The 54890-nt window shown below is 70.9% G+C and carries 51 protein-coding genes and 1 pseudogene (2 of these 52 running past the window's edge); 18 read left to right on the plus strand and 34 right to left on the minus strand.

Features of this window, described 5'->3' with window-relative positions:
* The 4 genes from L0984_RS22440 to L0984_RS22455 form a co-directional block, all read left to right on the plus strand.
* Window positions 1-1000, plus strand: partial view of an efflux RND transporter permease subunit gene (locus L0984_RS22440; RefSeq protein ID WP_234196558.1) — the end only. 2171 nt of this gene lie to the left of the window's left edge; only the last 1000 of its 3171 coding nucleotides appear in the window; its start codon lies beyond the left edge, outside the window; its stop codon occupies window positions 998-1000.
* Entirely contained in the window at window positions 997-4281 is a 3285-nt protein-coding gene (locus tag L0984_RS22445) for an efflux RND transporter permease subunit (protein WP_234196559.1), read from the plus strand. The genes L0984_RS22440 and L0984_RS22445 overlap by 4 nt, the downstream gene beginning before the upstream one ends.
* Window positions 4278-5750: an efflux transporter outer membrane subunit gene (locus L0984_RS22450; RefSeq protein ID WP_234196560.1), complete on the plus strand. Its 1473-nt coding sequence runs from the start codon at window positions 4278-4280 to the stop codon at window positions 5748-5750. The genes L0984_RS22445 and L0984_RS22450 overlap by 4 nt, the downstream gene beginning before the upstream one ends.
* A gap of 161 nt (window positions 5751-5911) precedes the next feature.
* Window positions 5912-6616 carry an SGNH/GDSL hydrolase family protein gene (locus L0984_RS22455; RefSeq protein WP_234196561.1) on the plus strand — a complete coding sequence of 235 codons (705 nt, stop codon included), beginning with the start codon at window positions 5912-5914 and terminating at the stop codon, window positions 6614-6616.
* Between the two features lie 32 nt (window positions 6617-6648).
* Here the strand turns inward: L0984_RS22455 and L0984_RS22460 are convergent, their stop codons facing one another.
* The 6 genes from L0984_RS22460 to L0984_RS22485 all read right to left on the minus strand — a co-directional run bounded on the left by L0984_RS22460 (window position 6649) and on the right by L0984_RS22485 (window position 14232).
* Entirely contained in the window at window positions 6649-9810 is a 3162-nt protein-coding gene (locus tag L0984_RS22460) for an EAL domain-containing protein (RefSeq protein WP_234196562.1), read from the minus strand.
* A gap of 106 nt (window positions 9811-9916) precedes the next feature.
* Complete coding sequence (locus L0984_RS22465) at window positions 9917-10636, minus strand: murein hydrolase activator EnvC family protein (protein ID WP_234196563.1); 720 nt, start codon at window positions 10634-10636, stop codon at window positions 9917-9919.
* A gap of 80 nt (window positions 10637-10716) precedes the next feature.
* Window positions 10717-12465 (minus strand): ATP-binding cassette domain-containing protein, encoded by a 1749-nt coding sequence (locus L0984_RS22470; RefSeq protein ID WP_234196564.1) that lies wholly within the window; start codon window positions 12463-12465, stop codon window positions 10717-10719.
* Window positions 12466-12477: 12 nt separating this feature from the next.
* On the minus strand, window positions 12478-12954 hold the full coding sequence (locus L0984_RS22475) for a CreA family protein (protein WP_234196565.1): 477 nt from the start codon (window positions 12952-12954) through the stop codon (window positions 12478-12480).
* Window positions 12954-13502, minus strand: coding sequence for an NUDIX hydrolase (locus L0984_RS22480; RefSeq protein WP_234196566.1), 549 nt, complete (start codon window positions 13500-13502; stop codon window positions 12954-12956). The genes L0984_RS22475 and L0984_RS22480 overlap by 1 nt, the downstream gene beginning before the upstream one ends.
* A gap of 25 nt (window positions 13503-13527) precedes the next feature.
* The gene (locus tag L0984_RS22485; protein WP_076510541.1) at window positions 13528-14232 is read right to left on the minus strand and encodes a fumarylacetoacetate hydrolase family protein; all 705 of its coding nucleotides are present in this window, start codon (window positions 14230-14232) and stop codon (window positions 13528-13530) included.
* Between the two features lie 79 nt (window positions 14233-14311).
* On the opposite strand from L0984_RS22485, the gene maiA reads away from it, so the two are divergent.
* Both maiA and pgeF read left to right on the plus strand, forming a co-directional pair.
* On the plus strand, window positions 14312-14950 hold the full coding sequence (gene maiA, locus L0984_RS22490; protein ID WP_234196657.1) for a maleylacetoacetate isomerase: 639 nt from the start codon (window positions 14312-14314) through the stop codon (window positions 14948-14950).
* A gap of 28 nt (window positions 14951-14978) precedes the next feature.
* Window positions 14979-15731: a peptidoglycan editing factor PgeF gene (pgeF, locus tag L0984_RS22495; RefSeq protein ID WP_234196567.1), complete on the plus strand. Its 753-nt coding sequence runs from the start codon at window positions 14979-14981 to the stop codon at window positions 15729-15731.
* On the opposite strand, the gene L0984_RS22500 is transcribed toward pgeF, so the two are convergent.
* Window positions 15660-15968, minus strand: coding sequence for a hypothetical protein (locus L0984_RS22500; RefSeq protein ID WP_234196568.1), 309 nt, complete (start codon window positions 15966-15968; stop codon window positions 15660-15662). The genes pgeF and L0984_RS22500 overlap by 72 nt on opposite strands.
* Window positions 15969-16064: 96 nt before the next feature.
* Here L0984_RS22500 and phaC point away from each other — a divergent pair, with 96 nt between their 5' ends.
* Window positions 16065-17798 (plus strand): class I poly(R)-hydroxyalkanoic acid synthase, encoded by a 1734-nt coding sequence (phaC, locus tag L0984_RS22505; protein ID WP_234196569.1) that lies wholly within the window; start codon window positions 16065-16067, stop codon window positions 17796-17798.
* A 44-nt stretch (window positions 17799-17842) separates the two neighbouring features.
* Window positions 17843-19021: an acetyl-CoA C-acetyltransferase gene (locus tag L0984_RS22510; RefSeq protein ID WP_234196570.1), complete on the plus strand. Its 1179-nt coding sequence runs from the start codon at window positions 17843-17845 to the stop codon at window positions 19019-19021.
* Between the two features lie 82 nt (window positions 19022-19103).
* On the opposite strand, the gene L0984_RS22515 is transcribed toward L0984_RS22510, so the two are convergent.
* Both L0984_RS22515 and L0984_RS22520 read right to left on the minus strand, forming a co-directional pair.
* Window positions 19104-20903 carry a sensor domain-containing diguanylate cyclase gene (locus tag L0984_RS22515; protein ID WP_234196571.1) on the minus strand — a complete coding sequence of 600 codons (1800 nt, stop codon included), beginning with the start codon at window positions 20901-20903 and terminating at the stop codon, window positions 19104-19106.
* Complete coding sequence (locus L0984_RS22520; protein WP_234196572.1) at window positions 20900-21445, minus strand: nucleoside 2-deoxyribosyltransferase; 546 nt, start codon at window positions 21443-21445, stop codon at window positions 20900-20902. The genes L0984_RS22515 and L0984_RS22520 overlap by 4 nt, the downstream gene beginning before the upstream one ends.
* Before the next feature lie 118 nt (window positions 21446-21563).
* Here L0984_RS22520 and L0984_RS22525 point away from each other — a divergent pair, with 118 nt between their 5' ends.
* Window positions 21564-22352 (plus strand): aspartate/glutamate racemase family protein, encoded by a 789-nt coding sequence (locus tag L0984_RS22525; protein WP_234196573.1) that lies wholly within the window; start codon window positions 21564-21566, stop codon window positions 22350-22352.
* Window positions 22353-22428: 76 nt separating this feature from the next.
* Here the strand turns inward: L0984_RS22525 and L0984_RS22530 are convergent, their stop codons facing one another.
* The 6 genes from L0984_RS22530 to L0984_RS22555 are packed head-to-tail and all read right to left on the minus strand — an operon-like array spanning window position 22429 to window position 27374.
* Window positions 22429-23319: a LysR family transcriptional regulator gene (locus L0984_RS22530; RefSeq protein ID WP_234196574.1), complete on the minus strand. Its 891-nt coding sequence runs from the start codon at window positions 23317-23319 to the stop codon at window positions 22429-22431.
* Window positions 23320-23348: 29 nt separating this feature from the next.
* Window positions 23349-23849, minus strand: coding sequence for a dihydrofolate reductase (locus L0984_RS22535; protein WP_234196575.1), 501 nt, complete (start codon window positions 23847-23849; stop codon window positions 23349-23351).
* Window positions 23850-23862: 13 nt separating this feature from the next.
* Complete coding sequence (locus tag L0984_RS22540; protein WP_234196576.1) at window positions 23863-24684, minus strand: thymidylate synthase; 822 nt, start codon at window positions 24682-24684, stop codon at window positions 23863-23865.
* A gap of 26 nt (window positions 24685-24710) precedes the next feature.
* Window positions 24711-25496 carry a tRNA-uridine aminocarboxypropyltransferase gene (locus L0984_RS22545; RefSeq protein ID WP_234196577.1) on the minus strand — a complete coding sequence of 262 codons (786 nt, stop codon included), beginning with the start codon at window positions 25494-25496 and terminating at the stop codon, window positions 24711-24713.
* A 35-nt stretch (window positions 25497-25531) separates the two neighbouring features.
* The gene (locus L0984_RS22550) at window positions 25532-26962 is read right to left on the minus strand and encodes an FAD-binding oxidoreductase (RefSeq protein WP_234196578.1); all 1431 of its coding nucleotides are present in this window, start codon (window positions 26960-26962) and stop codon (window positions 25532-25534) included.
* A 4-nt stretch (window positions 26963-26966) separates the two neighbouring features.
* Window positions 26967-27374 carry a DUF2069 domain-containing protein gene (locus L0984_RS22555; protein ID WP_234196579.1) on the minus strand — a complete coding sequence of 136 codons (408 nt, stop codon included), beginning with the start codon at window positions 27372-27374 and terminating at the stop codon, window positions 26967-26969.
* Between the two features lie 63 nt (window positions 27375-27437).
* Between L0984_RS22555 and L0984_RS22560 the strand changes: the two genes are divergently transcribed.
* On the plus strand, window positions 27438-28712 hold the full coding sequence (locus L0984_RS22560; protein WP_234196580.1) for a YihY family inner membrane protein: 1275 nt from the start codon (window positions 27438-27440) through the stop codon (window positions 28710-28712).
* A 31-nt stretch (window positions 28713-28743) separates the two neighbouring features.
* On the opposite strand, the gene L0984_RS22565 is transcribed toward L0984_RS22560, so the two are convergent.
* Window positions 28744-29097, minus strand: coding sequence for a DUF962 domain-containing protein (locus L0984_RS22565; protein WP_234196581.1), 354 nt, complete (start codon window positions 29095-29097; stop codon window positions 28744-28746).
* A 93-nt stretch (window positions 29098-29190) separates the two neighbouring features.
* On the opposite strand from L0984_RS22565, the gene L0984_RS22570 reads away from it, so the two are divergent.
* The 4 genes from L0984_RS22570 to L0984_RS22585 all read left to right on the plus strand — a co-directional run bounded on the left by L0984_RS22570 (window position 29191) and on the right by L0984_RS22585 (window position 32178).
* Window positions 29191-29562, plus strand: a complete 372-nt coding sequence (locus L0984_RS22570) for a thioredoxin family protein (protein ID WP_234196582.1) — start codon at window positions 29191-29193, stop codon at window positions 29560-29562.
* A gap of 43 nt (window positions 29563-29605) precedes the next feature.
* A complete protein-coding gene (locus L0984_RS22575; protein ID WP_234196583.1) occupies window positions 29606-30265 on the plus strand; it encodes a response regulator transcription factor in 660 nt (219 codons plus the stop codon).
* Window positions 30262-31620: an ATP-binding protein gene (locus tag L0984_RS22580; RefSeq protein WP_234196584.1), complete on the plus strand. Its 1359-nt coding sequence runs from the start codon at window positions 30262-30264 to the stop codon at window positions 31618-31620. Before L0984_RS22575 ends, L0984_RS22580 begins: the two co-directional genes overlap by 4 nt.
* A 144-nt stretch (window positions 31621-31764) precedes the next feature.
* Complete coding sequence (locus L0984_RS22585) at window positions 31765-32178, plus strand: YgiW/YdeI family stress tolerance OB fold protein (protein ID WP_234196585.1); 414 nt, start codon at window positions 31765-31767, stop codon at window positions 32176-32178.
* A gap of 5 nt (window positions 32179-32183) precedes the next feature.
* Here the strand turns inward: L0984_RS22585 and L0984_RS22590 are convergent, their stop codons facing one another.
* Together L0984_RS22590 and L0984_RS22595 are read right to left on the minus strand one after the other, a co-directional pair.
* Complete coding sequence (locus tag L0984_RS22590) at window positions 32184-32987, minus strand: alpha/beta fold hydrolase (RefSeq protein WP_234196586.1); 804 nt, start codon at window positions 32985-32987, stop codon at window positions 32184-32186.
* A 1-nt stretch (window position 32988) separates the two neighbouring features.
* Window positions 32989-34299, minus strand: a complete 1311-nt coding sequence (locus tag L0984_RS22595) for an O-acetylhomoserine aminocarboxypropyltransferase (protein WP_234196587.1) — start codon at window positions 34297-34299, stop codon at window positions 32989-32991.
* A gap of 159 nt (window positions 34300-34458) precedes the next feature.
* Between L0984_RS22595 and L0984_RS22600 the strand changes: the two genes are divergently transcribed.
* Window positions 34459-34926, plus strand: a complete 468-nt coding sequence (locus L0984_RS22600; RefSeq protein ID WP_234196588.1) for a CBS domain-containing protein — start codon at window positions 34459-34461, stop codon at window positions 34924-34926.
* An 82-nt stretch (window positions 34927-35008) separates the two neighbouring features.
* Here the strand turns inward: L0984_RS22600 and L0984_RS22605 are convergent, their stop codons facing one another.
* Window positions 35009-36235: a polyhydroxyalkanoate depolymerase gene (locus L0984_RS22605; protein WP_234196589.1), complete on the minus strand. Its 1227-nt coding sequence runs from the start codon at window positions 36233-36235 to the stop codon at window positions 35009-35011.
* A 118-nt stretch (window positions 36236-36353) separates the two neighbouring features.
* On the opposite strand from L0984_RS22605, the gene L0984_RS22610 reads away from it, so the two are divergent.
* On the plus strand, window positions 36354-37010 hold the full coding sequence (locus tag L0984_RS22610; RefSeq protein ID WP_234196590.1) for a glutathione S-transferase: 657 nt from the start codon (window positions 36354-36356) through the stop codon (window positions 37008-37010).
* Window positions 37011-37058: 48 nt separating this feature from the next.
* Here the strand turns inward: L0984_RS22610 and mog are convergent, their stop codons facing one another.
* Together mog and yjgA are read right to left on the minus strand one after the other, a co-directional pair.
* Window positions 37059-37658, minus strand: a complete 600-nt coding sequence (mog, locus tag L0984_RS22615) for a molybdopterin adenylyltransferase (RefSeq protein WP_234196591.1) — start codon at window positions 37656-37658, stop codon at window positions 37059-37061.
* Window positions 37658-38314, minus strand: coding sequence for a ribosome biogenesis factor YjgA (yjgA, locus tag L0984_RS22620; RefSeq protein ID WP_234196592.1), 657 nt, complete (start codon window positions 38312-38314; stop codon window positions 37658-37660). The genes mog and yjgA overlap by 1 nt, the downstream gene beginning before the upstream one ends.
* Before the next feature lie 61 nt (window positions 38315-38375).
* Between yjgA and pmbA the strand changes: the two genes are divergently transcribed.
* Window positions 38376-39746: a metalloprotease PmbA gene (gene pmbA, locus L0984_RS22625; RefSeq protein ID WP_234196593.1), complete on the plus strand. Its 1371-nt coding sequence runs from the start codon at window positions 38376-38378 to the stop codon at window positions 39744-39746.
* Between the two features lie 6 nt (window positions 39747-39752).
* Here pmbA and L0984_RS22630 read toward each other — a convergent pair whose 3' ends face one another.
* Window positions 39753-40652, minus strand: coding sequence for a LysR family transcriptional regulator (locus L0984_RS22630; protein ID WP_234196594.1), 900 nt, complete (start codon window positions 40650-40652; stop codon window positions 39753-39755).
* Window positions 40653-40863: 211 nt separating this feature from the next.
* Between L0984_RS22630 and L0984_RS22635 the strand changes: the two genes are divergently transcribed.
* Window positions 40864-41622, plus strand: a complete 759-nt coding sequence (locus L0984_RS22635; RefSeq protein ID WP_234196595.1) for a sulfite exporter TauE/SafE family protein — start codon at window positions 40864-40866, stop codon at window positions 41620-41622.
* A 41-nt stretch (window positions 41623-41663) separates the two neighbouring features.
* On the opposite strand, the gene L0984_RS22640 is transcribed toward L0984_RS22635, so the two are convergent.
* The 12 genes and pseudogenes from L0984_RS22640 to L0984_RS22695 form a co-directional block, all read right to left on the minus strand.
* Window positions 41664-42125: an NUDIX domain-containing protein gene (locus L0984_RS22640; RefSeq protein ID WP_234196596.1), complete on the minus strand. Its 462-nt coding sequence runs from the start codon at window positions 42123-42125 to the stop codon at window positions 41664-41666.
* Window positions 42126-42129: 4 nt separating this feature from the next.
* Window positions 42130-42576 carry a GatB/YqeY domain-containing protein gene (locus tag L0984_RS22645; RefSeq protein WP_234196597.1) on the minus strand — a complete coding sequence of 149 codons (447 nt, stop codon included), beginning with the start codon at window positions 42574-42576 and terminating at the stop codon, window positions 42130-42132.
* Window positions 42577-42705: 129 nt separating this feature from the next.
* Window positions 42706-42918: a 30S ribosomal protein S21 gene (gene rpsU / locus L0984_RS22650; protein ID WP_017760239.1), complete on the minus strand. Its 213-nt coding sequence runs from the start codon at window positions 42916-42918 to the stop codon at window positions 42706-42708.
* A 255-nt stretch (window positions 42919-43173) separates the two neighbouring features.
* On the minus strand, window positions 43174-44394 hold the full coding sequence (locus L0984_RS22655; protein WP_234196598.1) for an NAD(P)/FAD-dependent oxidoreductase: 1221 nt from the start codon (window positions 44392-44394) through the stop codon (window positions 43174-43176).
* A gap of 43 nt (window positions 44395-44437) precedes the next feature.
* A complete protein-coding gene (gene cobA / locus L0984_RS22660) occupies window positions 44438-45250 on the minus strand; it encodes a uroporphyrinogen-III C-methyltransferase (RefSeq protein WP_234196599.1) in 813 nt (270 codons plus the stop codon).
* On the minus strand, window positions 45247-46155 hold the full coding sequence (ybiB, locus tag L0984_RS22665; protein ID WP_234196600.1) for a DNA-binding protein YbiB: 909 nt from the start codon (window positions 46153-46155) through the stop codon (window positions 45247-45249). The genes cobA and ybiB overlap by 4 nt, the downstream gene beginning before the upstream one ends.
* A gap of 47 nt (window positions 46156-46202) precedes the next feature.
* The gene (locus tag L0984_RS22670; RefSeq protein WP_234196601.1) at window positions 46203-49037 is read right to left on the minus strand and encodes a nitrate reductase; all 2835 of its coding nucleotides are present in this window, start codon (window positions 49035-49037) and stop codon (window positions 46203-46205) included.
* 116 nt (window positions 49038-49153) lie between these two features.
* A pseudogene (locus L0984_RS22675) lies at window positions 49154-50356 on the minus strand (NAD(P)/FAD-dependent oxidoreductase); the annotation flags it as partial.
* A 38-nt stretch (window positions 50357-50394) separates the two neighbouring features.
* Entirely contained in the window at window positions 50395-51231 is an 837-nt protein-coding gene (locus L0984_RS22680; protein WP_234196602.1) for an ABC transporter ATP-binding protein, read from the minus strand.
* A complete protein-coding gene (gene ntrB, locus L0984_RS22685) occupies window positions 51228-52172 on the minus strand; it encodes a nitrate ABC transporter permease (protein WP_234196603.1) in 945 nt (314 codons plus the stop codon). The genes L0984_RS22680 and ntrB overlap by 4 nt, the downstream gene beginning before the upstream one ends.
* A 34-nt stretch (window positions 52173-52206) precedes the next feature.
* A complete protein-coding gene (locus tag L0984_RS22690; protein WP_234196604.1) occupies window positions 52207-53454 on the minus strand; it encodes a CmpA/NrtA family ABC transporter substrate-binding protein in 1248 nt (415 codons plus the stop codon).
* 420 nt (window positions 53455-53874) lie between these two features.
* Window positions 53875-54890 carry the 3' portion of a nitrate regulatory protein gene (locus L0984_RS22695; protein ID WP_234196605.1) on the minus strand. Its footprint extends 244 nt past the window's final position, so only the last 1016 of its 1260 coding nucleotides appear in the window; the start codon falls outside the window, past its right edge; it ends in the stop codon at window positions 53875-53877.

A 54890-nucleotide genomic window follows, 5' to 3' on the forward strand; every position in this document is an offset into this window, starting at 1 on the left:
GGACATCGACCGCAACACGGCCTCGCGCCTGTCGGTCACGGCCAGCTCGGTGGACGATGCGCTCTACAGCGCCTTCGGCCAGCGCATCGTCTCCACCATCTTCACCGAGACCAACCAGTACCGCGTGATCCTGGAGGCGCAGCGCGAGGGGCTCGATTCGCCCCAGGGCCTGGGCAGCCTGCAGCTGCGCACCGGCGGCGGCACGGCCACGCCGCTGTCGGCCTTCGCCACCGTGCGCGAGCAGCCTGCGCCGCTGCAGATCACGCGGGTGGCGCAGTACCCCGCGGCCACCGTCGGCTTCGACACCGCGCCGGGCGTGGCGCTGGGCAAGTCGGTGTCGGCCATCCGCGCGGCGGCGAAGGAGATCGGCGTGCCCGCCAGCATCAACCTGCGCTTCCTGGGGGCGGCCGGGGCCTACGAGAACTCGCTCACCAGCCAGCTGTGGCTGATCCTGGCGGCGGTGGTGTGCGTGTACATCGTGCTCGGCGTGCTGTACGAGAGCTATGTGCACCCGATGACCATCCTGTCGACGCTGCCCTCGGCGGGCGTGGGCGCGCTGCTGGCGTTGATGCTCACCGGCAACGACCTGGGCGTGATCGGCATCATCGGCATCATCCTGCTCATCGGCATCGTCAAGAAGAACGCGATCATGATGATCGACTTCGCCATCGACGCCGAACGCAACGAGGGCAAGCCGCCGGAAGAAGCCATCCGCCAGGCCGCGCTGCTGCGCTTCCGGCCCATCCTGATGACGACGCTGGCGGCGCTGTTCGCGGCGGTGCCGCTGATGCTGGGACTAGGCGAGGGCGCCGAGCTGCGCCGGCCACTGGGCCTGTCGATCTTCGGCGGGCTGGTGCTGTCGCAGCTGCTCACGCTCTTCACGACGCCGGTGATCTACCTGGCCTTCGATCGCCTCGGCCGGCGCTTCTCGCGCCGACGCCGTGGCGAGGATGACGGCGACGGTGGCACCACGGCCCCCGCACCGGAGGCCCGCGCGTGAACCTGTCGCGCCCCTTCGTGCTGCGGCCGGTGGCCACGGTGCTGCTGACCCTGGGCATTGCGCTGGCGGGCATCCTGGCCTTCTTCAAGCTGCCGGTGTCGCCACTGCCCAAGGTGGATTTCCCGGTCATCAGCGTCAGCGCCAGCATTGCCGGCGCCAGCCCCGACACCATGGCCAGCAGCGTGGCCACGCCGCTGGAGCGGCGGCTGGGCGTGATCCCGGGCGTGAACGAGCTGACCTCGACCAGCTCGGTGGGCTCCACGCGCATCACGCTGCAGTTCGACCTGGACCGTGACATCGATTCGGCCGCGCGCGAGGTGCAGGCCGCCATCAACGCGGCCCGTGTCGACCTGCCGGCCACCCTGCGCAGCAATCCGACCTACCGCAAGGCCAACCCGGCCGCGGCGCCGGTCATGATCATCGCGCTCACCTCCAAGACGCGCACGCCCGGGCAGATCTACGACACCGTCTCCAACATCGTGAGCCAGCGCCTTTCGCAGGTCGAAGGCGTGGGCGACGTGGAGATCGGCGGCGGCTCGCTGCCGGCCGTGCGCGTGGAGCTGGAGCCCTTCAGCCTCAACCGCCTGGGCATCAGCACCGAGGACGTGCGCGCGGCCATCCAGGCCAACAACGCCAACCGGCCCAAGGGGGTGATCGAGAGCGAGGACCGGCGGCTGCAGATCTACACGCCGTCCCCGGGCCTGCGCGCGGCCGACTACCGCGACCTGGTGATCGCCTGGCGCAACAACGCGGCCGTGCGCCTGAAGGACGTGGCCGAGGTCATCGACAGCGTCGAGAACACGCGCACCCTGGGCCTGTTCAACGGCCAGCCGGCCATCGTGGTGCTGCTGCGCGCCCAGGCCGACGCCAACGTGATCGAGACGGTGGACGCGGTGCGCGCGCTCATCCCCTCGCTCAAGGCCCAGCTGCCGCAGGACATCGAGGTGCAGGTGGCCTCGGACCGCACCGCCTCCATCCGCGCGGCGCTGCACGAGGTCGAGTTCACGCTGATGATCTCGGTCGCGCTGGTGGTGCTGGTGGTGGGCCTCTTCCTGCGCCGGGCGCGGGCCACCATCATCCCGACGGTGGCCACGGTGGTGTCGCTGCTGGGCACCTTCGGCGTGATGTACCTGCTGGGCTTCTCGCTCAACAACCTGAGCCTGATGGCGCTTACGGTGGCCACCGGCTTCGTGGTGGACGACGCCATCGTGGTGCTGGAGAACACGCAGCGCCACATCGAGAACGGCATGGGCCGATTGCAGGCGGCGCTGCAGGGCGCGCGCGAGGTGGGCTTCACCGTGCTGTCCATCAGCCTGTCGCTGGTGGCGGTGTTCATCCCGCTGCTGTTCATGGGCGGGCAGGTCGGTCGGCTGTTCCACGAGTTCGCGGTGACGCTGTCGGTGGCGGTGCTGATCTCGCTGGTGATCTCGCTCACCACCACGCCCATGATGTGCGCGGCCCTGCTGCGGGCGGAGGGCTGGTACCAGCGCCGCCCGCCCGGGCCGCTGGGCCGCCGCTGGGCGCCGGTGAGCGCTTGGCTGGGCCGCCAGGGCGACCGTCTGTGGGGCGGCATCCTGCGTGGCTACGCCCGCAGCCTGGACTGGGCGCTGGCCAGCAAGACCATCGTGGTGATCTCGCTGCTGGCGGTGATCGGACTGAACGTCTACCTGTTCGTCCATGTGCCCAAGGGCTACTTCCCGCAGCAGGACAACGGGCAGATCAACGCCGGCCTGCGGGCCGACCAGAGCATCTCGTCCGTCGCGCTGTCGGCCAAGCTCAAGCAGGCGGTGGACATCATCAAGGCCGACCCCGCGGTGGACACGGTGGTGGGCTTCACCGGCGGCACGCGCGCGGGCGGCGGCTTCATGTTCGTCAACCTGAAGCCGCTGGCCGAACGGGGCGTCAAGACTCAGGTGGTGATCGACCGGCTGCGGCCGCAGCTCAACCAGCTCACGGGCCTGCGGGTGTTCCTGGGGCCGGTGCAGGAGCTGCGCATGGGCGGGCGCTCCAGCAACTCCACCTACCAGTACACGCTGCGCGCCGACAACATCACCGACCTGCGGGCCGCCTCGGCCAAGCTGGCCGCGCGCATGGCCGAGCTGCCGCAACTGGCCGACGTCGACGGCGAGAGCTCCAACGACAACGGTGTCGAGACCTTCCTGTCGGTGGACCGCGACGCGGCCGCCCGGCTGGGCGTCGATACCACGGCGATCAACAGCGCGCTCTACGACGCCTACGGCCAGCGCTCGGTGGCCACCATCTACAACGACCTGAACCAGTACTCGGTCATCATGGAATGGGCGCCGCGCTTCCAGACCTCGCCGCTGGCGCTGAAGGACCTGTACGTGCCTTCCACGCTCAGCAGCGTGACCAATGCCGACGGCAGCACGGGCAGCACCTCGCTGCAGGCCAACACCGACAGCAGCACCGGCACCTCGACCACCACTTCGGCCAACCCGGGCCAGCGCGGTGCCTCCACCGGGCAGGCGCTGGCCACCAGCACCACGACGCTGGTGCCGCTGTCGGCCTTCGCCACGCTCAAGGAGCGGGCGGTGCCCAGTTCCATCAGCCACGAGGACACTGAGCTGTCGAGCACCATCTCCTTCAACCTGCCCGACGGCGTGACGCTGCAGGAGGCGCAGGCCGCGATCAAGCAGGCCGAGAACGACGTGGCCCTGCCCATCAACGTGCGCGGCAGCTTCGGCGGCACGGCGCGTGCGGCGCAGCAGAGCGGCAACCAGCAGGCGCTGCTGATCGTGGCCGCCATCGTGGTGATCTACATCGTGCTGGGCATCCTGTACGAGAGCCTGATCCATCCGGTGACGGTGCTCACCACGCTGCCTTCGGCCGGCGTGGGCGCGGTGCTGGCGCTGCTGATGCTGCGCATGGACCTGTCGATCATGGCGCTGATCGGGCTCTTCCTGCTGATCGGCATCGTCAAGAAGAACGCCATCATGATCATCGACTTCGCGCTGGAGGCGCAGCGCCAGCGCGGCCTCACGGCCACCGAGGCGGTGCGCGAGGCCAGCCTGCTGCGGCTGCGGCCCATCCTCATGACCACGCTGGCCGCCATGCTGGGCGCGCTGCCGCTGGCCATCGGCTTCGGCGTGGGCTCGGAACTGCGCCAGCCCCTGGGCGTGACCATCATCGGCGGCCTCGTGGCGAGCCAGTTGCTCACGCTGCTCACCGTGCCCGTCATCTATGTGCTGATGGACCGCCTGCGTCCCGGCGGCGGGCGCGTGCCGCCCATCGGCATCCACGAACACGCTTCCATCCGATGAAGACCCGCCTCGCTCCTTCCGCCTTCCTCGCGCGCCGGCAGCTGCTGCTGTCGGCGCCGGCAGCCGTCCTGCTGGCCGGCTGCGCCGTGGGACCGCGCTATGCGCCGCCGGCCGATGTCGCCCCCACGGCCTTCAAGGAGGCGCCGGCCGTGGCCGGCTGGTTGCCCGCCGCGCCGGGCGACACGCTGGACAAGGGACCATGGTGGAAGCGCTTCGACGACCCCCAGCTCGATGCGCTGGCCGAGCGCGTGCAGGTGAACAACCAGAACATCGCCGTGGCCGTGGCCGCCTACAGCCAGGCCCAGGCGCTGGTGCGTGAGCAGCGCGCTTCGCTGCTGCCGTCGCTCACGGCCAGCGGCAGCGGCCGCCGCAGCGGGCCCGTCCGGAGCAACAGCGGCACGTCGCCGTCCAACAGCTTCTCGGCCGGGCTGACGGCGAGCTGGGACGCCGACCTCTGGGGCCGCCTGCGCCTGTCGGTGGAAAGCGCCAGTGCCAGCGCGCAGGCCAGCCAGGCCGACCTGGCGGCGGCCCGGCTGTCGGCCCTGGGCGCGCTGGCCACCAACTACCTGCAGCTGCGCGCGACGGATGCCGAGATCGCGCTGCTGGACCGCACGCTCGAAGGCTACGAGCGCTCGCTGACCATCACACGCAACCGCTACCAGGCAGGCATCGCGGCGCAGACCGATGTGCTGCAGGCACAGACCCAGCTGGTCAGCGCGCGTTCGGACCGGGCAGGCCTGGTGCGCGACCGGGCCGTGCTGGAGCATGCGATCGCCGTGCTGGTGGGCGTGGCGCCCGCCGACTTCCGCATCGCGCCGCAGGCCGACTGGCTGCCGGTGGTGCCCGCGGTGCCGCTGAGCCTGCCGGCCGAACTGCTGCAGCGCCGGCCCGACATCGCGGCGGCCGAACGCGCGATGGCGCGGGCCAATGCGCAGATCGGCATCGCGCGCAGCGCCTACTTTCCCAGCCTCAATCTCACGGCCTCGGTCACGGGCAGTGCGAGTCGGGTGGGCGACCTGTTCAATGCCTCGAACCTGCTGTGGGCGCTGGGCCTCTCGGCCGCGCAGACGGTGTTCGATGGCGGCGCCATCGCGGCCCAGGTGGATGCGGCCGGTGCCACCTACCAGGGCGCGGTGGCCAGCTACCGGCAGACGGTGCTCACCGCCTTCCAGGCCGTGGAGGACCAGCTGAGCAATGCTGCCGCGCAGGCCGAGCAGGCCGTGCTGCTGCGCCAGGCCTCGGAAGCCGCGGACCTGACGGAGCAGCAGATCCTCAACCGCTACCGCGCCGGCCAGGTGAACTACACCGACGTGGTCACGGCCCAGGCCTCGGCCCTGAGTGCCCGGCGCAGCCTGCTCAATGCGCAGCTGTCGCGTCAGGCCTCGGCCGTGGCGCTGATCCAGGCGCTGGGTGGGGGCTGGGAGGCCGACTGGCTGCGGCCACCGGCCGCTGTGTCCGCGCCCCGCTGACGGTCCGCCCTCGCACGCTCCGCCGTGCGGCCCGGTGCGTGGCGACCTCCCAGATCGCTCCGCATTCGCTTTCCAGAATCGCCCTCCGCATCCCTCGGTCGGCCGGGCGCGGGCATGCGGGCGCCGGCGTGGGGCCGTGCGATTCATCCGGGAACAGGGCAATGAACGATTCGACCGCCAGCCGGCTGCGGCCGGCGCGCAGGCTGCCGTGGCTGATGCTGGCGCTCACCCTTGCAGGCTGCGCGCCCAGCCGCGTCGCGTGGCGCAATGCATCGCCGCAGGACGAGGAGCAATGGCGCCGCCAGCAGAAGCTGCAGCAGCAGCCCGACTGCAGCGTCGCGCTGTGGGGCGATTCGATCCTGCACGGGGCGCACAACGGCGCCCATCGCCTGGCCGAGCCGCCGGCCGCCATCCTCCAGCGGCTGCGGCCGCTCTATGTCGTGGAGGACAACTCGGTGCCGGGCGACAGCGCCTATGCGCGCCAGCCCCAGTTCGCCCGGCTCACGCTGAGGGCCCGCATCGTGGTTCTGCAGTACGGCATCAACGACGCCGGCCACCGCTATCCCTATGAGCCGTCCTTCCGGGCGATGGTGGCGCATGTGAAGGCCGAGGGGCGCACGCCGCTCATCACCGGCCTGTCGCGGGTGATCGGGGGCATGGCCGGCCGCGACGAGAACGATGCCATCGCCCGCCGCATCGCCGCCGACACCGGCAGCGTGTTCGCCGATTGGGGCGAGGTGCGCTTCGATCCGGCCGACATGGCCGACGGCGTGCACCCGGGGCCGCGCTATGCCGAGCGGCTGACGGCGCAGCTGGCGAAGGCGCTGGACCGCGTGGCGCCCGAGTGCGCCGCGTCCGGGGCCTGAGCGCGCCGCTCACCCCGCGGCGTGCCAGGCGCTCAGGCTGCCGCCAGCTCCACCGGCCGCTGGCTGCGCAGCCAGCGCTCCAGTTCGGCCGGTGGCATCGGCCGGCCGAAGTGGAAGCCCTGCAGCTCGTCGCAGCGCGCGGCATGCAGCATCTGCGCATGCTCGGGCCGCTCCACGCCTTCGGCCACCACCCGCAGGCCCAGCGTGTGGCCCAGGCCGATGATGGCCCGCGCAATGGCCAGTTGTGCCGGGTCCTCCAGCATCTGCTGCACGAAGGAGCGGTCGATCTTGAGCTTGTCGATGGGGAAGCGGTTGAGGTAGTTGAGGTTCGAGTAGCCCGTGCCGAAGTCGTCGATGGACAGCGTCAGCCCCAGCGCCTTGAGGGCATGCAGCTGGGCCATGGTCTCCTCAGCCGTCTCCATCAGCGTGGACTCGGTCAGCTCCACCTCCAGGTGGGCGGGGTTGACCTGGTGGCGGGCCAGTGCCGTGCGCAGCACCTCGGGCACGCCGCTGGTGCGCAGTTGCACCGCCGACATGTTGAGCGAGACGGTCAGCTCGCCCAGCCCCGAGCGGCGCCAGGCATCGTGCTGGGCGCAGGCCTGCTGGATCACCCAGTCGCCCAGCGCCACGATCTGGCCGCTTTCCTCGGCGATGGGGATGAACTCGGCCGGCGGCACGGCGCCCAGCTCGGGACTGTGCCAGCGCAGCAGCGCCTCCACGCCGATGGTGCGGCCGGTGTCCGCCTCGATGCGCGGCTGGTAGGCCAGCCACAGCTCGCCGCGTTCGATGGCGTGGCGCAGGCAGGACTCCACCTGCTGGCGCTGCTGGGCCCGGGCATTCATGGCCGGCGTGAAGAAGCGAGCGGTGTCGCGGCCACTGGACTTGCTGTCGTACATCGCCATGTCGGCATGCCGCATCAGCGTGTCGATGTCGGCCCCGTCCTCCGGGTACATCGCCATGCCCACGCTGCACGACACGTACAGGCGCGAGCCGTGCACCTCGTGCGGCTCGCGCACGGCGGGCAGGATGCGCTGCTCCACCACCGCAGCCAGATCGTCGCTGCCGCGCACGCCGTCGAGGATGACCATGAACTCGTCGCCGCCCAGGCGGCTGACGGTGTCCACGGGCCGCACCGAGTCGGCGAAGCGCTGCGCCACCGAGCGCAACAGTGCATCGCCCACATGGTGGCCCAGCGAATCGTTGATGTTCTTGAAGCGGTCCAGGTCGATGAAGAGCACGCCCACGCCGCGGCCGGCGGACTGCGCCCGGTCGATGGCCTCGCGCAGCCGCTCGGCACACAGGGAGCGGTTGGGCAGGCCGGTGAGCACGTCGTGCAGCGCCAGGTAGCGGATGCGCTCCTCGCTGCGCTTGCGGTCGCTGATGTCGATGGAGGTGAAGATGTAGTGCGAGATGCGGTCCGGCCCGTCGCGCACCACGCTGGCCACGATCCAGGCCGGGTAGGCATGGCCGTCGCGGCGGCGCATCAGCACCTCGCCCTGCCAGGCGCCGCGCTTGTCCAGCGCCGGCCACAGCGTGCGCAGGTGGGCGCCGTCGTCGGCCAGCAGCAGGGCCGGGCTCTGGCCGACCAGGTCGGCCAGGTCGTGCCCGGTGCCGCGGCACAGCGCGTTGTTCACGGTGATGATGTCGTGCTCGGCATTGATGATCAGGATGCCTTCGGACGAGGCCTCGAACACCTTGGCCCACAGCTTGAGCCGCTGCTCCATGTGCTTGAGCTGGTTGATCGGCGTGAAGGCGGTGAGCATCGCCTCCTGGCCCTGGTAGTGGATCAGCCGGGCCGACAGCACCGCCCAGCCGGGCGCGCCGCCGCCCTGCCAGCGCACCTCGAATTCGTCCACGGCGCGGCGGTCGGCCAGCTGCTGGAAGAAGCGGGCGCGCACGCCGGGCTCCAGCCCCTGGGCCCACGGATCCTGCGAGCGGCCGCCCAGCCAGGCCTGCGCCGGCGCATTGGCGTTGAGCACCTCGTGGCCCGGAATGGCCGTGACCATCAGCGGGATCGGGATCGATTCGACCAGCTCGCGCTGGGCATCCGCCGCCCGTGCCGAGGCCGCTAGCTCCTGCTGGATGCGGCGCTCGCGGTCGAGCTGGGCCAGCATGTCGTTGAAGCCCACCACCAGGCGGCCGATCTCGTCGTTGCTGTGCCAGCTGGCGCGCAGCGTGTGGTCGCCGGTGCGGCGCACCGTGTCCACCACGTCCGACAGGCGGCGCAGCGGCTTGGAGATCTGCCGCGCCACATAGAACACCGCGCTCAGGATCAAGAGCAGCAGGAACAGCGCCGTGCCCAGGTGCAGCCACATGCGGGTGAAGAAGCCGTGTTCGCGCACGGCGAGCAGCGTGCTCATCTCGCGGCTGGTGGCGCTCCAGGCCTCGTCCAGCCGGGCGAACAGCGCCTGCTGGGCGGGGTCGAAGGCGGCCAGCGGTGCGCTGTCCTGCTCCTGGGCCGCGCGGGCAGCGCGGCGGAAGTCCTCGATGGCGGCCAGCAGCCGGCCGCGGGAAGCATCCAGCGCGCCGGCCAGCGGACCCCGCGCGGCGGCGAAGGCCTCGCCGTAGTCGCTGCGGATGGCGGCGGCCACGGTGTCGAGCCGGCCCTCCAGGATGAAGAAGCGCGTGTTCGATTCCGTCCGCTCCAGGGGCGTGCGGGTCTGGCGGTGGGCGACGAGCTGGCTGCGCATGGCCGCGCCCAGCTCCATCAGCTCCGGAAAGCGCAGGAGCAGCAGCGACATGGTGTAGTAGCTGTCCAGGTCCGGATCGAGGATCAGGTTGGACTGGTTGCCCACGCGCGTGACCAGCGCCCGGCCGCTCTCCAGCGCCTCCCGGGCCGCCGCGTCGCGCTCGGGCTGCGGCGCCCGCCTCCAGGCCTGCGCATCCTGGCGGAAGTGGCGGCTGGCCTCGGCGCTTTGCATGCCTTCGCCCCAGTGCCGCTCGACGCGCGCCAGCGTGGCGTCGTCGGCCGCCCGCGCGCCCTGCCAGCCGGCCAGCGCCATGAGGGTGGGTCGCACGCCGTCGATGTAGGCCGTGCCCGCGGCTTCCTTGCGGCCGAAATCGATGGCGATGAACTTCTCGTTGATCAGGATGCCGCTGATGAAGATCACCGCCGTGAGGTCCAGCAGGTAGATCACCAGGAGCTTGCGGCCGACGCTGAGCCGTCCGAGGCGGCGCGAAAGAAAGTTCAACATGAGGGATGCTTTGGACACAATTTCTTGCAAATTGCGTGCCGCGGCCTTGCCCCATGCTGGTGCATCGCCGACGCCCGGTTGCACCACCGGGCACCCGAGGGAGGTGTCAGCGCGACATGTACAGCTGCGGATCGACCGCCACACCCTGGCGTCGGATCTCGAAGTGCAGGCGGCTTTCTTCGCCCGCATCGCCGTCGTCGATCTCGGCGATCACCTCGCCCTGGCGGACCATCTGCTGCTCGCGCACGCGGATGTTGCGCACATGGGCATAGGCGCTGATCACCTGGCCGCCGTGTTCCACGATCACCGTGCGGCCGTAACCTGCCAGCTCGGTGCCGACGAAGGCCACCTTGCCGTCGGCGGCCACGGCCACCGGATCGCCGGCATGGCCGGCGATGTCGACGCCCTTGTTCTGTTCGCCATCGAAGGCCTGGAGCACGGCGCCGGGTGCTGGCGCGGCAAAGCGCGGCATCTCGCCGGGCGTGGCGCTCAGGGCGGCAGCGCCGGCCGCGGCCGGGGCGGCGCGGCGGGCGACCGAACGGCCCTTCTTGCCGGGGGCTGGTCGGCCCCGCGCGCTCGTCCCGCGGGTGGCCTGCGCGGGTTTGGCCCGCCCGGCGCTGCGTGCCGGCGCGGCCTGTCTGGACTTGGAGGCGGCCGGCTTGGAAGCGGCGGGTTTCGAGGATTTGGCCGGCGTGTGGCTGGCCGGGGCGGCCATGGCAAGGCTGGCCGCGAGCATCAGGCTGCCGCCCAGCAGGGCGGCCCAGCCCGCCGACAGCGGGCGCGGCGGCCGCGGGCGGCGGCGCAGCAATGAAATGGGATTGAACATGGGGCGCTTGGAGCGATTGGCGGGCCGAGGGTTCAGCGTCGCGCGGTTCGGGAGCGTGCGGAACGCATGCCGGGATGTTCTCAGGCCGAGGCGCCGGCGACCTGCGCCGCGAGCGTCGGGTGGCGGGCCAGCACGGCCTCGCGCGGGCCGGCGTCCGCCACCCGCCCGGCCTCCATCAGCACGACGGTGTCGAAGCGGCCGAGCAGGGCGAGCCGGTGGATGGAGGCGACCACGCAGGCCTGCGGAAAGGCGGCGGAGAGGCGGTCGAGCACCTGGGCCTCGGTGGCGGCGTCGAGGGCGCTGGTGGGCTCGTCCAGCAGCAGCAGGGAGCTGCCGGCCGCGGCCAGCGCGCCGCGCGCCAGGGCCAGGCGCTGCCGCTGGCCACCGGAAAGGTTGAAGCCGCGCTCGGTGAGCGGGCTGTCCAGGCCTTGTGGCAGGCGCGCCAGCACCTCATCGAAGGCGCTGGCCGCGGCGGCGGCCTGCAGCTCGGCCTCAGGCCGGGCGTCGCCGAAGTCCAGGTTCTCGCGCACGCTGGCCTCGAAGACCTCGGCCTCCTGCGGAATCAGGGTGGCCATCTGGCGCAGGCTGGCCCAATCGGCCGGGCGGCCGTCCAGCAGCAGCGACCCCGCCTGGGGCGCGTACAGCCCGGCCAGCACGCGCAGCAGCGTGCTCTTGCCGCCGCCGCTCGGGCCCACCAGCGCCACCCGGCTGCCGCGCCGCAACTGCAGGTCGATGCCCTGCAGGCCATGGCCGCGGCTGCCGTCGGCATAGCGCCACTGCATCGCCTCCAGCGAAAGCGTCGCCCAGGCGGCTTGCGCATCCACCGGCGGCACGGGCTGCGACGGGTCGCCCGGGGCGTCCCAGATCGGCGCGGCGCTGCCCCAGTCGGTGTGCATGCGCGCAAAGCTCTGGAAGTTGGCCGCCATCGAGCCCACCACCGACGCCGCCTGCTGTGCGTACTGGTAGATCATGAACACGGTACCCAGCATCACCGGCTGGCCGGGCACCCGGTTCTGCCAAACGTATTCCATGACCAGCGCCCAGGTCAGGCCCAGGCCCAGCAGGTCGACGGTGAACCACTTGCCCTCGTTGACCACCACCGCCCGCTTGAGCGGCGCCGACACCGCGCCCATGCGCCGGCCGAGCAGCCGGCGCGAAGCCGCCTGCAGCCGCAGGCCGATCACCGTGCCGGCATTGCCGATGAAGTCGAACAGCGCCGCGGCATAGCGCCGGTCGGCGTCGTTCTCGGCGCGGGCCAGCTGCATCAGCGTGCGGTCGAAGCGCACGATGACGAACGCGATGGCGACGAAGCCCACCAATGCGATCAGCCCGCTCGCCGGCGCCAGCAGCGCCAGGGCCACCAGCGGCCCGACGAAGCTGAAGGCGTTCTGCACGTAGACGAACTGGTTCTGCGTGAAGTCCGACAACGCGCGGCTGGCCTGGTGCACGCGGTGCTGCAGCTCGCCGGAATGGTGGCCGTCGCGCCAGACCAGCGGCGCGGCCGCGATGCGGGCATAGAGCTGGTCCGCCACCCGTTCGCGCACGCGCAGGCCCACGTTGCGCTCCAGCACGCGGCCGGGGCCGTGCAGCATCCACGAGACGAGGTAGATGGCCAGCAGCAGCAGGATCCAGCGGCCCGAGCCGGCGATGTCGCCGCGCTGCAGCGTGTCGATGGCGCGGCCGGCCAGCCAGGGCAGGGTCAGGCGGATGAGCTGCGAGGCCGAGATGAGCGTGGTCGCGCCCACCAGGTGCGTGCGCACGCCCTCGGCATGGCGCCAGAGCGCCCGGTAGAGCTCGCGGACGGCGCGGGCGGGGGACGACGTCGCCATCGCCGCGCGGCCTCACTTCATCGGAATGAGCGTGCCACGGTCCACCGGCACGGCGGTGACCGCATTGGTGGGCGAGCCGTTGATCAGCTTGTCGGAGTAGGTGAGGTAGACCAGCGTGTTGCGCTTGGCATCGACCATGCGCACCACGCGCAACCGCTTGAACAGGATCGACTGCCGCTCGCTGTAGACCTCTTCCTGCTGCGGCAGCGGCTGGGCGATGGCGATGGGGCCGACCTGGCGGCAGGCGATGGAGGCCTCGGCCTTGTCCTCGGCCAGACCCACGGCGCCCGACAGGCCGCCGGTGCGGGCGCGCGACACATAGCAGGTCACGCCCGTGACCTTGGGGTCGTCATAGGCCTCGACCACCACCTTGTGGTCCGGGCCGATGAGCTTGAAGGCGGTGCTGACTTCGCCGACCTTGGTGTTCTGGGCGTGGGCCAGGCCGGCACCGGCCAACAGCAGCAGGGGCAGGAGCAGCGGTGCGCGCATCACTGGATGTCCAGGGTGTGGAACTGGAAGCGGCCGGCGCGCCGGTCCTCGAAGAAGCAGCGCAGCGCCTCGCGCACGGTGCGGAAGGCGATCTCGTCCCAGGGGATCTCGTCTTCCTCGAACAGGCGCGCCTCGATGGTCTCGTGGCCCGGGTCGAAGCGCTCGCTCTGCAGCTCGGCCAGGTAGAACAGGTGCACCTGGCCGACGCGCATCACGTTCATGAGGGCGAAGAGCTCGCCCATCTTGAACTGGGCCCCGGCCTCTTCGACCGTCTCGCGGGCGGCGCCGTCGGCGGTGGTTTCGCCCAGCTCCATGAAGCCGGCCGGCAGCGTCCACTTGCCCCAGCGCGGCTCGATGTTGCGCTTGCACAGCAGCACGCGCGTGCCCAGCACCGGCACCGTGCCCACCACGTTCAGCGGGTTCTCGTAGTGGATGGTGCCGCAGGCCGGGCAGACGGCGCGCTCGCGCGTGTCGCCGTCGTCGGGCACGCGGTAGACCACCGCGGTGCCGCAGGCCTTGCAGTGCCGGATGCGGGGGCGTTCGAACATGGGGCGGCGGCTCCTCGGTGGTCGGTCAGCCGATGCGCACCGACAGGCGCGGCAGGCCGGCCACCTCGCCTTCGAGCAGATCGCCCTGCACGACGGCGGCCACGCCTTCGGGCGTGCCGGTGTAGATCAGGTCGCCGGGCTGCAGCTCCCAGGCGGCCGACAGGTGCTCGATGGTTTCGGCGATGTTCCAGATCAGCTGGCTCACGTTGCTGCGCTGGCGGTCGGCGCCATTGACCTGCAGCGAGATGGCCGCCTTCTCGATGTCGCCGGCCTCGGCCTTGGGCACGATCGGGCCGATGGGCGCGCTCTGCTCGAAGCTCTTGCCGATGTCCCAGGGGCGGCCCTGCTTCTTCATGTCGTTCTGCAGGTCGCGGCGGGTCATGTCCAGGCCCACGGCGTAGCCGAAGATGTGCTTGTGGGCATCGGCCGCGGCGATGTTCTTGCCGCCGGTGCCGATGGCCACCACCAGCTCGATTTCGTGATGCAGGTTCTTGGTCAGCGTGGGGTAAGCCGCGGTGCCGGTGGTGCCGGCATCGACCACCACGGCCGCATCGGCCGGCTTCATGAAGAAGAAGGGCGGTTCGCGGCCGGTGAAGCCCATCTCCTTGGCATGCTCCTCGTAGTTGCGACCGACGCAGTAGATGCGATGGATCGGGAAGCGCGCGGCGCTGCCCGCCACGGGAACCGACACCACCGGTGCCGGCGCAAAGACGAAATCCTGGGAAGCCATGGAGACTGCTCTTGGGAGGGTTGGGGAAGGGAAGGGCGAGTGTGCCAGAGGCGGCGCCGTCGTATGCTCGGCGACCATGATCAAGCTGCACAACTACTTTCGCTCCTCGGCCTCCTTCCGCGTGCGCATCGCCCTGCAGCTCAAGGGCCTGGCCTACGACTACGTGCCGGTGCACATCGCCCGCGGCGACCACAAGACCGCGCCGTACGCGCAGATCTCGGCCGACCAGCTGGTGCCGCTGCTGGAGACCGACGACGGCCAGCGCTTTTCGCAGTCCATGGCGATCATCGAGTACCTGGACGAGCTGCATCCCGAGCCGGCCCTGCTGCCGCGCGACGCGGCCGCCCGCGCCCATGTGCGCGCGCTGGCGCAGTCCATCGCCTGCGAGATCCATCCGCTGAACAACCTGCGCGTGCTCAAGTACCTGGTGCGCGATCTCAAGGTGAGCGAAGAGGCCAAGAACGACTGGTACCGCCACTGGGTGCGCGACGGGCTGGTGGCCTTCGAGCGCCAGCTGGCCGCCTCGCCCGAAGGCCGCTTCTGCTGGGGCGACACGCCCACGCTGGCCGACTGCTGCCTGGTGCCGCAGATCTTCAACGCCCGCCGCTTCGACAGCGACCTGTCGGGCCTGCCGCGCACCATGGCGGCGTACGACGCCTGCATGGAACTGCCGGCCTTCCAGGCGGCGCAGCCTTCGCAGTGTCCCGACGCGGAATGAGTCCGGCAGCCCAGGCCGGAGTGCGGGCATGCAACTGATCTGCCCAGACTGGCCGGCGCCGCCTGGCGTGCATGCCCTGTGCACCACGCGCGACGGCGGCGTTTCCGGCAGCGCGCAGGGTGGCGGCTGGGCGGGCCTGAACCTGGGCACGCATGTGGGCGACGACCCGGCGGCGGTGGCCGAGAACCGCGCCCGGCTGGCCAAGGCCGCGGGTGTGCGTCCCGTCTACCTGCAGCAGGTGCATGGCACGGCCTGCGCGCCGCTCGACGCGGCAAGCCCGGACGGTCTCGAAGCCGATGCCTGCACGACCGCCGAGACCGGCATCGCCTGCACGATCATGGTGGCCGACTGCCTTCCGGTGCTGCTGTGCGATGCGACGGGCCGGCGGGTGGCCGCCGCCCATTGCGGCTGGCGCGGCCTGGCCGCGGGCGTGCTCGACAGCGCCTGCGCTGCCTTCGATGCCGACAGCGAGTTGATGGCCTGGCTCGGGCCCTGCATCGGCCCGACGGCCTTCGAGGTGGGGCCCGAGGTGCGCGCGGCCTTCCTGGCGTGCGACGACGGCGCGCATGCCTGCTTCGTGCCGGGCGCCGCCGAGGGCAAATGGCTGGCCGACCTGCCAGCCTTGGCGCGCCGTCGCCTGGCCGCGCTGGGCGTGAGGAAGGTGCATGGCAACGACGGCAGCGCCGCCTGGTGCACCGTCGGCAATCCCTCAGTCTTCTTTTCGTACCGGCGCGACGGGCGCGTCAGCGGGCGCTTCGCCGCCCTGGTCTGGCGCGACTGAGCCCGTCGGCTCCGGCGCAGGTTGGTCTGAGCCGTCCTCGGCCGCCTCGCGTGCACGCCGAGCCCGACGCCGCGCTGGCGTGGACAGGATGTAGCCCACGATGCCCATGGGCAGCAGCCCGTACAGCACGAAGGTGACGATCGCGCCGAGCAGGCTGCCATTGGTGTTCGTGGCTTCGGCCACGGCCATCATCACGGCCACGTAGAGCCAGGCGATCACGATGAGATGAAGGAACACGGGGCGGCTTTAGAGGTAGGCTTTCCGGGGGAAGAAGGGTCTCGAAAATGCAGGATACTCCCCCGACCATCCGTCAGGTGAGGCACCGGAGACTCCATGAACCAGCAAGACGCGAAGGCCCAGATGAACGCCATGTTCGGGCCGTTTCAGCAGGCATTGACCGATGGTTGGGGCAAGGCCATGAACGCCTTCGGCCAGCTCGGCAACGGCGGCAGCTTCGGTGGCGCCGCGCAGCCCGAGTTGCCGCGCTTCTCCTTCGATCCGGGCCGCCTGCAGGCCATCCAGCAGCAGTATGTCGAGGAGGCCGGCGCGCTGTGGCGCCAGGGTCTGTCGGTCCCGCCGCCCGGCGACAAGCGCTTCGCCGGCGAGGGCTGGGCCGCCAACCCCATGGCCGCCTTCTCGGCCGCCGTGTACCTGCTCAACGCCCGCACCCTGCTGGCCATGACCGAGGCGGTCGAGGCCGATGCCAAGACCCAGGCTCGGCTGCGCTTCGCGGTCGAGCAGTGGATGGCTGCCTCGGCGCCCAGCAACTTCCTGGCCTTCAATGCCGAGGCGCAGCAGAAGGCGGTCAAGACGCAGGGCGAGAGCATCGCGCGCGGCATGCAGAACCTCATGCACGACATGCGCCAGGGCCATGTCAGCATGACCGACGAAAGCGCCTTCGAAGTGGGCCGCAACGTGGCCACCACCGAAGGCGCGGTGGTCTTCGAGAACGAACTGTTCCAGCTCATCGAATACAAGCCGCTGGGCGACAAGGTGCACGAGCGTCCGCTGCTGCTGGTGCCGCCCTGCATCAACAAGTTCTACATCCTCGACCTGCAGCCCGACAACTCGCTGGTGCGCCATGCCGTCGAGCAGGGCCACCGCACCTTCGTCGTGAGCTGGCGCAATCCCGACGAGTCGCTGGCCCACACGACCTGGGACGACTACATCGAGAAGGGCGCCATCACTGCCATCGGCGCGGTGCAGGCCATCAGCGGCCAGGACAAGCGCGGCGGCAAGATCAACGTGCTGGGCTTCTGCGTGGGCGGCACCATCCTGGGCACGGCGCTGGCCGTGCTCGCGGCGCGCGGCCAGAAGCCGGCGGCTTCGGTCACCTTCCTCACGACGCTGCTGCGCTTCGAGGACACCGGCATCCTCGACGTCTTCATCGACGAGGCCTTCGTGCGCTTCCGCGAGATGCAGATGGGCCAGGGCGGCCTGATGCCGGGTGCGGACCTCGCCTCCACCTTCAGCTTCCTGCGGCCCAACGACCTGGTCTGGAACTACGTGGTGGGCAACTACCTCAAGGGCGAGTCGCCGCCGCCCTTCGACCTGCTCTACTGGAACAGCGACGCCACCAACCTGCCCGGGCCCATGTACGCCTGGTACCTGCGCAACACCTACCTCGAAGACAAGCTCGCCGACAAGGATGCGGTCACGGTCTGCGGCGAGAAGGTGGACCTGGGCCGCATCGACATCCCGGCTTACATCTACGGCTCGCGCGAGGACCACATCGTGCCCATCGGCGGCGCCTATGCCACCACGCAGCTGCTGTCGGGTCCGATGCGCTTCGTGATGGGCGCCTCGGGCCATATCGCCGGCGTGATCAACCCGCCCGCCAAGAAGAAGCGCAGCCACTGGCTGCGCGAGGACGACCGCTTTCCGCCCACGCACGCCGAGTGGCTGGACGGCGCCACCGAGTACCCGGGCAGCTGGTGGACCGACTGGGACGCCTGGCTCAAGCGCCATGCCGGCAAGCAGATCGCCGCGCCCAAGGCCTATGGCAACGGCGCCGCCTACAAGGCCATCGAGCCCGCGCCCGGCCGCTACGTCAAGGCCAAGGCCTGATCCTCCCACCCATCCCCATTCGATTTCACTGAAGAGAGAGCACCATGGAAGACATCGTCATCGTCTCGGCCACCCGCACCGCCATCGGCAAGTTCGGCGGTTCGCTGGCCGGCATTCCGGCCACCGAACTGGGGGCCATCGTGATCAAGGAAGCCCTGGCCCGTGCCAATGTCGAGGCCGGCCAGGTGGGCGAGGCGATCATGGGCCAGGTGCTGGCTGCCGGCGCCGGCCAGAACCCGGCCCGTCAGGCCTGGCTCAAGAGCGGCGGCGTCAAGGAGACGCCGGCCCTGACCATCAACGCCGTCTGCGGCTCGGGCCTGAAGGCCGTGATGCTGGCCGCTCAGGCCATCAACGCCGGCGACAGCGAGATCGTGGTGGCCGGCGGCCAGGAAAGCATGAGCCTGGCCCCGCACGTGCTGCCCAACTCGCGCAACGGCCAGCGCATGGGCGACTGGAAGCTGGTCGACACCATGATCGTGGACGGTCTGTGGGACGTGTACAACCAGTACCACATGGGCATCACGGCCGAGAACGTGGCCAAGCAGTACGACATCAGCCGCGCCGCCCAGGACGAGCTGGCCCTGGCCAGTCAGCAGAAGGCCGCTGCCGCGCAGGACGCCGGCAGGTTCAAGGACGAGATCACGGCCGTCAACATCCCGCAGAAGAAGGGCGACCCGGTCGTCTTCAATGCCGACGAATTCATCAACCGCAAGACCAACGCCGAAGGACTGGCCGGCCTGCGTCCGGCCTTCGACAAGGCCGGCGGCGTGACGGCGGGCAATGCCTCCGGCCTGAACGACGGCGCCGCCGCCGTGGTGGTGATGAGCGCCAAGAAGGCCGCCGCCCTGGGCCTGACGCCCCTGGGCCGCATCGCCAGCTTTGCCACCTCTGGGCTGGATCCGGCCATCATGGGCATGGGCCCGGTGCCGGCCTCGAAGAAGGCGCTGGAGCGCGCCGGCTGGAAGGCGGCCGACCTGGACCTGCTGGAGATCAACGAAGCCTTCGCCGCCCAGGCCTGCGCCGTGCACAAGGAAATGGGCTGGGACACCAGCAAGGTCAACGTCAACGGCGGCGCCATCGCGCTGGGCCACCCCATCGGCGCCTCGGGCTGCCGCATCCTGGTCACGCTGCTGCATGAGATGGCCCGCCGCGATGCCAAGAAGGGCATCGCCTCGCTGTGCATCGGCGGTGGCATGGGCGTGGCGCTGACCATCGAGCGCTGACCCGGCGCCGACGGCTGGCCGCATTCCGGCACAGCCGCTCCGATCCCAGCGACAAGGCCCGGCATGTCCGGGCCTTGTGCTTTCAAGCCGGAGGCATGTCGCTCGCGAAGCTGAAGCCCGGCGCTTCGGACTGTTGCTTGCTGTGGTACATCGCACGGTCGGCGGCGCGCAGCAGGGCGTCGAGGCTGTCGCCGTCCTGCGGCCGGCGGGCGATGCCGATGCTCATGCCGACGCGCAGGCCCTGGCCTTCCCAGTCCACGGGCAAGGACGACTGGGCGAGCAGGCGCTGCGCCAGTCCGGTGAGCGCGTCGGGGTGGGGGTCGCCGGCCACCAGCAGGGCGAATTCATCGCCCCCCAGCCGGGCCACCAGGTCCGAGTCGCGCACCGCTTCGCGCAGGCGCGCGGCGAGGGCTGCGAGCACCGCGTCGCCGGCCGCATGGCCATGGCGGTCGTTCACGGCCTTGAACCCGTCCAGGTCGAGCAGCAGCACGGCAAAGGGCCGCCCCTCGCGCAGCCACCGGTCGGCCTGCACCTCCAGCCCGGCCCGGCTGGCCACGCTGGTCAGGGGATCGGTGCGCAGGGCATCGATCAACTCCAGGTTGTGGGCCGCCAGCGCCTGTTCGGAGCGCAGCACCAGCCGCAGACGCGAGGCGGCCGCGACGGCGAACACGACCAGTTCGAGCACCAGCGCACCCTGCGTCAGGTTCATCTGGCCCGGCCGCCAGTTCAGCCAGCCCCAGGCGGCAAAGATGATGGCGCACACCGCCAGCAGGAGCAGCGCCACGCCCACGCAATACAGCACGGCCGGCCAGTAGCGGCGCCGGCCCGCCACCAGGGCGCCGGCCAGTAGGACGGCCGAGGCCAGCACCACCGACGCCTGCACCAGGTTGAAGGTCAGCAGCGGATGCCGCCCGAAGAGCCCGTAGACGGCCGCGACACTCAGCGCAAACAGCAAGCCGACCACCAGCCGGTCGAGCCAGGGCGCGAACTGCCGCAGGTTGAGCAGCCGCCGCCCGAACTGCAGCTTGCAGATGGCCCACAGCGCCGGCATGAGCGTGTAGGTGACGCCCGCCGCTGCCGGCCAGTTGGCGAAGGGGTAGCGCAGCAGATGCCCGTTGATGCCGGCCAGCGCACCCAGCGCGCACAGGCAGGACAGCAGGTAGTAGACGTAGATGGCTTCGCCGAAGACCAGCAGCAGCACCAGGCCGTACACCAGCAGGCCGATCAGGATGCCGTAGCTGATGCCGTCAAACATGCGCTTGTCCTGGGTGGATTCCAGGTAGTCGGCGGTGCGCCAGACGCGCATGTCGTAGACGCGGGCGAAGGTGGATTCGGCCCGCACATACACCGTGTAGGGCTGCGCGTCGGGCAGGTGGAAGCGCCAGGCCATTTGCTCGGAGGAGGCCGGGCGCGTGCGCCACGGATGCCGCATGCCCGTCACCACGGGCTCGGCCAGCGCATGGCCGTCGGGTGCGAAGGGGCCATAGAAGCGCATCTCGTGCGTGGAGACCGAAGGGACCAGCAGCAGCCATTCCTGCGGTGCATCGGCCGGATCGGCCAGTCGCAGCTGGAACTTGAACCACAGCACCCGATCGGCCTCGCGGCCCCGCAGCGGATCCTCCGGCAGGGCGAAGCGCGACTGCCACTCGGGCCGGCGCACCTCGTCGAGCGTGAGCGTGCGGCTGGTGTCGTCCAGCACCTGCAGGTGCCAGGCCAGGGGCAGGCCGCCGGCCTGGCGGCTGATGGCCGCGGGCGCCATTCGCTCGGACGGCGAGGGGACGATGGCCTGCGCCACGGCCCAGGCCGCCAGGCCCAGCCACAGCAGCGTGCCGAGGCACAGCCTGCGCCAGTGGCGTGCGCCTGCCGCGGCGCTGGGCCTCATGGGGCGCCGGCTCCCAGCAGGCGGGCGAGCATCCGGACCGCGCTGGCGGCGTCCTCGGCCAAGGGCGTGGCGCCCGTGAGCATCAGGTTCAGCCGCTGTCCCCGGCCCTCGACCTCGGTGCCGTCCGCCTGCTCGCGCAGCACGCCGTGGCTGTCGGTGCCGCAGGGTCGTGCGGCCCGGACCCGGTCGGCATAGCTGCCCGCCGGCACGCCGTACGCGACCACGGGCTTGCCCAGCGCGATGGCGAAACCCACCTCGAACACCGTGCCCGAATCGGGCTCCAGCCCGCGGAAGCACTGCAGGTTGGCGATCACGCCGCTGCAACTGTGGATCAGGTCGACGTTGCCCTGGTAGATGCGGCGGGCCTGCTCGTCGTCGTCCCTGGCACCGGCCAGGTCGATGTGGGCATCGGAAGGCGCCACGCCTTCCAGGCCGCAGGCGCTGCACAGCCGCTTGAGTTCGCGGAACACGGCCGGATGGTCGGGCCGGAAGATGTCCGGGCCCGCCAGGTAGACACGCGGGCGCAGGGGGTCTGCATTCATCGCGCGCATTTTCGCGGTCCGACGTGCGTTTGGGGATGACGAAGACCATAAGCCGTGCTGATGGCTGCCGCCGCAGACGCGATGGCCGCGGCCTCGGGCGGCCACCTAGCATCGGTCCATGCCTGTTGCCGCCTTTTTGCCGACGATGACCGCGCCCGAGGCTGGCCGCGACACGCCCCCGCTGGCCCCCATCGGCATCCTGGGCGGCATGGGGCCGCTCGCGACCCTGGACTTCATGCACAAGGTGCTGGCCGCGACGCCCGCCCGCTGCGACCAGGATCACCTGCCGCTGCTGGTCAGCTCCATCCCCCAGATTCCCGACCGGACGGCCGCCTTCCTGGGCGAGGGCGCGTCGCCGTTGCCTGCGCTCGTGGACAGCGCCAGGCGGCTGGCGGATGCGGGCGCGCGGCTGCTGGTCATGCCCTGCAACACGGCGCACCTGTGGTTCGAGCCGCTGCAGGCCGCGCTCGGCCTGCCGATGCTCCACCTGGTGGATGCCGCGCTGGACGAGGCTGTGCGGCAGGCGCCGCCCGGGGCGGCGCTTGGTCTGCTGGCCACGCCGGCCACGCTGGCGTCGGGCCTGTATGTCCGGCGCGCCGGCGCCGCCGTCCGCTGGCAGATGCCGACACCGGACGAACTGGCCCGGTGGGTGATGCCGGGCATCCAGGCCATCAAGGCCGGCGATCTGGCACAGGGCGAGGGCTGCCTGCGCCAGGCCGCCCAGGCCCTGGCCGACCGCGGCGCGCGCATTCTGGTGCTGGGCTGCACCGAGATCCCGCTGGTGCTCGATGCCGGGCGAGCCGGGCTGCCGGTGATCGATGCCACGGCCGCCCTGGCGCGGGCCACGGTGGCCTGGGCGCTGGCGCAACGCGCAGCACCACCGATGCGGCAGAAGGCGCCGGCCTGATCCCCGCCCGCGTCGACGATCCCGCCGCTGACCGCCCGTGCCGGCCTTCCGGCCCGGCGTGGGTACCGCCGGCCGCTCAGCGAGGCTCGGCGGTGACGGCCCGCAGCGCCTTCAGGAAGTCGGCCACCGGCCGCGGCGAGCGCACGCCCTGTGGCAGCAGCGCCCGCACCTCCACCGCGATCTCCGGCAGCAGCGTGCGCACATGCAGGGCCTCGTCACGCCGGGCCTGGGCGGTGAAGGAGTCGACGATGGCGGGCCCGAAACCCTGTTCGGCCAGCACCAGCGCGATGTGGTGCGTCTGCACCGTGATGCCGCCCGTGGGCGCCACGCCCAGCCTCGACCACTGTTCGGCCAGCATGGTGCCGATGGGGTCGCGCTCGTCGATACGGATGATGGGACTGCGCAGCACCTCGTCCAGCGCCACGGTGGCGCGGGTGTCGGCGCCGGCATGGTCCACGCGCGAGACGCACACCAGCCGGCCGCTGGCGATGGCCTCCTCGTGCAGGGCCGGATGCGGCGCGCTGCCATAGACGATGCCCACGTCGCCCTCGTGCAGCGCCATCGCCTGCGCGATCTCGCGCGAATGCAGCGTGCGGATGGTGACTGGCATGTCGGGATGGCGCCGCTTGAAGACGGCCAGCGCGTCGGGCAGCGCCCGCACCGCGAGCGAGGGCACGATCAGCACCCGCAGCGGCGTACCTTGGTCGCGGCCGAGCGCCAGCGCCACGCGGCGCACCCGCTCCAGCTGCGCCATCAGCGGCTGCACCTCCGCATACAGCGCCTGCGCCTCGGGCGTGGGCACCAGCCGGTTGCGCTGCCGCGTGAAGAGGGCATAGCCCAGCTGCAGCTCGGCATGCTGCAGCGTCTGCGTGGCAGCCGGCTGCGTCACATGCAGCAGCCGCGCGGCGGCGCTCACGCTGCCCGTCAGCATGACGGCGTGGAAGACCTCGAGGTGCTTGAGCTTCATCGGCGGACGCAGCGGACGCCGGGCAGCCGTCAGCCCCGCTCGTAGATCACGAACGCGAAGGGCAGGGCTTCGGGCGCGGCGCTGATGTGCGTCTCGCGCGCCGTCTCGCGCCAGCCGGCATCGAGCACCGGCGCGAAGGCGTCGCCTTCGAAGTCGCGGTCGATCTCGGTCACGACGGCGCGTCGGGCCAGCGGCGCGGCCTCGGCATAGAGCTGGGCGCCGCCGATCACCCACACATCCTGTGCATCGCCCGCGGCGGCGATGGCCTCGGCCAGGCTGCCGACGCGCATGGCGCCCTCGGCCTGCCAGTCCGCCTGGCGCGTCACCACGATGTTGGTGCGGCCGGGCAGCGGCCGGAAGCGCGGCGGCAGCGAATCCCAGGTACGGCGACCCATGATGACCGGGCAGCCGCGGGTCTGGGTGCGAAAGTGCGCCATGTCCTCGGGCAGATGCCAAGGCAGGGCGTTGTCCTTCCCGATGACGCCGTTGGCGGCGCGGGCGTAGATCAGGTTCAGGCGGCCCTTCGACATGGCAGCGCCTGGATCAGACCGCCACCGGCGCCTTGATGGCCGGGTGCGGGTCGTAGCCCTCGAATTCGAAGTCCTCGAACTGGTAGTCGAAGATGCTGGCCGGCCGGCGCTTGATGCGCAGCGTGGGGTACGGCCGCGGCTCGCGCGAGAGCTGCAGCGCCACCTGCTCCGCGTGGTTGCTGTAGATGTGGCAGTCGCCGCCGGTCCAGATGAAGTCGCCCACCTCCAGGTCGCACTGCTGCGCCAGCATGTGGGTCAGCAGCGCATAGCTGGCGATGTTGAAGGGCACGCCCAGGAAGATATCGGCGCTGCGCTGGTAGAGCTGGCATGACAGCCGCCCCTCGGCCACGTAGAACTGGAAGAAGGCGTGGCAGGGCATCAGCGCCATCTTCGAGAGCTCGGCCACGTTCCAGGCGCTGACGATGATGCGGCGCGAGTCGGGGTTGGTCTTGAGCTGTTCGACCACCTGCGCGATCTGGTCGATGTGGCCGCCGTCGGGCGTGGGCCAGCTGCGCCACTGCACGCCATACACGGGGCCGAGGTCGCCGTCCTCGCGCGCCCATTCGTCCCAGATGGTCACGCCACGTTCGCGCAGCCAGTTGTTGTCGGACGAGCCGGCCAGGAACCACAGCAGCTCATGGATGATGGACTTGAGGTGGACCTTCTTGGTGGTCACCAGCGGGAAGCCTTCGCGCAGGTCGAAGCGCATCTGGTGGCCGAACACGCTCTTGGTGCCGGTGCCGGTGCGGTCGCTCTTGAAGACGCCATGCGTGTCCACATGGCGCATGAAGTCTTCGTACTGGGAGCGGATGGGGTGGGTGTCGGCGCGGGTCATGGGCGGTCGCAAAAGCAGGCCGGATTCTAGAAGGCGCCCTCCGGGCGCGTGTCGCTGGCGCCGGGATCGGCGGCCGGCGCTGACGACAGGGCGCGCAGCCGTTGCCGGGCGCTGCCGTCCGGGTCGACCGGTTGCTGGTTCTTCGCCTGCAGGTAGTGATGGGTGAAGACGTCCAGGTAGGCGTCGAGCACGCGGGCCGCCCGCGGCTCGTCGGCGAGTTCGAGGCACAGCGCGGCGACCTCGCTGGTGCAGAGGTGGTGCTCGTGGCAGGTCTGGCGCAGGCGGTACTGGGACGACTTCGTCGGCGACAGGCTCAGCACCGGGAAGGCATCGAGGTAGGGGCTGCGCCTGAACATCTTGCGCGCCTCGGTCCATGTGGCGTCCAGCAAAACGAAGAGCGGTCGGCGGCCGCCCTCGCCGTTCGCCCCCACAGCCGGCGGCACGGCCTCGACCACACGCTCGGGCGCGGCGTACTGACCGGGAAACACCACCAGCGGCTGCCATTGCGGGTCGCGCAGCAGCGCCAGCAGGGCCGGGTCGGGCTGCGTCCGCGTCCAGCCGAAGGCGAAGGTGTCGGGCACCACGTCGGCCACCAGCCAGCCCGTGTTGGTGGGTTTGAGCGGCTCGATGTCGGCCATGAGCAGGCACACGCCCGCGCGCACGGTCAGCGCGGGCCGCAGTGCGCACATGCAGTGGCTGGGCACCAGTCGGCAGGCCGGGCAACGCTCGCGCTTGAAGCCACCACGCGCCATGAACGGCTTGGTGCTGCGCGCGAGACGGTCCGCACGCAGGCGGGCGACGGCATGGGGCATGCAGGGGTGTCCCGGGTTCCGGGTCGCGCAGGCGTTCAGGCCGCCAGGACCCGGCCTGGATTGAGCAGGCCCTGGGGGTCCAGCGCCGACTTGATGGCCCGCATCATGCCCAGCGCCACGGGCGACTTGTGCTGTTCGAGCGTCTGGACCTTCAGGCTGCCGATGCCGTGCTCGGCCGAGAAGGAGCCGCCGAACTTCTGCACCTGCGCATAGACGAGTTCGTTGACCCGCTTCTCCTGCTCGCGCAGGAAGGCCTTGGCATCGCCTTCGGCGGGCGCCTGGACGTTGTAGTGCAGGTTGCCATCGCCCAGGTGGCCGAAGTTGACCAGCCGCACGCCCGGGATTTCGCGCGCCAGCAGGGCGTCGGTCTCGGCGCAGAAGGTCGGGATGCGCGACACCGGCAGCGAGATGTCGTGCTTGATGTTGAGGCCTTCCTCGGCCTGGGCCAGCGGAATGCTCTCGCGGATGTGCCAGAGCTCGTGCGCCTGCGACAGGTTCTCGGCCACCACGGCATCGGCCACGCAGCCGGATTCGAAGGCCGCTTCCAGCAGCGATTCGAAGCGGGCGCGGGCATGGTCCTCGGACTCGCTGTCGGAGTTCTCCAGCAGCACGAAGTACGGATGGCCGTCGCCCGCCTCGTCGGCGAAGGGCACGCGCAGCTGCGGCATGTGCCGGCGCACCAGGCTGAGGGCGAAGCGGCCCATCACCTCGAAGCCCGTCAGCCCCGCGCCCAGGTGGCGCTGGGCCTGGCCCAGTAGCTGCACCGCGTCGTCGAAGGAGCCCACCGCCGCCCAGGCCGTGAGCCGCGCCGCCGGCTGCGGAAAGAGCTTGAGCGTGGCGGCCGTGATGATGCCCAGCGTGCCCTCGCTGCCGACCATCAGGTCGCGCAGGTCGTAGCCGGTGTTGTCCTTGCGCAGGCCGCTTGTGCCGTCCCACACCTCGCCCTGGGCGGTCACCACCTCCAGGCCGAGGCACAGCTCGCGGGCATTGCCGTAGCGCAGCACCTGGGTGCCGCCCGCGTTGGTCGCCAGATTGCCGCCGATGGTGCAGCTGCCTTCGGCCGCCAGGCTGAGCGGGAACAGGAAACCGGCCTTGGCGGCGGTCTCCTGCAGCACCTGCAGCACGCAGCCGGCCTCGACGGTGATGGTGAGGTTGGCCGCGTCGATCTCGCGCACGCCGGCCATGCGCGCCAGGCTCAGCACCACCTGGCTGCCGCTCTCGTCGGGGATGGAGCCCACGGCCAGGCCCGTGTTGCCGCCCTGCGGCACGATGGCCGTGCCGGCGGCGGCGCAGGCCTTGACCACGGCCGCCACCTCGGCGGTGCTGCCGGGGCGCACCACGGCCAGCGCCTTGCCGCGGGCCCGCTTGCGCCAGTCCTGTTCGTAGGCGGTAAGGTCACCATCGGTGAGCACATGGGCGGCGCCGACGATGGCGCGCAGCGATTCGATCAGGACAGGGGTCGTCATGGTTTCAGGAAGTCGATGGGTCGGCAGCGCGCATCCGCTGGCCGGCCCGCAGCCGCAGGCGCACATGCCAGGCGCATGCCACGAAGAGCAGCAGGCACAGCACGATCTCGATGCCCGCGAGGGCGCGGCTCGTCGGCAGCGTATCGCTCCAGGCGCGCACCACGCCTTCGGTGAAATAGAGCCAGATCATCAGGCTCAGCCAGCGGTAGGTGTACAGCCGCCACTTGAGCAGCCCCGCCAGCGGCACCAGCAGCGGCAGCACCTTCAGCGCCAGCCAGCTGCCGCCGGGGCGCAGCGGCGCCAGCCAGAGTTCCCAGGCCAGGCCCAGCCCGATCAGCCCCAGCAGGCAGCCCACCGCCAGCACGCGCGTGGCGACGACGGAGGCCGAGGGGGGGGCGGAGGGCGTGTTCAAAACGGGGGGAGGAAAAGAGGCCGCGGCAGACAGGCGCGGCGGGGGGTGTCGAAGGGCGGTGGCATGATACCCAGCATGATTCGCCATCGGCTCTGGAGGGATCTCACGCGCTTTCCGTGGCGCAGCACCGCGGCGGTGCTGGGCGAGCGGTTCCGCGACGATCGGCTGGCCCTCACGGCCGGCAGCCTCACCTTCACCACCACCATCGCCCTGGTGCCCTTCTTCACGGTGGCACTGGCGCTGTTCACCGTCTTCCCCATCTTCGCCACGCTGCAGGACCGGCTGCAGCGCTGGCTGGTGCAAAGCCTCATTCCCGAGAACATCGCGCGTCAGGTGCTGGGCTATCTGACGCAGTTCGCCGGCGCGGCCAGCGGGCTGGGCATCGTGGGCCTGGGGGTGCTGCTGATCACGGCCATCGCGCTGATCCTGACCATCGACAAGACGCTCAACGGCATCTGGCGCGTGCAGCGGCCGCGGCCCCTGGCGCAGCGGGTGCTGATCTACTGGGCCTCGATCACGCTGGGCCCGCTGCTGCTGGCAGTGAGCCTGTCCACCACGGCCTACGTATTCAGCGCCTCGCGCGGCCTGATCGGCCAGGCGGGCCTCAACCTGCGCTGGCTGTTCGACGGGGCGGAGTTCCTGCTGCTGGCGCTGGGCATGGCCTCGCTCTACCACTATGTGCCCAACACGCAGGTGCGCTGGGCCCATGCCTGGGCGGGTGGCCTGTTCGTCGCGGCGGCCATCGAGGTGGCCAAGCGGGTGCTGGCTTGGTATCTGAGCTTCGTGCCCACGTACTCGGTGCTCTATGGCGCCTTCGCCACCGCGCCCATCCTGCTGATCTGGATCTACACCGCCTGGGTGATCGTGCTGCTGGGTGCGGTGATTGCGGCCTATTTGCCGATCCTGCTGTCTGGCGTGGCCCGGCGCGGTGGTCGGCCGGGCTGGCCCATGCAGCTCGGCATCGAGGCGCTTCGCCTGCTGGCCCAGGCCCGCAAGGGGCCGGCCCGCGGGATGGGGGCGCAGGAGATGGCCAGGCGCCTGCGGGTCGACGTGTTGCAGCTGACCCCTGTCATCGAGGCGCTGGTGTCGCTCGACTGGGTGGCTCCGCTGGCCGAGGAGCCGGCGAGTGGCGATCCGCGCTACGTGCTGTTGGTGGACCCGGCCGCCACCCTGCTGGCGCCGATGGTCGAGGCGCTGCTCCTGCCCCGCAAGCCGGTGCTGGAGCCGATGTGGGAGCGGGCCCCGCTGACGCGCCTGACGCTGGCCGACGCACTGGCGTCGGAGCGGTCGCCGGGCTCTGGCGAAGGCATCCCGCGGGCGGATGGCGTCGGCACCTGAGTGCGCGGGTCGCGTCCCGAAGCGGTCCTGATCAGAGCTTGACGCGTCCGGCCCAGATGTCGCGATACATCACCCAGTCGCCCATGAAGCTGTAGAGCGGCCGCTTGAACGAGGCCGGCCTGTTCTTCTCGAAGGCGAAGTGGCCGACCCAGGCGAAGCCGTAGCCGGCGAAGAGCGCGCCTAGCAGCCACCACGGGTTGGCCGTCACCACCAGCACTGCCAGGCTGGCCAGCGCCAGCGTGGAGCCGATGAAATGCAGGCGCCGGCAGGTGCGGTCGGCATGCTCGCTCAGGTAGAAGGGATAGAACTCGGCAAAGCTCGAGAACTGGCGCGGATCGACGGCAGCACCGGCCGGCGTGCGCGCGGCGGCGGGGGAGGGATTCATCGCTGTCTCCTGTCGCCTCGGAGGGCGTTGCCCATAATAGCGACGGCCTTTTCCCTGGCCAAAGCCCCTTTCCAAGACCCTGACGCCCGCACCGTGACCGACGCCCCCGCAGCCGATTCCACCTGGGCCGTGTGCCTGTGCGCCGAATGGTGCGGCACCTGCCGCGACTACCGCGCCCTGTTCGCCGAGGCCCAGCGCACGCATCCGCAACTGCGCTTCGCCTGGGTCGACGTGGAGGACCACGCCGACCTGGCCGACGAATTCGATGTCGAGACCTTTCCCACGCTGCTGCTGGCGGGGCCGCAGGGCGTGCATTTCCTGGGCCCGATGCTGCCGCACGCCGGCACCCTGGCGCGCATGCTGGACTCTCCGCCCGCTGCCCGGCCGGCCGACGCCGCGGTCACCGCGCTGCTGCAGGCGCTGGGGTCGCGGCAGGATGATGCCTTCGCCGTGGAAGATCGCTGAAGGGCCTCAGATTCCCTTCATCCCCTCGTCCTAGCCTGCGCCCATGCGGATCCTGCTGGTCGAAGACGATGCCTCGCTGGGCGCCACCGTGCAGTCATGGCTGCAGATGGACGGCCACGCCGTGGACTGGCTGCAGCGCGGCGACCAGGCCGTGACGGCGCTGGCCATGCACGACTACCAGTGCGTGCTGCTCGACCGGGGTCTGCCCGGGCTCGATGGCGATGGCGTGCTGCAGGCCCTGCGCGCCCGTGGCGCCACGCTGCCGGTGCTGCTCATCACCGCGCGCGACACGCTGGCCGAGCGCGTCGAGGGCCTGGACCTGGGCGCCGACGACTACCTGGTCAAGCCCTTCGACCTCGAAGAACTCTCCGCCCGCGTGCGCGCGGCGCTGCGGCGCGAAGCCCGGCAGCCTTCGCCGGTGCTGCAGCATGGGGGCGTCATGCTCGACCCGGTCGCCAAGCGCGCGACGCGGGATGGCGCCCCCGTGTCGCTCACCGCGCGCGAGTTCGCCGTGCTCGAAGCGCTGATGCGCCGGCCCACCCACATCCTCAGCCGGGCGCAGATCGAGGAGGCGCTCTACGGCTGGGGCGAAGAGGTGGAAAGCAACGCCATCGAGGTCCACATCTACAACCTGCGGCGCAAGCTGGGCAGCGCCTTCATCACGACGGTGCGCAACCAGGGCTACGGCCTGGCGCCTGCATGAGGGCGGACCGCCCCTGGTCGCTGCGCCGCCGCCTGCTGGCCACCGTCGTGGCCGCCAGCGTGGTGGTCTGGCTGGTCAGCCTGGCCATCGTCATCCAGGTGGCCTGGCATGGTGTGAGCGAAACCTTCGACGAGGCGCTGGAGGAAAGCGCCCAGCTCGTGCTGCGCCTGGGCCGCGAGCCCGCCACGGCGGCGGCGGCCGGCGCGCGCAGCGATGGATTGCGCCTGCGCATCTACTACCAGCTGGTGTCGCCCGACGGCCGCGTGCTGCAGCGGGGCAGGGAGGCGCCGGCCGCGCCCTTCGTCGCGCAGCTCACGGGCAACGACGAGCACTACAACGTGCGGGTGGACGGCCACTACTGGCGCGTGCATGTGCTGCGCGACCCCGCCACCGGTCTGCAGGCCCAGGTCGGCCAGCCCTGGGAAGAGCGGCTGGACCTGCTGGAGGACATCGCCGAGCGCCTGGCCTGGCCGGCGCTCGGCCTGCTGCTGCTGCTCGTGGGCGTGTGCTGGTTCGCCATCCGCCGGCTGCTGCGGCCGCTGGAGACCGCCGCCGCCGGCATCGCCGCCAAGTCGCCGCAGGACCTGACGCCCGTCGACGCGCAAGGCATGCCGCAGGAGCTGCGTCCCATCCTCGGCGCGCTGGACGGCCTGCTGGCCCGGTTGGGGATGGCGATGGAAAACGAGCGCCGCTTCACCAGCGATGCCGCGCATGAGCTGCGCACTCCGCTGGCCGCCCTGCGCAACCGCGTGCAGCTGCTCGCCCGCCAGGGCCACCTGCCGGCGGAGGAGGCGCGCCAGTTGCGGGCCGACGTGGACCGCAGCACGCAGCTGGTCGAAAGCCTGCTCGCGCTGGCGCGGCTGGACCCGGTGAGGACGCTGGAGGCGGTCGAGCCGGTGCCGCTCTTGCCCCTGGTGGACGAGGCGCTGGCCGGCGCCGGGCCGGGCCGTGGCGGCCCTGGCGTGGCGCCTGCCGACGCTGCGCGCATCGGGACGGCACTGTCGGTTCCGGTCATCGTCGGCCATCCCGCGCTGCTGGCCACGCTGGTGCGCAACCTGGTCGACAACGCCCGCCGCTACGGCGGCCCCGACGCGCGCATCCGCGTGGAAAGCACGGCCCTGCCCGGCGGCGGCACGCGCCTGGCCGTGCGCGACGACGGGCCCGGCGTGCCACCCGCGCAGCGCCAGCGGTTGGGCGAGCGCTTCTTCCGGGTGCTGGGCAGCGGCCAGCCGGGCAACGGCCTGGGCCTGTCCATCGTGGCGCGCATCGCGGCGCTGCACGGGGCGCGGCTGCACTTCGAAGAAGGGCTGGACGGGCGCGGGCTCTCGGCCATCGTGGACTTTCCGCCGCGCTGACACGCACCGAGGGCCATCAGTTGGCCTTCATCTTCGGGCCGCCCAATGACTTCACTGGCCCGGGATTCCGGGTACAGCCTTCGTCCCGTCGGATTCGTCGAGCCGAACCGGCCTCGTCCCAACCCTCTTCAGGAGCCTTGCCCCATGCGTTCTTCCATCCTCGCCTCGACCCTCGCCCTCTCGCTGCTGGCCGCCGGCACGGCCGGCGCCGCAGGCAGTGCCGCCTCCGCACAGAGCGCCGCGCCGGCCCCGGTGGCCGCAGCGCCCGGCGGCTACAGCGGCCCCAGCACCGTGCCCGTCAGCACCGTGCGCCAGCTGCTCGACAGCGGCCGCGACGACCAGCAGGTGCGGCTGCAGGGCCGCATCGTGTCGCACGACGGCGGCGAGAACTACACCTTCGCCGACGACACCGGCCGCATCCGCGTGGAGATCGAGCCGCACCACTTCCCGGCCGGCCGTACGCTCGGCGCCGAGCAGCGCGTCGAACTGCACGGCGAATTCGAGAAGGGCCTGCGCACCACCGAGGTGGAGGTCGAGCGCCTGATCGTCCTCAACTGAGGGCCTCAGCCCAGGAAGTCGCGCAGCGCGAACAGCACCGCGTCGGGCGCCTCGCTCATCAGCGCATGCCCGGCCTTCACCGTCACCACGCGGGCGCCCGGCGCCTTGTCGCGCAGCGCCTTGGTGGCGCGCGGCGGCGTCATCTGGTCGGCGCCGCCGAGCAGGAAGAGCACCGGGCAGCGCACCTTCTCCATCGCCGCCTCCCCGCCCGCATAGTCGTTGCAGGCCTTGAAGCCGGTGTGGAAGACGTTGACGGCCGGGTTGCTCGCCAGCACCCGCCGCATCAGCGCCCGCGAACCGCCCATCAGCCAGGTGCCCGGCCCGAGCGAGGACGGCGGCGGCGCCAGCATGGAATGCGAGAACACGTTGACCATGTCGATGGCCTTCTGCGGCGCGTTCAGCGAACTGTCGAGCAGCGCTGGCGACACCGCCATCGGATAGGCCGTGCCCACCAGCGCCAGGTGCGTGACCCGCTCCGGCGCGCGGGCCGCGGCCTCCAGCGCGATCAGCGAGCCGAAGCTGTGACCCACCAGCGCGGCGCGCGCCACGCCAGCGGCATCCAGCAGCGCGAGCACGAAGTCGGCGGCCGTCTCGACCGAAGCGGGCGGCGCGCCCGCGCTGCGGCAATGGCCGGGCAGATCGACCGCCAGCACGTTCCAGCCATGGTGGGCGAACCAGCGGCTCTGCAGGATCCACACGCTGTGGTCGTTGAGCACGCCGTGGATGAAGACCACGGTCGGCTTGGCGGCGTCGAAGGGCTTGCCGCCGGTATAGGCATAGGCGCGGTGGCCGTTGACCTGCAATTCCATCTCAGGCCCCCGCTTTCTCGGCGGCTTTCAGCGCGCGCTTGAGGTCGTCGATCAGGTCGTCCGCATCCTCCAGGCCGATGGACAGGCGGATCGTCCCTTGCCCGATGCCCGCGCCTGCCAGCGCCTCGTCGCTCATGCGGAAGTGCGTGGTGCTGGCCGGATGGATCACCAGCGAGCGGCAGTCGCCCACGTTGGCCAGGTGGCTGAACAGCCGCAGCGCCTCGATGAAGGCCTTGCCCTGCGTCCGGCTGCCCTTGATGTCGAAGCTGAACACCGCCCCCGCCCCACGTGCGCCACCGCGGAGCAGCCGGCCGGCCAGCGCGTGGCTGGGGTGCGACTCCAGCAGCGGATGCCCCACGCGTGAGACAAAGGGATGGCTGGCCAGGAACTGCACCACGCGCTCGGTGTTGGCCACGTGGCGCTCCATGCGCAGCGGCAGCGTTTCGATGCCCTGCAGGATCAGCCAGGCCGTGTGCGGGCTCATGGCCGCGCCGAAGTCGCGCAGGCCCTCGCGGCGGGCGCGCAGCAGGAAGGCGCCCACGGTGCTCTCCTCGCTGAACACCATGCCGTGGAAGCCGTCGTAGCCCTGCGTCAGCTCCGGAAAGCGGCCGGAAGCCTCCCAGTCGAAGCTGCCGCCGTCGACCAGCACGCCGCCGATCACCGTGCCGTGGCCCGAGAGGAACTTGGTGGCCGAGTGGTAGACCAGGTCCGCGCCCCAGTCGAAGGGCTTGATGAGGTAGGGCGAGGTGAGCGTCGAATCGACCAGCAGCGGCACCTTGGCCTCGCGGGCGATCTGGGCGATGGTGGGAATGTCCAGCACGTCCAGGCCGGGGTTGCCGACGGTCTCGCCGAAGAGCAGCTTCGTCTCCGGCCGGATGGCGGCGCGCCAGCCATCGATGTCGCCGGGCTTGACGAAGGTCGTCTCGATGCCGAAGCGGCGCATCGTGTAGTGCAGCAGGTTCTGCGAGCCGCCGTAGAGTGCCGTGCTGGCCACGATGTGCGAGCCCGCGCCCATCAGCGTGGCCACGGCCAGGTGCAGTGCGGCCTGGCCGCTGGCGGTCGCGATGGCGCCGATGCCGCCTTCGAGCGCGGCCACCCGCTGCTCCAGGACCGCATTGGTCGGGTTGCTGATGCGGCTGTAGACGTGGCCGGCGCGCTCCAGGTTGAAGAGCGCCGCCGCATGGTCGCTGGATTCGAAGACGAAGGAGGTCGTCAGGTGGATGGGCACCGCGCGGGCGCCGGTGGCCGGGTCGGGCGCGGCGCCGGCATGCAGCGCGAGCGTGTCGAAGCCGGGGTCGGAATAGCCAGTCATGGCTGGGCTCCGAACGGGGGGCGGGCGGAAAGGCGAGGTATCAAGCGTGTCTCCTTGTCAGTGCCTGCGGGCTGGCCCTGATAAAAGTGTCGAGGCCGGGCGCCAGTCGCGAGGGATTGTGGGCTATATTTTCAGGACGGTTTCTTGAGGAGCACCCCGATGAAAGTCAGCGACATCCTGCGCGTGAAGGGCAACACGCTCTACACGATCGGCCCCGACGATCCGCTGGCCGAGGCGGTGGGCATCATGGCGGACAAGGACATCGGCTCGCTGGTGGTCATGTCCCATGGCGACTTGGTGGGCATGCTCACCTTCCGCGAGGTGATCCTGCAGATCCAGCGCAACGGCGGCGCCATCGGCGACACCCGGGTGCGCACGGCCATGGACGACGCGCCCCTGACCTGCACCAACGGCACCGACCTCGACGAGGTCCGGCGCATGATGCTGGAGCGCCATGCCCGCTACATGCCGGTCATGGACAAGCGCATGCTGATGGGCGTGATCAGCTTCTACGACGTGGCCAAGGCCGTGGTGGACAGCCAGAACTTCGAGAACAAGATGCTCAAGGCCTACATCCGTGATTGGCCGGCGGAAGAAGAGAACGCACAGAACCAGCCCTCGCTCTGAGGCGAGGCCGCGTCAAGACGAGCCGCGTCGCCTGCTGGGCCACGCGGCTTTTTTGTGGCTGCGCGCAGGCGACAGGAGGACGTCACCCCAGTTCAGCGGCTTGATGGATCGTCTCGCGCACCCGCGGATAGATCTGCGCATTCCACTTGCTGCCGCTGAACACGCCGTAGTGGCCCACGCCCGCCTGGAGGTGGTGCGCCTTGAGATAGGGCCGGATGCTGCTGCACAGGTCTTGCGCGGCCACCGTCTGGCCCACGGCGCAGATGTCGTCGCGCTCGCCCTCCACGGTGAGCAGGGCGGTGCGGCGGATGGCCCGTGGCTCGACGCGGCGACCTGCCACGGTGAGTTCGCCGCGCGGCAGGTCGTAGGTCTGGAAGACCCGCTCCACCGTCTCCAGGTAGAACTCGGCCGGCAGGTCGTTGACGGCGAAATACTCCTCATAGAAGGTGCGGATCGCCTGCGCCTTGTCCATCTCGCCTTCGACCACATGCGCGTAGAGGCGGCGGAACTGCTCCTTGTGGCGTTCCATGTTCATGCTCATGAAGGCCGAGAGCTGGACGAAACCGGGGTACACCCGGCGCATGAAGCCGGCGTGAGGCAGCGGCACATGGCTGATCAGGTTGCGCTCGAACCAGTCGATGGGCCGCTCGGTGGCCAGGCGGTTGACCTGCGTGGGGTTGATGCGGCAATCCACCGGCCCGGCCATCAGCGTCAGGCTGCGCGGGGTGGCGGGGTCGTCGTCCTCGGCCATCAGCGCGGTGGCGGCCAGGGCGGCCACGCAAGGCTGGCACACCGCCACCAGATGCACGCCAGGCCCGACCGCGCGCAGGAAGTCCATCAGCTGCAGCGTGTACTCGTCCAGGCCGAAGCGGCCATGGGCCAGCGACACGTCGCGCGCGTTGTGCCAGTCGGTGATGTAGACATCGTGGTCGCGCAGCAGGGTGCGCACCGTTTCGCGCAGCAGTGTGGCGAAATGGCCCGACAACGGTGCGGCCAGCAGCACGGGGGGCTCCGCTGGTGCATCGGCCGGCCGCAATTTGCGAAAGCGCAGCAGTGTGCCGAAGGGGGCCTGGAGGGCCTTTTCCTCGACCACGGGCACCGCCTCGCCGTTGATCACGACCTCATGGATGCCGTAGTCGGGGCGCTGGTGGGTGAGCTTGAGCCGGTCGAACACATCCATGGCCGCCGACAGGCGCCGGGGAATGGTGCGCTCGTTGCCCGCGGCGAAGAGGGCATGTCCGAAGAAGTGCGACAGCTGCCGCAGCGGCGACAGCAGGTCGGCCTGCATTTGATAGGCCTGGTACAGCATGTCCCGGTCAAGGCAAGTTGCGGGCCAAGCCGGTGCATGGGCGGGCGGCGGCCGATGCACTGTTCTGGCACAGGCTTTGCACTGCTGCCGGTGGAGTCACCGATTGGAGCAATGCGACATGGCCAAGGCCGTTCTCACCATCAGCAGCAAGAACTACGGCGCATGGGCCCTCCGCGGGTGGCTGATGTGCAGGCTGGCGGGTCTGGATTTCGTCGAGAAGGTCATCCCGCCCGACGATCCGGCCATGAAGGCGGAGATGCTGCTGCTGTCCTCGTCCATGCTCGTGCCCTCGCTGGAGCACCGGGGCATCCGGGTGTGGGACACGATGGCCATCGGCGAGTACTTGCACGAGAACTTCCCCAAGGCCGGCCTGCTGCCCACGGATGCAGCCGCCCGCGCCCACTGCCGTGCGATCTGCGGCGAAATGCATTCGGGCTTTTCGGCCCTGCGCGGTGCGCTGCCCATGAACATCAAGGCCCGCTTCAAGGACTTCAAGGTGTGGTCGCGCGCCCAGGCCGACATCGACCGCATCGTGGCGATCTGGCGCGAATGCCTGTCGACCTATGGCGGCCCCTTCCTCTTCGGCGACCGGCCGGGCCTGGCCGATGCGATGTATGCGCCGGTGGTGACGCGCTTTCGCAGCTACGGTGTGGCGCTGGACGACCTGTGCGCTTCCTACAGCCAGCAGGTGCTGGAACTGCCGGCCATGCGCGAATGGATGGCCGCGGCCCTGCAGGAGCCCGAAGAGATCGACGAACTCGACGCGGAGTTCTGACCGCGTCCCGGCGCCTGGCGTGGCCAGGCAAGCAGGAACGAAAGACGCTCAGTCCCGGGCCGGCCGAATCGCCGACTTGGGCCGGAAGGCCTTGCAGACGTCGTCGTGCGTCTCCAGGTAGGGCCCGCCGATCAGGTCGATGCAGTAGGGCACGGCCGCAAAGATGCCGGGAACGGTCTGGCTGCCATCGGCCGCCTTGAGTCCTTCCAGCGTCTCGGCGATGGACTTGGGCTGGCCGGGCAGGTTGATGATCAGGCTGCGATCACGGACCACCGCCACCTGGCGCGACAGGATCGCCGTGGGCACGAAGCGAAGGCCGATCTGCCGCATCTGCTCGCCGAAGCCGGGCATCTCCTTGTGGGCGACGGCCAGCGTGGCCTCGGGCGTCACGTCGCGCGGTGCGGGGCCGGTGCCGCCGGTGGTCAGCACCAGGCTGCAGCCAGCGTCCACCAGCTCGATCAGCGCGGCGCTGATGCGCGCGGCCTCGTCGGGGATGAGGCGGGGTTCGAAGGCGATGGGATTCTTCAGCGCCCGCGTCAGCCAGTCCTGCAGAGCCGGCAGGCCCTTGTCCTCGTAGACGCCGCTGCTGGCGCGGTCGCTGACCGAGACGATGCCGATCTTGACCGGCTCGAAATCGGCGGCGGCCATCAGGCGTCTTCCTCGCGCGACTGGGCCGAGGCCTGGTCGGCATGGTCGTCGTCGCCATGCACCGACAGCTGCTCGCGGATGCGCTGGAACAGCTCGCGGAAGGCCTTGCCCTGGCGGGGCGCCTCGCCGGGCTTGCCGGCCTGGTGGTCCTTGCGGGCCTGGCGCACCAGGGCGCGCATCTGCTGGGCATCGGTGCCGGGGTGGGTCTCGATCCAGGCGCCCAGGGCGTCGTCGTCGGCCAGCAGGCGCTCGCGCCACTGCTCGGCCTCGTGCAGCATGGCGGTGGCCTGGGCGGGGCCGCGGGCCTGCTCGTCGAGGGCGGTGCGCACCGCGTCCAGCGTCTCGGGGTCCAGCTTGCGCATCAGCTTGCCGACGAACTGCGACTGTCGCCGACGGCCTTCGAAGTTGGTGATGCGGCCGAGTTCCTTGAGGGCCTCGATGAGCTGGTCGGGCAGTTGCAGGCGCTCGCGCGCCTCGCCGCGCAGCGTGAGCAGGGCCTCGCCCAGCGCCTGCAGCTCGGCGCTTTCGCGCTTGAGGTCGGTCTTGCTGGTCTCGATGCCGCCCTTGAGCTCGCGCTTGTATTCGATGTCGAGTTCGCTGCCTTCGGCGACGAACTGGCCACGGACGAAGTAGCCTTTTTTGGGTTTGCGGGGCATGGCGGGGGAATTGGGTGCGCCGCCCGGCCATCGGGGGCGCGTCGCTATCATTGTCCCTCACATGAGCACCACCACTTCGCGCGCGGAAAGCGGCTTCGCCTACAGCCGAGATTACTTCGAGAACCTGGTCGACACCGCCCTGGCGCATGCCAAGAAGCTGGGTGCCACCGACGCCGGCGCCGAGGCGTCCGAAGGCTGCGGACTGAGCGTCTCGGTGCGCAAGGGCCAGCTCGAGAACGTGGAGCGCAACCGCGACAAGTCGCTGGGCGTGACCGTCTACGTGGGCAACCGGCGCGGCAACGCCAGCACCTCCGACTTCTCGGAAGCGGCCATCCGCCAGACGGTGCAGGCGGCCTACGACATCGCCCGCTTCACCGCCGAGGACCCGGTCGGCGGCCTGCCCGACGAGGCGGACATCGCCAAGGACCATCCGGAACTGGACCTCTTCCATCCCTGGGCCATCGACAGCGAAGGTGCTGCCCAACTGGCCCTGGAGTGCGAGGCGGCGGCCCTGTCGACCGACCGCCGCATCACCAACAGCGAAGGCGCGGGCGTGTCGGCGCAGCAGAGCCACTTCTTCAGCGCGCACACGCACGGCTTCCGCGGCGGCTATGCCAGCTCGCGGCATTCGATCTCGGTGGCGCCCATCGCCGGCCGGGGCGACGACATGCAGCGCGACGCCTGGTACAGCTCCATGCGCTCGGCGGACGAGCTGGCCTCGCCGCAGGCCGTGGGCCGCTACGCGGCGGAGCGGGCGCTCAGCCGCCTGAAGTCGCGCAAGATCAAGACCACCGAATGCCCGGTGCTGTTCGAATCGCCGCTGGCCGCCGGCCTGCTTGGCGGGCTGGTGCAGGCCGTCAGTGGCGGATCGCTGTACCGGCGCAGCACCTTCCTGCTCGACTCGCTGGGCAAGAACGTGCTGCCCTCGCACATCGACGTGATGGAAGACCCGCACATCCGCCGTGGCAAGGGCAGTGCGCCCTTCGACGACGAGGGCGTGATCACCCGGGCGCGCACGGTGGTCGATGCCGGCCGGCTGGAAGGCTACTTCCTGTCCACCTATTCGGCCCGCAAGCTGGGCATGAAGACCACGGGCAACGCCGGTGGGTCGCACAACCTGACGCTGTACTCGCGCCTGACCGACCCGGCCGACGACCTGGACGCCATGCTGCGCAAGCTGGGCACCGGCCTGTTTGTCATCGAGCTGATGGGCCAGGGCGTCAACTATGTCACCGGCGACTATTCGCGTGGCGCCAGCGGCTTCTGGGTCGAGAACGGGCAGATCGCCTTTCCGGTGCAGGAGATCACCATCGCCGGCAACCTCAAGTCGATGCTGATGGGCATCCAGGCCGTGGGCGCCGACGCCTACAACTACGGCGCCAAGACGGTCGGCTCGATGCTGATCGACCGGATGAAGGTGGCGGGGGCCTGAGCCTCTTCAGGCCGCGGCCTGCGGGACGGCGGTGAGTCGCGCCAGCAGAGCGCGGGCCTGCGGCGACAGCACCGCCTCGTCCCGCACGCAGGCCCGCAGTTCGCGGGCCGCCCAGGCGTCCGACAGCGGTACTCGCGCCAGCGCCAGTCCGCGCGCGCAACGCGCCGCCGCGGTGCGCGGGACCACGCCGACGCCGATGCCCTGCGCCGCCATCCGGCACACCGCCTCAAAGCGTGGCACCCGCACGCGGTAGTGCCACTGCAGCCCGGCCTGGCGGGCCTGCGCGGCGATGTGCTCCTGCAGCGGGTTGCCGGCCGGCAGCCCCACCATCCCGGCATCGCCCAGTTCGGCCAGTGCCACCCGGCGGCGGCCGGCCAGCGCATGGCCGCGCGGCAGCACCAGCACCAAGTCGTCGCGGCGGAAGGCGTGGTGCGTCAGGCCGCGGAAGTCGGCGAGGTGCGAGGCGACGCCGATGTCCGCCAGGCCGGCGCGCACGGCGTCGGCCACGTCCGTGCTGGCGCGCTCGTCCAGGTCCACCGAGACCTGCGGATGCGCCGCCAGGAAGTCGGCTAGGGGGCCGGGCAGGTGCTCGATCAGCGCGGCGGTGTTGGCCAGCAGGCGCACGCGGCTGCGCAGGCCCTGGCCGTGCTCGGCCATCTCGCCGTACAGGCACTGCATCTGCGCCAGCACCGTGCGGGCGTGGTGCAGCAGCGTGCGGCCGGCCTCGGTGGGCGTCACGCCCGCCGCATGCCGCTCCAGCAGCGGGCCGCCCAGCGCCTGCTCCATGCCGCGCACCCGCTGGCTGGCAGAGGCCAGTGCCATGTGGCTCCGGTCGGCGCCACGGGTCAGGCTGCCGGCCTCGACCACGTGGACGAAGAGGCGCAGGTCGGTCAGGTCGAATCGCATGCCGCGCAAGTTAGCACGCGAAAGCGGCGGCGGGGCGGAAGGCCCCCGGGCTCAGGCACAGCCTGAGGGGGCTGCGTTTCTTCCGCATTGGCGGCGTGCGGCTGGGGCGGCCAGACTCGGCCTCTCATCCACCGCGTTGCCCTTGCCGACCTTCACACCATGGCCTGTCCTCGCCACTCCCCGAATGCCGCGTCGGCCGGCCCCGTGCGCCATGTCGGCTGAGCTGTCCTCGGGCCCGTTCTGGGCGCTGACCGCCAGCGTGTTCGTGCTCGCCGGGGCCGTGAAGGGGCTGCTCGGCCTGGGCCTGCCCACGCTGTCGATGGCCCTGCTGGCGCTCTGGATGCCGCCGGCCCAGGCGGCGGCGCTGCTGGTGCTGCCGTCGCTGGTGACCAATCTCTGGCAGGCCGGACCCTGGCGCGAGGCCTTGGCGCTGCTGCGCTGCACGATGGGTCTGCAGGTCGGCATGGCTGCAGGCACGCTGGGCGGACTGGCGGTGTGGGGCCCGCCTTCGGGCCGCACCGGCGTGCTGCTGCTGGGGCTGGCGCTGATGGCCTATGCCGCCTGGGGCCTCGCCGGCCGTGCGCCGACCTTGACGCCTGCGCAGGCCCGCTGGATGGGGCCGGCGGCCGGCCTGTCGACCGGCGTTCTGACGGCGCTCACCGGCGTGTTCGTGATGCCCGTGGTGCCCTATCTGCAGGGCCTGGGGCTTCCGCGGGCCGCGTTGATGCGGGCGATGGGCCTGTCTTTCAGCACCTGCACACTGGCGCTGGGCATGGGGCTGGCGGGCAATTCGGACGGGGTGCCGGCGGCATCGTGGTGGCCTTCGCTGGCCTTGCTGGTGCCGGCCTGGCTCGGCATGGCGCTGGGGCAGCGTCTGCAGGCGCGCCTGCCGTTGCCGGTGTTCCGGCGCTGCTTCTTCGCCGGGCTGGCGCTGCTGGGCGGATGGATGGTGCTGCGCGCGGTCGTCTGAGCGGATGCGGACTGGCGCAGGCCCCGGAGGGCGGCGCGCGTTCAGGCCCGCAGCGCCTGCCAGACCCGCTCGATGGCCTGCCGGTAGGGCAGGGTGAAGCCGTCCAGCGCCTCGCCCTCCGTCAGCCAGCGGAAGTCGAAGACGAGGCCGTCCTCTTCCGGGCTGCCGTGGGCTGTGTGTTCGAAGCGCTCGGGCAGGGGCGCCTCGATGCGCATCAGGAACAGGTGCCACAGCTGCTCGTGCGTGTGGTCGTTGCCCTCGTGGCCGGCATCGCAATGACGCAGGAGCGTGCCCAGGGGTTGCAGCGGGCCGTCGAAGCGCAGGCCGGATTCCTCCAGCAGCTCGCGGCGCACGGCCTCTTCCGGCGACTCGCCAGGCTCGATGGTGCCCTTGACCAGCTGCATGCCCCGGTCGCCCGGATGGTGGAAGACCAGCAGCCGGCCGCGCGCGTCCACCACGCAGGCGCAGGCCTTGCCGACGGGCGTGGCAGCTGGCGCGCTCATGCGATCAGCCGGCCAGAGCAGCCTTGACGGCCGCGCTCACCTGGCCCATCTCGGCCTTGCCGGCCAGGCGTTGCTTGGCGGCGCCCATCACCTTGCCCATGTCGCCAGGGCCGCTGGCGCCCAGCTCGGCCACGATGGCCTTCACTTCGGCAGCGATCTCGTCGGCGCCCAGGCGCTGCGGCAGGTAGGCCTCCAGAACGACGACCTCGGCGGCTTCCTTGTCGGCCAGCTCGATGCGGCCGGCCTGGGTGAAGGCGGCGATGGAGTCCTTGCGCTGCTTGATCATCTTGTCGATCACGGCCACGACGGCGGCGTCGTCCAGCTCGATGCGCTCGTCCACTTCCTTCTGCTTCATCGCGGCCAGCAGCAGGCGGATGGTGCCCAGGCGCTCGGCTTCCTTGGCGCGCATGGCGGTCTTCATGTCTTCGGTGATGCGGGCCTTGAGGCTCATGGTGCGTCCTTGCTGGGTGAAGAAGAGGGAGTGGGAAAAAGACGAAAGCCGCGGCAGGTTTCCCCGGCGCGGCTTGCGTGGTGCGCGACCGGCGGCGTCGAGGACGTGCCGGCGTTGCCCGCGGATCGATCAGTACAGCTTCTTGGGCAGCTGCATGCTGCGCACGCGCTTGTAGTGGCGCTTGACGGCCGCGGCCTTCTTGCGCTTGCGCTCGGCGGTCGGCTTTTCGTAGAACTCGCGGGCGCGCAGGTCGGTCAGCAGGCCGATCTTTTCGATGGTGCGCTTGAAGCGACGCAGTGCGACGTCGAAGGGCTCGTTTTCTTTAACGCGGATGGTGGTCATTGATTCAAAGAGATGTTGAATTTGACCAGGGAAGATCGAGGCCCCCGGCCGGTGGTCCTCAACTCGAAAGATTTTGCGGCCCGCTGAGGGGTAGGCCAAAGTTAGCCGGCTAATGTAGCAGGTTTGGGGCTGCCGCTCAAGCTGCGTCGGGAGTCTGCCGGCCGTGCCCAGCGCGATGCTGGAGACGCTGGGGCCCGGGCGCTGCACGCAGGCAAACCTGTGACGTCGTGCTGCGCCGGCAATGGTCCGGCGCGCTCAGCCCGCCTGCAGCGCCTGCGCGCAGGCATGGGCGCTGGCCCAGGCCCACTGGAAGTTGTAGCCGCCCAGCCAGCCGGTCACGTCCACCGTCTCGCCGATGAAGAACAGGCCGGGCTGGCGCGCGGCTTCCAGGGTTTGCGAGGAGAGCTCGCGCGTGTCCACGCCGCCGGCCGTGACCTCGGCCTTCTTGTAGCCCTCGGTGCCGTCGGGCACCAATGACCAGCGGCTGATGCGCTCGGCCAGCCGGGCCAGTGACTTGTCGGCCGCCTCGTTGATGGGCCGCTGCAGGCCCGGGTCCTCGCCGGTCCAGGCGTCGGCCAGCCGTGAGGGCACCAGCGTCGCGAGTTCATTGGCCACCCGCTTGCGCGAATCGCGCTTCGCCTCGCTCAGGCGGGCCTGCACGTCGGTGCCGGGTGCAAAGTCCAGGGTCAGCGCCGTGCCGGGCTGCCAGTAGCTGGAGATCTGCAGGATGGCCGGGCCCGAGAGGCCGCGGTGCGTGAACAACAGGTCCTCGTCGAAGCGCATGCGCGCCTTGCCACTGCCGGTGCTGATGGCCACCGGCAGCGCCAGACCCGCCAGTTGCGCATAGGGCGCCCAGGCCTGGCCGCCGAAGGTCAGCGGCACCAGCGCGGGCCGCGGGGCGATGGTCTTCAGGCCGAACTGCGCGGCGATGCGCCAGCCGAAGTCGGTGGCGCCGATCTGCGGAATGGCCAGGCCGCCGGTGGCGATGACCAGCTGCGGCGCTTCCACCGGCCCGCGTGCGGTCTGCAGGCGGTAGCGGCCAGCCCCGGCGTCGAAGGCGACCCACTGCACGTCGCAGGGCTGCCAGCGCTCGACGTGGCCATCGGCGCATTCGGCCAGCAGCAGGTCGATGATCTGCTGCGAGGGCCCGTCGCAGAAGAGCTGGCCCTTGTGCTTCTCGTGCCAGGCGATGCCGTGGCGGTCCACCAGGGCGATGAAGTCGGCCGGCGTGTAGCGGGCCAGGGCCGAGCGGCAGAAATGCGGGTTCTCGCCCAGGTAGTGGCGCTGCGGCGCGCGCGTGTCGAGTTCGCGGTTGGTGAAGTTGCAGCGGCCACCGCCGGAGATGCGAATCTTCTCGGCCACGCGCTCGGCATGGTCGATGAGCAGCACGCGCAGGCCGCGCTGGCCGGCCTGCGCCGCGCAGAAGAGGCCGGCGGCGCCGGCGCCGATGACGATGGCGTCGAAGGAAGAGGACATGGGCCGCGCAGTATCGGCCCCACGGCGCCGCGCCGTGAGCCGCTCAGGTGCCGAAGCGCGAGGCGGCCGGCGCGCCGGCCGCTGCCATGCCGCGCAGCACGTCGCCCACCACGATGATGGACGGGCTGCCCAGGCCGCTCTGTGCGAGCTCGGTGACCAGCGTGCCCAGGGTGGCGACGATCTGCCGTTGCCGCGGCAGGCTGGCATGCTGCACCACCGCGACCGGCGTGGCGGCCGGCAGGCCGCCGGCCAGCAATTGCTGCTGGATGTGGGCCGCGCCGGCCACCCCCATGTAGATCACCAGCGTCAGCCGCGCGTCGCGCGCGGTCGCGGCCAGGGCCGCCCAGTCGGTGCTGTCGTGGCGGGCGCTGTCGGCCGCGCCGGTCTTGGCATGGCCGGTGACGAACACGACGCCCGCCGCATGGTCGCGGTGGGTCAGGGGCACGCCCAGGGCGGTGACGGCGGCCAGGCCGGCGGTGATGCCGTTGACCACTTCGCAGGCGATTCCGGCCTCGCGCAGATGCTCGACCTCCTCGCCGCCGCGGCCGAAGACGAAGGGGTCGCCGCCCTTGAGGCGCACCACCGTCTCGCCCTCCTGCACGGCCGTGATCATCAGCTTCTCGATGAAGGCCTGGGGCGTGCTCTTGCAGCCGCCGCGCTTGCCGACGTGCACGATGCGCGCGTCGGGCCGGGCCCACTGCAGGATCTCGTCGTTGACCAGGTCGTCCACCAGCAGCACGGTCGCGGCCTGGATGGCCTTCACGGCCTTGAGGGTGAGCAGTTCCGGATCGCCGGGCCCCGCACCGACGAGGGTGCAGCGGCCGAGGGGGCGGGAGGCGTTCGTGGGCGTGTTCATGCGTGGGCAGCCAGATGGCGGATGTGCGCGACCTGGGCGGCGATCGCTTCGGGAAGAGGCAGTTCGCCCGCCAGCACGCGGCGGGTGTAGGCGGCGGTGACGGCGGCGTCCAGTTCGGCGGGCAGGCCCGGGATCTCGGCCAACGTGCCCGGCTGCTGCGTCTGCAGCGGCTGGCGCTGGCCGCGCACGAAGCCTTCGATGTGCAGCGTGCGGCGCGGGTCCACCACCACCTCGCCTTCGAGGCCGCGCGAGAGCATGGCCGTCATGCCCAGCAGCTCGAACAGCTCGGTCATCACCGTGCCGAAGGCGGGATGGGTGTAGCTGCCCACCACCACCGCCGGGCCGGCCACCGGCTGCATCAGCTTGACCACGCTGTGGCCCGCGTTGCGCAGGCCGACCACGCGGCGCACCTCCAGCAGGCGCTTGAGGCCGGGATGCAGCAGGCCGGTGTCGACCACGGCGATCTGGCCGGCGTCCAGCGGCGTCAGCGTCGTCGCTTCGGCATGGCCCAGTTCGGCCAGCACCTCGGCGGCCGTGACCCGGCTGCTTTCGGTGCGGCTGCCGTGCACCAGCACCGGCAGGCCTTCGCGGGCCAGCAGCAGCGCCAGCAGGGGCGTGAGCACCGGCAGACGGCGCGCGCCGTTGTAGCTGGGCAGCACGACCACCGGGCCGGCCAGGCTCTGCACGCAGGCCAGCCGCGCATGGGTGGCGTCGAGGAAGCCGGCCATCTCCTGCGTGGTCTCGCCCTTGACGCGCATGGCCAGGCAGAAGGCGCCGATCTCCAGGTCGGTGACGCTGCCGTCCAGCACCTGGCCGAAGAGGTCCGCCGCCTGTTCGCGGGCGAGGGGCTTCGCACCGCGGGCGCCGCGGCCGATGTCCTTGATGTAGTGCGCAATGCTTCCCATGGGTGCCTGGATTGTCCCGCAGCGCTTATGCCGGAATGCGCGGGCGCTTATGCCGCCTGGCGGTGCAGGCGCACTGGCGTCTCGCGCACCATGCGACGCAGTTCGGGCACGCAGGAGCCGCAGTTGGTGCCGCAGCGCAGCGTCTGCTGCAGGCTGGACAGTCGCGCGGCCTCGCTGCCGTCGCAGGCGGCCAGGTGGCCGGCGATGTCCTGTTCGGCCACGCCGAAGCAGTTGCACACGGTCTTGCCGCGCGACACCACGGCCACCGGCGGCGTGGCCTGGTAGGAGAGCAGGCGCCGGCCGAAGTCCTGCGCCGGCAGGCGGTCCTGGATCAGGGTCTTGAGCCAGCCCTCGGCCCGCGTGTCGCCGGCCAGCAGCACGGCGCGCACGTGCGCCAGTTCGCCGTCGCGCTGCAGCCGCACGGCGCGGCGGTGGCCCCGGGCGGGGTCGGCGTAACGCAGGGCCTGGCCGTCGCCCAGGCCGAGCAGGGCCTCGATGCGGTCCACCAGTGCGGCCGGTGGCGGCGCATCGGCCGCGGCGCGCAGCAGCACGCCGCCTTCGCCGCCGCCGGCACCTTCGTCGCCGAAGGGCACGCAGCTGACGAAGCGCAGGTCGCGCGCCGCCTCGCGCAATGCCTGCCGCACGGCCAGCGCCCGGTCGGCCGGCAGCCAGGCGATGCCCAGCAGCGTCCAGGGCAGGGCCGCGCGGCGGATGCGCACGGCCGCATGCTTGAGCTCGGGCTGCTTGGAGGTGGGGCAGAAGGCGGGCGTCGTCAGGCCGTTGACGCCGGTCATCTCGCGGCCCTGCGCATCCCGGCCGCCGAGGAACTCCTCGCCCCAGTGCATGGCGAGGAAGGTCTGCGCTGGCGCCAGCGTGGCATCGGGCTGCACCGGCAGCACCGCGCTGCCGCGGCGGGAGCTGACCTCGACCAGGTCGCCGGCCGCCAGGCCTTCGCGGGCCATGTCCTGCGGCGTCATCTGCAACGCCGGCTCGGCCACATGGCCGAACAGCCGGCCCAGCGTGCCGGTGCGGCTCATGCCATGCCATTGGTCGCGCAGGCGGCCGGTGTTGAGGGAATAGGGCCAGTCGGCGTCGCGCGCTTCGGCCAGCGGGCGCCAGGGCTCGGGGCTGAAGCGGGCGCGGCCGTCCGGCGTGGCGAAGACGCCGTCCTGGTAGAGGCGCGCCGTGCCGGCCGCTTGCCCTTCGGGCATGGGCCACTGCTGCGGGCCGAGTTCGTCCAGCAGGGCGTAGGAAAGGCCGGTGATGTCCAGGTCGCGGCCACGGGTGGTGGCGCGGTGCTCGTTCCAGACCTGCTCGGGCGTGTCGTAGGCGGTGAGGGTGGGCATGGCGGGTGCCCGTGCCTGCAGGGCCAGCCGCGATTGCAGCCGCTGGCCGAAGTCGGCCGCGATGGCCCAGTCGTGGCGTGCCTCGCCCGGCGCCGCGACGGCGGGCCGCACGCGGGAGATGCGCCGCTCGCTGTTGGTGACCGTGCCGTCCTTCTCGCCCCAGGTGGTGGCGGGCAGCAGCAGGTCGGCGTAGGCGGCGGTGGCGGTGGTGGCGAAGGCCTCCTGCAGCACCACGAATTCGCAGCGCTCCAGGGCCCGGCGCACCAGCGCCTGGTCGGGCATGGACTGGGCCGGGTTGGTGCAGGCGATCCACAGCGCGCGCACCCGGCCTTCGGCGGCGGCGCGGAACATCTCGATGGCGCTCAGGCCCGGCGTGGCCGGGACGGCGGGCACGCCCCAGAAGGCGGCCACCTCGGCCCGGTGCGCGGCATTGGCCATGTCGCGGTGGGCCGGCAGCAGGTTCGACAGGCCGCCCACCTCGCGCCCGCCCATGGCATTGGGCTGGCCGGTGAGCGAGAAGGGACCGGCACCCGGTTGGCCGATCTGGCCGGTGGCCAGGTGCAGGTTGATGAGCGCGGCGTTCTTGTCGGTGCCGTGCGAGGACTGGTTCAGGCCCATGCAGTAGAGGCTGAGCGTGGGCGCACGATGCGCCACATCGCCGCTGCCGCCGGTGGCGAAGAGCCGTGCGGCCTGCACGATGTCGGCCACGGCCAGGCCGCAGACCTCGGCCACGCGCTCGGGCGTGCAGTCCTGCACCGTCTCGCGCAGCGCTTCGAAGCCCTGGGTGTGGGCGGCGATGAAGGCGGCGTCGGTCCAGCCCTCGCGCAGCATCACATGCAGCAGGCCGTGGAAGAGCATCACGTCGCTGCCCGGTTGCAGCGCCAGGTGCAGGTCGGCGATCTCGCAGGTGTCGGTGCGGCGCGGGTCGACCACCACGATCTTCATGGCCGGGTTGGCGCGCTTCGCTTCCTCGATGCGGCGGAAGAAGATGGGATGGGCCCAGGCCGTGTTGCTGCCGGCGATGAACAGGCAGCCGGCGTCCTTCACGTCGTCGTAGCAGGCGGGCGGGGCGTCGGCGCCCAGCGTCTTCTTGTAGCCGGCCACGGCGCTGCTCATGCACAGGCGCGAGTTGGTGTCGAGGTTGTTGGTGCCGACGAGGCCCTTGGCCAGCTTGTTGAAGACGTAGTAGTCCTCGGTGAGGAGCTGGCCCGAGAGGTAGAAGCCCACCGCGTCGGGGCCGTCCTCGGCGATCACGCGGGCGAAGCGATCCGCGGCCAGGTCCAGCGCCTCGTTCCAGCCGATGGGCTGGGGCATCGCGCCGCGCGCCGGTCGCAGCGCCGGTGCCAGCAGCCGCACCTGCTGCGCGATGGCGGGCGATGCCGTCAGGTGCAGCGTGCTGCCCTTGGTGCACAGGCGGCCGAAGTTGGCGGGATGCGAGGGGTCGCCGCGCACGCCGGTGATGCGGTCGCCTTTGGTCTGGATCACCACACCGCAGCCCACGCCGCAGTAGGGGCAGGTGGATTTCGTTTCAGACATGGCTCGACAGGGACAGGCTGCGGTGTTCACATGCGCCGCGAAGCGGACCGCCGCAGGCGTGTCCGCAGCCCACGCCGCAGCAGGGGCAGGTGGAGCGCGTCTCAGCCATGGACGGGCTCCCCGAAGATCAGCTGCTCGCGCAGCCCCGCCACGCTGCGGCCTTCGCGCAGCAGGTCCAGGTACCAGCCGCCGCCCTCGGCGTCGCCGTAGAGGCAGGCGCCGACCAGCCGCTCGTCCTTGAGCACCAGCTTGCGGTAGACGCCGCCTTCGGGGTCGCGCAGCACCAGCTGCTCGGTGCCCTCGCCGCCCATGAAGTCGCCGGCCGACAGCAGCTCGACGCCCGTGACCTTGAGCTTGGCTGAGACGGTGCTGCCCTCGTAGCGGCCGATGCCCATCTGCGCCAGGTGGTTGGCCGCCACGCGGCCCTGCTCGAACAGCGGCGCCACCAGGCCGTAGGCCACGCCGCGGTGCTGGGCGCATTCGCCCACGGCGTAGATGCGGCCGTCGGTGACGGTCTGCAGCGTGTCGCTGACGACGATGCCGCGTTCGCAATGCAGGCGCATCTGCTGCGCCAGCGCGATGTGCGGCCGGATGCCGATGGCCATCACCACCAGGTCGGCCGGCAGTTCGCTGCCATCCGTCAGGCGCACCGCGCGCACGCGGCCCTGGCCGTCGTCCAGCAGCGCCTCGGTCTGTGCGCCCAGGCGGAAGTTCAGGCCCTGCTGCGTTTCCAGCGTCTGGCGCAGCAGCGTGGCGGCCTCGGCGTCGAGCTGGCGCTCCATCAGCCAGTCGTTGCGGTGCACCACGGTCACGGCCATGCCGCGCCGGGCCAGGCCGCTGGCGGCCTCCAGCCCCAGCACGCCGCCGCCGATCACCACGGCATGGCGGTGCGTGCGGGCGGCCTCGATCATGGCCTCGGTGTCGGCGATGTCGCGGTGGGCCAGCACGCCGCGCAGGCCCGCGCCCGGCACCGGCAGCAGCACGGGCTGCGAGCCGGTGGCCAGCAGCAGCCGGTCGTAGGCGGCCTCGGTGCCGTCGTCGGCGCGCACGATGCGGCGGGCGCGGTCCACCTGCGTGAGGGTGCGGCCAGCATGCAGGGTGATGCCCTGCTCGCGGTACCAGTCCCAGTCGTTCAGCACGATGTCCTGCAGGCTGCGCTCGCCGGCCAGCACCGGCGACAGCAGGATGCGGTTGTAGTGCGGATGCGGCTCGGCGCCGAACACCGTGATGTCGTAGAGGCCCGGCGCGATGGCCAGCAACTCCTGCACCGTGCGCATGCCGGCCATGCCGTTGCCGATCACCACCAGTTTCTGCCGCATCCTCGTCTCCTGCGTGCCGTGATCCCGCGTGGCGCCCCTCAGGCGGCCTGCTTCTCCACGTGGCCCTGGCGGGTGTAGAGGAAGTCGATCACCGCCTTGCGATAGTGCACGTAGTCGCGGTCCTCGGCCAGCTCGACGCGGTTGCGCGGGCGCGGCAGGTCCACCGCCAGCACCTCGCCGATGGTGGCGGCCGGGCCATTGGTCATCATCACGATCTTGTCGGACAGCAGCACGGCCTCGTCCACGTCGTGCGTGACCATGACCACCGTGCTCTGCGTCTTCTGCACGATGGCCAGCAGCTCGTCCTGCAGCTTGGCGCGGGTCAGGGCGTCAAGGGCGCCGAAGGGTTCGTCCATCAGCAGCACCTTGGGCTCCATAGCCAGGGCACGGGCGATGCCCACGCGCTGCTTCATGCCGCCGGAGATCTCGCCGGGCCGCTTGTGCGTGGCCGGCGTCAGGCCCACCAGCGCGAGGGCGTCAGTGGTGCGCTGGCGCAGTTGCGCCTTCGACTCGGTGCCGCCGAAGACCCGCTCCACGCCCAGGTAGATGTTCTCGAAGCAGGTCAGCCAGGGCAGCAGCGAATGGTTCTGGAACACGACCGCGCGCTCCGGGCCGGGGCCGGCGATCTCCTTGTTGGCGCACAGCAGCGTGCCCTGCGTGGGCCGCGTCAGGCCGGCGATCAGGTTCAGCAGCGTGCTCTTGCCGCAGCCGGAGTGGCCGATCAATGCCACGAACTCGCCCTTGGCGACCGTGAGGTCGATGCCCTGCAGCGCGACGAAGCGGCCCTTGGGGGTCTTGAAGGCCTGCTCGACGCCCTGGATCTGGATGAACCTGGCGTCAGCAGCGGAGGTGGTGGTGGAAGCGGCGGTGTTCACGACTTGACCTCTTCGAAGGTGAATGCGGTGGCGAGCTTGACCAGGGCCATCTCCAGCAGCAGGCCCACGATGCCGATCACGAAGATGGCGATGATGATGTTCTTGACGTTGAGGTTGTTCCACTCGTCCCACACCCAGAAGCCGATGCCCACGCCGCCCGTCAGCATCTCGGCGGCCACGATCACCAGCCAGGCGGTGCCCACGGCCAGGCGCACGCCGGTCAGCATGTAAGGCAGCACGGCAGGGAACAGGATGCGGGTGAGGATCTTCCATTCCGACAGGTCCAGCACGCGGGCCACGTTCATGTAGTCCTGCGGCACGCGCTGCACGCCCACCGCGGTGTTGATGACCATCGGCCAGATCGAGCAGATGAAGATGGTCCAGATGGCGGCCGGGTTGGCGCCCTTGAAGACCAGCAGGCCGATGGGCAGCCAGGCCAGCGGCGACACCGGGCGCAGCAGGCTGATCAGCGGATTGAACATGCGCGCCAGGAACACCGAGCGGCCGACGGCGAAGCCCGCCGGAATGCCCACCAGCGCCGCCAGGCCGAAGCCCACCGCCACGCGCTGCAGCGAAGCCAGCACGTTCCAGCCCACGCCCTGGTCGTTGGGGCCGTTGCTGTAGAACGGGTCGGCGAAGACCTGCACCGCCTGCTTCCAGGTCTCGGCCGGGCCCGGAAAGCTGCCGCCGCTGCGCGCGGCCACCAGCTCCCACACCAGCAGCAGCAGGCCGAAGCCCAGCAGCGGCGGGACGATGCGCAGCCACAGGCCGCTGAAGTCGTGCGGGGCACGCGCCGCCTTGGCCGGCTGGGCGGGCGCCGCCGGGGCAACGGGCGCGTCGGGCGCAGACGCCACGGTCAGCGGCTTGGCCAGCGCATGCACGGCGGGGGACGGGGCCGCGATGTCGGCCTCGCGCGGAAGATGGAAGACGGCGGCAACCATGGTGATGGGCTCCTGGTGGATGGAGGCTGCGGCCTCAGGCGCGGACCTTGAACGAATCGGCGTACTTGGCCGGCTCCTTGCCGTCCCACACCACGCCGTCGATGAGCTTGCTGCTGCGCATCGGGCTGGCGGGCACGGGCGTCTTGGTGGCGGCGGCGGCCTGCTTGTAGATGTCGATGCGGTTGATCTCGGTGGCCACCTTCAGGTAGTCCGGATGCTCCTTGAGCAGGCCCCAGCGCTTGTGCTGGGTGAGGAACCACATGCCGTCCGAGAGGTAAGGGAAGTTCACCGCGCCGTCGTTGTAGAACTTCATGTAGTTCGGGTCGTCCCAGGTCTTGCCCAGGCCGTTCTGGTAGCGGCCCAGGATGCGCTGGTTGATGGCGTCCACGCCGGTGTTGACGTAGCTCTTCTCGGCGATGGTCTCGGCCATCTTGTTCTTGTTGGAGAGGCCGCCGTCGATCCACTTGCTGGCCTCCAGGATGGCGGCCGTCACGGCGCGCGCCGTGTTGGGGTACTTCTTGACGAAGTCGGCCGAGGTGCCCAGCACCTTCTCGGGGTGGTCCCTCCAAATGTCCTGCGTGGTCACGGCCGTGATGCCGATGCCGTCCATGATGGCGCGGTGGCCCCAGGGCTCGCCGACGCAGAAGCCGTCCATGTTGCCCACGCGCATGTTGGCCACCATCTGCGGCGGCGGCACCACGATGGACTTGGCGTCCTTCATCGGGTTGATGCCATTGGCCGCCAGCCAGTAGTACAGCCACATGGCATGGGTGCCGGTGGGGAAGGTCTGGGCGAAGGTGTATTCGCGCTTGTCGGTGGCCATCAGCTTGGCGAGCGAGGCGCCGTCCACCGCGCCCTTGTCGGCCAGCTTCTTCGACAGCGTGATGGCCTGGCCGTTGTTGTTGAGGGTCATGAGCACGGCCATGTCCTTCTTGGGGCCGCCGATGCCGAGGTGCACGCCGTAGACCAGGCCGTAGAGCACGTGGGCGAAGTCCAGATCGCCATTGACCAGCTTGTCGCGCACGCCGGCCCAGCTGGCTTCCTTGCTGGGGACGATCTTCACGCCGTACTTCTTGTCGATGCCCAGCACCGAGGCCATCACGACGCTCGCGCAATCGGTCAGCGGGATGAAGCCGATCTTGACCTCCTCCTTCTCGGGCTTGTCCGAGCCCTGGGCCCAGACGCAGGCGCGCAGGGCAGGATCGATGGTCAGGGCGCTGGCGGCGGCGGCCTGCAGCACGCGGCGGCGGCTCAGCGGGGCGGGGCGGTGGGCGTCGGTCATGGGCAGACTCCGGGGCAAGAAGGGCAGCGAAGGGGAAAAACAAAAAGGCGTCCTCGCCGCGCCGGGCCCATCGCATGCGGTGCATGCCATGGAGCCAGCGGGAGAGGACGCCTTTGTCCTGTGTCCAGCCTGCCGTGCCCGCCTTTGGGCGCCGCCTGCCGGACGACCGTTTCCGGTCTGTGGTCAGGACTACGCAAGCGGTGTGCCAGGATGGGCCGATGGGCGGTCCAAGGTGGCGTCGTCAGAGGGAGAAGGGCCGGAGAGGGCTTGCCGAGCCCACTGCTGCAGGCGTCCCCGAGGCAACCGCCATGCGCCACGGACGTGCACCGCGGATTGCTGCTGTGCACCAAAAGCAGCTGCGGTGCGGGCGTCAGCGCCGGGTCTGTGTCAACCTGGGGCGCGGCTGGGCAGGGGCCCGGCTCAGCGCGGGGCGCTGCCGCCCAGCGGCAGGAAGTCGGCCATGGCCAGCACCGACTCCGCCACATCCACCAGCCGGCGGTTCTGGTTCATGGCGGTCTGGCGCAGCATCTTGTGCGCCTCTTCCTCGCTGAGCTGGCGGTGGGCCATCAGCAGGCCCTTGGCGCGCTCGACCACCTTGCGCTCGTTGAGCGAGGCCCGCACGGTCTGCAGTTCGTCGTTCATGGCCTGCAGGCGGCGCGACTGCTCCTGCACCATCTGCAGCACCGAGCGCTCGAGGTTGCGGCCGTAGCCAGCGGCGGGGGCTTCGGCGGTCTCGGCCGCGGCGTCGGCGAAGAAATCACCCGGCGTCACGGCCTCGGCCTGCAGCGCCTCGTAGCGCTGGAGTTCGGCGCGGGCCTGCCCGATCTTGTGGCCGCACAGCGCGCGCAGTTCGCGGGCCAGGCCGTCCTCGATGGCCTGCATGGCATCGATGCGGCGGGTGCAGCCCTCGAACCAGAGCGGGCTGAGGTTGGCGTCCAGCACCGTGCCGGCCGGCGAGGTGCAGCCGATGCGGCGCAGGCGTTCCAGCTCGGCCAACTGGGCCGGCGCCTGGCTGGCCTGCCACTGGGCGCGCAGCGTCTCGTCGCTGAACTCGCAGAACAGGCCGAAGCAGCGCTCCTGCGATTCGATCAGGTGCAGCCACTGCTGGCGCTGGGCGTCGTCGTTGCCGCCGCGCAGGAAGGCGGCGGCGCCGAAGGCACGCTCCTGGCCGGCGAACTCCTTGCCCTGCATGAAATTGAACATGGCGACCAGCCAGCGCGAGATGTCCGGATCGGTGGCGCCGTCGGCCGCTTCGAACACCACCGCCAGCAGGCCGGCGATCAGCTTCACGAAGGCGGCGGTGGCCAGGTCGGGCGCCACGGCCAGGCCTTCGATGCGCGCGCGCAGGGCGGGGAGGGCGTCCAGCCCCTGCAGCACATAGGCGACGCGGGGAAAGAGCCGCGCGCCGCCGGCCAGCCGCCGCGGGTCGTCCACCA

This window comes from Pseudacidovorax sp. NFM-22 (assembly GCF_021401245.1).
Classification (GTDB): Bacteria; Pseudomonadota; Gammaproteobacteria; order Burkholderiales; family Burkholderiaceae_C; genus Xenophilus.

What these genes read in the sequence shown, in the direction of transcription:
- L0984_RS22450 (WP_234196560.1), top strand. Translation starts at nt 4,278, where the DNA reads ATGAAGACCCGCCTCGCTCCTTCCGCCTTCCTCGCGCGCCGGCAGCTG.
- L0984_RS22455 (WP_234196561.1), top strand. Translation starts at nt 5,912, where the DNA reads ATGAACGATTCGACCGCCAGCCGGCTGCGGCCGGCGCGCAGGCTGCCG.
- L0984_RS22460 (WP_234196562.1), bottom strand. Translation starts at nt 9,810, where the DNA reads ATGTTGAACTTTCTTTCGCGCCGCCTCGGACGGCTCAGCGTCGGCCGC.
- L0984_RS22465 (WP_234196563.1), bottom strand. Translation starts at nt 10,636, where the DNA reads ATGTTCAATCCCATTTCATTGCTGCGCCGCCGCCCGCGGCCGCCGCGC.
- L0984_RS22470 (WP_234196564.1), bottom strand. Translation starts at nt 12,465, where the DNA reads ATGGCGACGTCGTCCCCCGCCCGCGCCGTCCGCGAGCTCTACCGGGCG.
- L0984_RS22475 (WP_234196565.1), bottom strand. Translation starts at nt 12,954, where the DNA reads ATGCGCGCACCGCTGCTCCTGCCCCTGCTGCTGTTGGCCGGTGCCGGC.
- L0984_RS22480 (WP_234196566.1), bottom strand. Translation starts at nt 13,502, where the DNA reads ATGTTCGAACGCCCCCGCATCCGGCACTGCAAGGCCTGCGGCACCGCG.
- L0984_RS22485 (WP_076510541.1), bottom strand. Translation starts at nt 14,232, where the DNA reads ATGGCTTCCCAGGATTTCGTCTTTGCGCCGGCACCGGTGGTGTCGGTT.
- pgeF (WP_234196567.1), top strand. Translation starts at nt 14,979, where the DNA reads ATGCAACTGATCTGCCCAGACTGGCCGGCGCCGCCTGGCGTGCATGCC.
- phaC (WP_234196569.1), top strand. Translation starts at nt 16,065, where the DNA reads ATGAACCAGCAAGACGCGAAGGCCCAGATGAACGCCATGTTCGGGCCG.
- L0984_RS22510 (WP_234196570.1), top strand. Translation starts at nt 17,843, where the DNA reads ATGGAAGACATCGTCATCGTCTCGGCCACCCGCACCGCCATCGGCAAG.
- L0984_RS22515 (WP_234196571.1), bottom strand. Translation starts at nt 20,903, where the DNA reads ATGAGGCCCAGCGCCGCGGCAGGCGCACGCCACTGGCGCAGGCTGTGC.
- L0984_RS22520 (WP_234196572.1), bottom strand. Translation starts at nt 21,445, where the DNA reads ATGAATGCAGACCCCCTGCGCCCGCGTGTCTACCTGGCGGGCCCGGAC.
- L0984_RS22525 (WP_234196573.1), top strand. Translation starts at nt 21,564, where the DNA reads ATGCCTGTTGCCGCCTTTTTGCCGACGATGACCGCGCCCGAGGCTGGC.
- L0984_RS22530 (WP_234196574.1), bottom strand. Translation starts at nt 23,319, where the DNA reads ATGAAGCTCAAGCACCTCGAGGTCTTCCACGCCGTCATGCTGACGGGC.
- L0984_RS22535 (WP_234196575.1), bottom strand. Translation starts at nt 23,849, where the DNA reads ATGTCGAAGGGCCGCCTGAACCTGATCTACGCCCGCGCCGCCAACGGC.
- L0984_RS22540 (WP_234196576.1), bottom strand. Translation starts at nt 24,684, where the DNA reads ATGACCCGCGCCGACACCCACCCCATCCGCTCCCAGTACGAAGACTTC.
- L0984_RS22545 (WP_234196577.1), bottom strand. Translation starts at nt 25,496, where the DNA reads ATGCCCCATGCCGTCGCCCGCCTGCGTGCGGACCGTCTCGCGCGCAGC.
- L0984_RS22550 (WP_234196578.1), bottom strand. Translation starts at nt 26,962, where the DNA reads ATGACGACCCCTGTCCTGATCGAATCGCTGCGCGCCATCGTCGGCGCC.
- L0984_RS22560 (WP_234196580.1), top strand. Translation starts at nt 27,438, where the DNA reads ATGATACCCAGCATGATTCGCCATCGGCTCTGGAGGGATCTCACGCGC.
- L0984_RS22565 (WP_234196581.1), bottom strand. Translation starts at nt 29,097, where the DNA reads ATGAATCCCTCCCCCGCCGCCGCGCGCACGCCGGCCGGTGCTGCCGTC.
- L0984_RS22575 (WP_234196583.1), top strand. Translation starts at nt 29,606, where the DNA reads ATGCGGATCCTGCTGGTCGAAGACGATGCCTCGCTGGGCGCCACCGTG.
- L0984_RS22580 (WP_234196584.1), top strand. Translation starts at nt 30,262, where the DNA reads ATGAGGGCGGACCGCCCCTGGTCGCTGCGCCGCCGCCTGCTGGCCACC.
- L0984_RS22585 (WP_234196585.1), top strand. Translation starts at nt 31,765, where the DNA reads ATGCGTTCTTCCATCCTCGCCTCGACCCTCGCCCTCTCGCTGCTGGCC.
- L0984_RS22590 (WP_234196586.1), bottom strand. Translation starts at nt 32,987, where the DNA reads ATGGAATTGCAGGTCAACGGCCACCGCGCCTATGCCTATACCGGCGGC.
- L0984_RS22595 (WP_234196587.1), bottom strand. Translation starts at nt 34,299, where the DNA reads ATGACTGGCTATTCCGACCCCGGCTTCGACACGCTCGCGCTGCATGCC.
- L0984_RS22600 (WP_234196588.1), top strand. Translation starts at nt 34,459, where the DNA reads ATGAAAGTCAGCGACATCCTGCGCGTGAAGGGCAACACGCTCTACACG.
- L0984_RS22605 (WP_234196589.1), bottom strand. Translation starts at nt 36,235, where the DNA reads ATGCTGTACCAGGCCTATCAAATGCAGGCCGACCTGCTGTCGCCGCTG.
- L0984_RS22610 (WP_234196590.1), top strand. Translation starts at nt 36,354, where the DNA reads ATGGCCAAGGCCGTTCTCACCATCAGCAGCAAGAACTACGGCGCATGG.
- mog (WP_234196591.1), bottom strand. Translation starts at nt 37,658, where the DNA reads ATGGCCGCCGCCGATTTCGAGCCGGTCAAGATCGGCATCGTCTCGGTC.
- yjgA (WP_234196592.1), bottom strand. Translation starts at nt 38,314, where the DNA reads ATGCCCCGCAAACCCAAAAAAGGCTACTTCGTCCGTGGCCAGTTCGTC.
- pmbA (WP_234196593.1), top strand. Translation starts at nt 38,376, where the DNA reads ATGAGCACCACCACTTCGCGCGCGGAAAGCGGCTTCGCCTACAGCCGA.
- L0984_RS22630 (WP_234196594.1), bottom strand. Translation starts at nt 40,652, where the DNA reads ATGCGATTCGACCTGACCGACCTGCGCCTCTTCGTCCACGTGGTCGAG.
- L0984_RS22635 (WP_234196595.1), top strand. Translation starts at nt 40,864, where the DNA reads ATGTCGGCTGAGCTGTCCTCGGGCCCGTTCTGGGCGCTGACCGCCAGC.
- L0984_RS22640 (WP_234196596.1), bottom strand. Translation starts at nt 42,125, where the DNA reads ATGAGCGCGCCAGCTGCCACGCCCGTCGGCAAGGCCTGCGCCTGCGTG.
- L0984_RS22645 (WP_234196597.1), bottom strand. Translation starts at nt 42,576, where the DNA reads ATGAGCCTCAAGGCCCGCATCACCGAAGACATGAAGACCGCCATGCGC.
- rpsU (WP_017760239.1), bottom strand. Translation starts at nt 42,918, where the DNA reads ATGACCACCATCCGCGTTAAAGAAAACGAGCCCTTCGACGTCGCACTG.
- L0984_RS22655 (WP_234196598.1), bottom strand. Translation starts at nt 44,394, where the DNA reads ATGTCCTCTTCCTTCGACGCCATCGTCATCGGCGCCGGCGCCGCCGGC.
- cobA (WP_234196599.1), bottom strand. Translation starts at nt 45,250, where the DNA reads ATGAACACGCCCACGAACGCCTCCCGCCCCCTCGGCCGCTGCACCCTC.
- ybiB (WP_234196600.1), bottom strand. Translation starts at nt 46,155, where the DNA reads ATGGGAAGCATTGCGCACTACATCAAGGACATCGGCCGCGGCGCCCGC.
- L0984_RS22670 (WP_234196601.1), bottom strand. Translation starts at nt 49,037, where the DNA reads ATGTCTGAAACGAAATCCACCTGCCCCTACTGCGGCGTGGGCTGCGGT.
- ntrB (WP_234196603.1), bottom strand. Translation starts at nt 52,172, where the DNA reads ATGGTTGCCGCCGTCTTCCATCTTCCGCGCGAGGCCGACATCGCGGCC.
- L0984_RS22690 (WP_234196604.1), bottom strand. Translation starts at nt 53,454, where the DNA reads ATGACCGACGCCCACCGCCCCGCCCCGCTGAGCCGCCGCCGCGTGCTG.